Annotated in this window: 59 protein-coding genes (2 of these 59 only partly in view); 36 read left to right on the forward strand and 23 right to left on the reverse strand. The window is 59.3% G+C overall.

Features of this window, described 5'->3' with window-relative positions; all coding sequences use genetic code 11:
- The 4 genes from I9184_RS19110 to I9184_RS19125 form a co-directional block, all read right to left on the reverse strand.
- Positions 1-8: the start of a glycosyltransferase N-terminal domain-containing protein gene (locus I9184_RS19110; protein ID WP_209835441.1), read on the reverse strand. 1,231 nt of this gene lie to the left of the window's left edge; only the first 8 of its 1,239 coding nucleotides appear in the window; the start codon lies at positions 6-8; its stop codon lies beyond the left edge, outside the window.
- Complete coding sequence (locus I9184_RS19115; protein WP_171724904.1) at positions 5-805, reverse strand: 3'(2'),5'-bisphosphate nucleotidase CysQ; 801 nt, start codon at positions 803-805, stop codon at positions 5-7. The genes I9184_RS19110 and I9184_RS19115 overlap by 4 nt, the downstream gene beginning before the upstream one ends.
- Positions 792-2,138, reverse strand: a complete 1,347-nt coding sequence (locus tag I9184_RS19120; protein ID WP_209835442.1) for a TldD/PmbA family protein — start codon at positions 2,136-2,138, stop codon at positions 792-794. The genes I9184_RS19115 and I9184_RS19120 overlap by 14 nt, the downstream gene beginning before the upstream one ends.
- Before the next feature lie 172 nt (positions 2,139-2,310).
- Complete coding sequence (locus tag I9184_RS19125; RefSeq protein WP_209835443.1) at positions 2,311-3,825, reverse strand: DUF2125 domain-containing protein; 1,515 nt, start codon at positions 3,823-3,825, stop codon at positions 2,311-2,313.
- A gap of 140 nt (positions 3,826-3,965) precedes the next feature.
- Between I9184_RS19125 and I9184_RS19130 the strand changes: the two genes are divergently transcribed.
- From I9184_RS19130 to I9184_RS19140, 3 genes are read left to right on the forward strand one after another with little or no spacing between them, the layout of a single operon-like run.
- Positions 3,966-4,709 carry an SDR family oxidoreductase gene (locus I9184_RS19130; protein WP_171637778.1) on the forward strand — a complete coding sequence of 248 codons (744 nt, stop codon included), beginning with the start codon at positions 3,966-3,968 and terminating at the stop codon, positions 4,707-4,709.
- Positions 4,706-5,314: an enoyl-CoA hydratase/isomerase family protein gene (locus I9184_RS19135; protein ID WP_209835444.1), complete on the forward strand. Its 609-nt coding sequence runs from the start codon at positions 4,706-4,708 to the stop codon at positions 5,312-5,314. The genes I9184_RS19130 and I9184_RS19135 overlap by 4 nt, the downstream gene beginning before the upstream one ends.
- Positions 5,311-6,048, forward strand: a complete 738-nt coding sequence (locus I9184_RS19140; RefSeq protein ID WP_171637776.1) for a VOC family protein — start codon at positions 5,311-5,313, stop codon at positions 6,046-6,048. Before I9184_RS19135 ends, I9184_RS19140 begins: the two co-directional genes overlap by 4 nt.
- On the opposite strand, the gene I9184_RS19145 is transcribed toward I9184_RS19140, so the two are convergent.
- Entirely contained in the window at positions 6,049-6,345 is a 297-nt protein-coding gene (locus I9184_RS19145) for an HNH endonuclease (protein WP_171724909.1), read from the reverse strand.
- A 48-nt stretch (positions 6,346-6,393) separates the two neighbouring features.
- Between I9184_RS19145 and I9184_RS19150 the strand changes: the two genes are divergently transcribed.
- Positions 6,394-7,578, forward strand: coding sequence for a TIGR03862 family flavoprotein (locus I9184_RS19150; protein WP_209835445.1), 1,185 nt, complete (start codon positions 6,394-6,396; stop codon positions 7,576-7,578).
- Position 7,579: 1 nt separating this feature from the next.
- On the opposite strand, the gene holA is transcribed toward I9184_RS19150, so the two are convergent.
- The 4 genes from holA to I9184_RS19170 form a co-directional block, all read right to left on the reverse strand.
- Positions 7,580-8,608: a DNA polymerase III subunit delta gene (gene holA, locus I9184_RS19155; RefSeq protein ID WP_209835446.1), complete on the reverse strand. Its 1,029-nt coding sequence runs from the start codon at positions 8,606-8,608 to the stop codon at positions 7,580-7,582.
- Complete coding sequence (gene lptE, locus I9184_RS19160; RefSeq protein WP_209835447.1) at positions 8,605-9,096, reverse strand: LPS assembly lipoprotein LptE; 492 nt, start codon at positions 9,094-9,096, stop codon at positions 8,605-8,607. The genes holA and lptE overlap by 4 nt, the downstream gene beginning before the upstream one ends.
- Positions 9,083-11,620 (reverse strand): leucine--tRNA ligase, encoded by a 2,538-nt coding sequence (gene leuS / locus I9184_RS19165; protein WP_209835448.1) that lies wholly within the window; start codon positions 11,618-11,620, stop codon positions 9,083-9,085. The genes lptE and leuS overlap by 14 nt, the downstream gene beginning before the upstream one ends.
- Before the next feature lie 72 nt (positions 11,621-11,692).
- A complete protein-coding gene (locus I9184_RS19170) occupies positions 11,693-12,175 on the reverse strand; it encodes a DUF3576 domain-containing protein (protein WP_152459265.1) in 483 nt (160 codons plus the stop codon).
- Between the two features lie 285 nt (positions 12,176-12,460).
- Here I9184_RS19170 and I9184_RS19175 point away from each other — a divergent pair, with 285 nt between their 5' ends.
- Positions 12,461-13,510, forward strand: coding sequence for a porin (locus tag I9184_RS19175; protein WP_171637765.1), 1,050 nt, complete (start codon positions 12,461-12,463; stop codon positions 13,508-13,510).
- 101 nt (positions 13,511-13,611) lie between these two features.
- Positions 13,612-14,271 carry a YggS family pyridoxal phosphate-dependent enzyme gene (locus I9184_RS19180; protein ID WP_209835449.1) on the forward strand — a complete coding sequence of 220 codons (660 nt, stop codon included), beginning with the start codon at positions 13,612-13,614 and terminating at the stop codon, positions 14,269-14,271.
- Here I9184_RS19180 and I9184_RS19185 read toward each other — a convergent pair.
- Positions 14,255-14,755: a L,D-transpeptidase family protein gene (locus tag I9184_RS19185; protein WP_209835450.1), complete on the reverse strand. Its 501-nt coding sequence runs from the start codon at positions 14,753-14,755 to the stop codon at positions 14,255-14,257. The two genes, I9184_RS19180 and I9184_RS19185, sit on opposite strands and share 17 nt — an antisense overlap.
- On the reverse strand, positions 14,752-15,843 hold the full coding sequence (ribA, locus tag I9184_RS19190; protein WP_152459261.1) for a GTP cyclohydrolase II: 1,092 nt from the start codon (positions 15,841-15,843) through the stop codon (positions 14,752-14,754). Before ribA ends, I9184_RS19185 begins: the two co-directional genes overlap by 4 nt.
- Before the next feature lie 162 nt (positions 15,844-16,005).
- Here ribA and I9184_RS19195 point away from each other — a divergent pair, with 162 nt between their 5' ends.
- Positions 16,006-16,692, forward strand: a complete 687-nt coding sequence (locus I9184_RS19195; protein WP_117872957.1) for a response regulator transcription factor — start codon at positions 16,006-16,008, stop codon at positions 16,690-16,692.
- Between the two features lie 217 nt (positions 16,693-16,909).
- Here I9184_RS19195 and I9184_RS19200 read toward each other — a convergent pair whose 3' ends face one another.
- On the reverse strand, positions 16,910-17,728 hold the full coding sequence (locus tag I9184_RS19200) for a DUF2189 domain-containing protein (protein WP_171637758.1): 819 nt from the start codon (positions 17,726-17,728) through the stop codon (positions 16,910-16,912).
- A 243-nt stretch (positions 17,729-17,971) separates the two neighbouring features.
- Between I9184_RS19200 and I9184_RS19205 the strand changes: the two genes are divergently transcribed.
- The 4 genes from I9184_RS19205 to I9184_RS19220 all read left to right on the forward strand — a co-directional run bounded on the left by I9184_RS19205 (position 17,972) and on the right by I9184_RS19220 (position 20,601).
- A complete protein-coding gene (locus I9184_RS19205) occupies positions 17,972-18,760 on the forward strand; it encodes an exodeoxyribonuclease III (RefSeq protein ID WP_209835451.1) in 789 nt (262 codons plus the stop codon).
- Between the two features lie 75 nt (positions 18,761-18,835).
- On the forward strand, positions 18,836-19,750 hold the full coding sequence (gene trxA / locus I9184_RS19210; protein WP_171637754.1) for a thioredoxin: 915 nt from the start codon (positions 18,836-18,838) through the stop codon (positions 19,748-19,750).
- Positions 19,751-19,777: 27 nt separating this feature from the next.
- Entirely contained in the window at positions 19,778-20,419 is a 642-nt protein-coding gene (locus I9184_RS19215; protein ID WP_209835452.1) for an LON peptidase substrate-binding domain-containing protein, read from the forward strand.
- Entirely contained in the window at positions 20,416-20,601 is a 186-nt protein-coding gene (locus tag I9184_RS19220) for a Trm112 family protein (protein WP_171119907.1), read from the forward strand. Before I9184_RS19215 ends, I9184_RS19220 begins: the two co-directional genes overlap by 4 nt.
- Here I9184_RS19220 and I9184_RS19225 read toward each other — a convergent pair.
- Positions 20,598-21,860: an FAD-dependent monooxygenase gene (locus tag I9184_RS19225; protein WP_245218218.1), complete on the reverse strand. Its 1,263-nt coding sequence runs from the start codon at positions 21,858-21,860 to the stop codon at positions 20,598-20,600. The two genes, I9184_RS19220 and I9184_RS19225, sit on opposite strands and share 4 nt — an antisense overlap.
- A gap of 52 nt (positions 21,861-21,912) precedes the next feature.
- Here I9184_RS19225 and I9184_RS19230 point away from each other — a divergent pair, with 52 nt between their 5' ends.
- From I9184_RS19230 to I9184_RS19245, 4 genes are all read left to right on the forward strand, one after another.
- The gene (locus tag I9184_RS19230; protein WP_209835453.1) at positions 21,913-23,241 is read left to right on the forward strand and encodes an amidase family protein; all 1,329 of its coding nucleotides are present in this window, start codon (positions 21,913-21,915) and stop codon (positions 23,239-23,241) included.
- A 108-nt stretch (positions 23,242-23,349) separates the two neighbouring features.
- Positions 23,350-24,531: an aminotransferase class I/II-fold pyridoxal phosphate-dependent enzyme gene (locus I9184_RS19235; RefSeq protein WP_209835454.1), complete on the forward strand. Its 1,182-nt coding sequence runs from the start codon at positions 23,350-23,352 to the stop codon at positions 24,529-24,531.
- A gap of 14 nt (positions 24,532-24,545) precedes the next feature.
- The gene (locus I9184_RS19240; protein WP_209835455.1) at positions 24,546-27,467 is read left to right on the forward strand and encodes a DNA translocase FtsK; all 2,922 of its coding nucleotides are present in this window, start codon (positions 24,546-24,548) and stop codon (positions 27,465-27,467) included.
- Positions 27,468-27,506: 39 nt separating this feature from the next.
- Positions 27,507-28,103 (forward strand): outer membrane lipoprotein carrier protein LolA, encoded by a 597-nt coding sequence (locus tag I9184_RS19245; protein ID WP_170345603.1) that lies wholly within the window; start codon positions 27,507-27,509, stop codon positions 28,101-28,103.
- A gap of 14 nt (positions 28,104-28,117) precedes the next feature.
- On the opposite strand, the gene I9184_RS19250 is transcribed toward I9184_RS19245, so the two are convergent.
- Both I9184_RS19250 and I9184_RS19255 read right to left on the reverse strand, forming a co-directional pair.
- Positions 28,118-28,699: a lytic transglycosylase gene (locus tag I9184_RS19250; RefSeq protein WP_152459251.1), complete on the reverse strand. Its 582-nt coding sequence runs from the start codon at positions 28,697-28,699 to the stop codon at positions 28,118-28,120.
- 60 nt (positions 28,700-28,759) lie between these two features.
- The gene (locus I9184_RS19255) at positions 28,760-29,641 is read right to left on the reverse strand and encodes an AEC family transporter (protein WP_209835456.1); all 882 of its coding nucleotides are present in this window, start codon (positions 29,639-29,641) and stop codon (positions 28,760-28,762) included.
- Between the two features lie 80 nt (positions 29,642-29,721).
- Between I9184_RS19255 and hspQ the strand changes: the two genes are divergently transcribed.
- Positions 29,722-30,048, forward strand: a complete 327-nt coding sequence (hspQ, locus tag I9184_RS19260) for a heat shock protein HspQ (protein WP_050604943.1) — start codon at positions 29,722-29,724, stop codon at positions 30,046-30,048.
- 35 nt (positions 30,049-30,083) lie between these two features.
- Here hspQ and ggt read toward each other — a convergent pair whose 3' ends face one another.
- The 3 genes from ggt to I9184_RS19275 all read right to left on the reverse strand — a co-directional run bounded on the left by ggt (position 30,084) and on the right by I9184_RS19275 (position 32,687).
- A complete protein-coding gene (ggt, locus tag I9184_RS19265) occupies positions 30,084-31,661 on the reverse strand; it encodes a gamma-glutamyltransferase (RefSeq protein WP_209835457.1) in 1,578 nt (525 codons plus the stop codon).
- Positions 31,662-31,877: 216 nt separating this feature from the next.
- The gene (locus I9184_RS19270) at positions 31,878-32,327 is read right to left on the reverse strand and encodes an ATP-binding protein (RefSeq protein ID WP_171637737.1); all 450 of its coding nucleotides are present in this window, start codon (positions 32,325-32,327) and stop codon (positions 31,878-31,880) included.
- A gap of 21 nt (positions 32,328-32,348) precedes the next feature.
- Positions 32,349-32,687, reverse strand: coding sequence for an STAS domain-containing protein (locus I9184_RS19275; protein ID WP_171637735.1), 339 nt, complete (start codon positions 32,685-32,687; stop codon positions 32,349-32,351).
- Positions 32,688-32,789: 102 nt separating this feature from the next.
- Here I9184_RS19275 and I9184_RS19280 point away from each other — a divergent pair, with 102 nt between their 5' ends.
- From I9184_RS19280 to rarD, 13 genes are all read left to right on the forward strand, one after another.
- Positions 32,790-33,962, forward strand: a complete 1,173-nt coding sequence (locus tag I9184_RS19280) for an acetyl-CoA C-acyltransferase (RefSeq protein ID WP_171724924.1) — start codon at positions 32,790-32,792, stop codon at positions 33,960-33,962.
- 72 nt (positions 33,963-34,034) lie between these two features.
- Complete coding sequence (locus I9184_RS19285; protein WP_209835458.1) at positions 34,035-34,490, forward strand: GAF domain-containing protein; 456 nt, start codon at positions 34,035-34,037, stop codon at positions 34,488-34,490.
- A gap of 141 nt (positions 34,491-34,631) precedes the next feature.
- On the forward strand, positions 34,632-35,381 hold the full coding sequence (locus tag I9184_RS19290; RefSeq protein ID WP_209835459.1) for a hypothetical protein: 750 nt from the start codon (positions 34,632-34,634) through the stop codon (positions 35,379-35,381).
- A gap of 333 nt (positions 35,382-35,714) precedes the next feature.
- Positions 35,715-36,284 carry an XRE family transcriptional regulator gene (locus I9184_RS19295; RefSeq protein ID WP_171331727.1) on the forward strand — a complete coding sequence of 190 codons (570 nt, stop codon included), beginning with the start codon at positions 35,715-35,717 and terminating at the stop codon, positions 36,282-36,284.
- Positions 36,284-36,907: a LysE family transporter gene (locus I9184_RS19300; RefSeq protein WP_171724926.1), complete on the forward strand. Its 624-nt coding sequence runs from the start codon at positions 36,284-36,286 to the stop codon at positions 36,905-36,907. The genes I9184_RS19295 and I9184_RS19300 overlap by 1 nt, the downstream gene beginning before the upstream one ends.
- 4 nt (positions 36,908-36,911) lie before the next feature.
- On the forward strand, positions 36,912-37,292 hold the full coding sequence (locus I9184_RS19305; RefSeq protein ID WP_171724927.1) for a GFA family protein: 381 nt from the start codon (positions 36,912-36,914) through the stop codon (positions 37,290-37,292).
- Positions 37,293-37,307: 15 nt separating this feature from the next.
- On the forward strand, positions 37,308-39,755 hold the full coding sequence (locus I9184_RS19310; RefSeq protein WP_209835460.1) for an FAD-dependent oxidoreductase: 2,448 nt from the start codon (positions 37,308-37,310) through the stop codon (positions 39,753-39,755).
- 16 nt (positions 39,756-39,771) lie between these two features.
- A complete protein-coding gene (locus I9184_RS19315) occupies positions 39,772-40,014 on the forward strand; it encodes a hypothetical protein (RefSeq protein ID WP_171637719.1) in 243 nt (80 codons plus the stop codon).
- A 51-nt stretch (positions 40,015-40,065) separates the two neighbouring features.
- Positions 40,066-41,112, forward strand: coding sequence for an alcohol dehydrogenase family protein (locus I9184_RS19320; RefSeq protein ID WP_171724945.1), 1,047 nt, complete (start codon positions 40,066-40,068; stop codon positions 41,110-41,112).
- An 11-nt stretch (positions 41,113-41,123) separates the two neighbouring features.
- The gene (locus tag I9184_RS19325; protein ID WP_209835461.1) at positions 41,124-42,017 is read left to right on the forward strand and encodes a homocysteine S-methyltransferase family protein; all 894 of its coding nucleotides are present in this window, start codon (positions 41,124-41,126) and stop codon (positions 42,015-42,017) included.
- A gap of 5 nt (positions 42,018-42,022) precedes the next feature.
- Positions 42,023-43,000 carry a helix-turn-helix domain-containing protein gene (locus I9184_RS19330; protein ID WP_171724930.1) on the forward strand — a complete coding sequence of 326 codons (978 nt, stop codon included), beginning with the start codon at positions 42,023-42,025 and terminating at the stop codon, positions 42,998-43,000.
- An 89-nt stretch (positions 43,001-43,089) separates the two neighbouring features.
- Positions 43,090-45,543 (forward strand): FAD-dependent oxidoreductase, encoded by a 2,454-nt coding sequence (locus I9184_RS19335; RefSeq protein WP_209835462.1) that lies wholly within the window; start codon positions 43,090-43,092, stop codon positions 45,541-45,543.
- 262 nt (positions 45,544-45,805) lie between these two features.
- Entirely contained in the window at positions 45,806-46,711 is a 906-nt protein-coding gene (gene rarD, locus I9184_RS19340; RefSeq protein WP_171119891.1) for an EamA family transporter RarD, read from the forward strand.
- Here the strand turns inward: rarD and I9184_RS19345 are convergent.
- Together I9184_RS19345 and I9184_RS19350 are read right to left on the reverse strand one after the other, a co-directional pair.
- On the reverse strand, positions 46,702-47,412 hold the full coding sequence (locus I9184_RS19345) for an SGNH/GDSL hydrolase family protein (protein ID WP_209835463.1): 711 nt from the start codon (positions 47,410-47,412) through the stop codon (positions 46,702-46,704). The two genes, rarD and I9184_RS19345, sit on opposite strands and share 10 nt — an antisense overlap.
- Before the next feature lie 2 nt (positions 47,413-47,414).
- A complete protein-coding gene (locus I9184_RS19350) occupies positions 47,415-47,825 on the reverse strand; it encodes a nuclear transport factor 2 family protein (RefSeq protein ID WP_209835464.1) in 411 nt (136 codons plus the stop codon).
- A 96-nt stretch (positions 47,826-47,921) separates the two neighbouring features.
- On the opposite strand from I9184_RS19350, the gene I9184_RS19355 reads away from it, so the two are divergent.
- The gene (locus I9184_RS19355) at positions 47,922-48,569 is read left to right on the forward strand and encodes an RluA family pseudouridine synthase (RefSeq protein ID WP_171637705.1); all 648 of its coding nucleotides are present in this window, start codon (positions 47,922-47,924) and stop codon (positions 48,567-48,569) included.
- Between the two features lie 2 nt (positions 48,570-48,571).
- On the opposite strand, the gene I9184_RS19360 is transcribed toward I9184_RS19355, so the two are convergent.
- On the reverse strand, positions 48,572-48,763 hold the full coding sequence (locus I9184_RS19360; protein ID WP_170345624.1) for a hypothetical protein: 192 nt from the start codon (positions 48,761-48,763) through the stop codon (positions 48,572-48,574).
- A gap of 106 nt (positions 48,764-48,869) precedes the next feature.
- On the opposite strand from I9184_RS19360, the gene I9184_RS19365 reads away from it, so the two are divergent.
- From I9184_RS19365 to I9184_RS19380, 4 genes are all read left to right on the forward strand, one after another.
- Positions 48,870-49,562 (forward strand): YafY family protein, encoded by a 693-nt coding sequence (locus I9184_RS19365; protein WP_209835465.1) that lies wholly within the window; start codon positions 48,870-48,872, stop codon positions 49,560-49,562.
- A gap of 126 nt (positions 49,563-49,688) precedes the next feature.
- Positions 49,689-50,360, forward strand: coding sequence for an OmpA family protein (locus I9184_RS19370; protein WP_170345626.1), 672 nt, complete (start codon positions 49,689-49,691; stop codon positions 50,358-50,360).
- Between the two features lie 132 nt (positions 50,361-50,492).
- A complete protein-coding gene (locus I9184_RS19375) occupies positions 50,493-51,035 on the forward strand; it encodes an NAD(P)H-dependent oxidoreductase (RefSeq protein WP_171637702.1) in 543 nt (180 codons plus the stop codon).
- Positions 51,036-51,050: 15 nt separating this feature from the next.
- The gene (locus I9184_RS19380; protein ID WP_209835466.1) at positions 51,051-51,842 is read left to right on the forward strand and encodes an acyl dehydratase; all 792 of its coding nucleotides are present in this window, start codon (positions 51,051-51,053) and stop codon (positions 51,840-51,842) included.
- Here the strand turns inward: I9184_RS19380 and I9184_RS19385 are convergent.
- Positions 51,834-52,868 (reverse strand): FAD-dependent oxidoreductase, encoded by a 1,035-nt coding sequence (locus I9184_RS19385; protein ID WP_209835467.1) that lies wholly within the window; start codon positions 52,866-52,868, stop codon positions 51,834-51,836. The genes I9184_RS19380 and I9184_RS19385 overlap by 9 nt on opposite strands.
- A gap of 55 nt (positions 52,869-52,923) precedes the next feature.
- On the opposite strand from I9184_RS19385, the gene mnmD reads away from it, so the two are divergent.
- On the forward strand, positions 52,924-53,589 hold the full coding sequence (gene mnmD, locus I9184_RS19390) for a tRNA (5-methylaminomethyl-2-thiouridine)(34)-methyltransferase MnmD (RefSeq protein WP_209835468.1): 666 nt from the start codon (positions 52,924-52,926) through the stop codon (positions 53,587-53,589).
- On the forward strand, positions 53,586-54,455 hold the full coding sequence (locus tag I9184_RS19395; RefSeq protein WP_171637697.1) for a DMT family transporter: 870 nt from the start codon (positions 53,586-53,588) through the stop codon (positions 54,453-54,455). Before mnmD ends, I9184_RS19395 begins: the two co-directional genes overlap by 4 nt.
- On the opposite strand, the gene I9184_RS19400 is transcribed toward I9184_RS19395, so the two are convergent.
- Positions 54,429-55,099 carry the 3' end of a lytic transglycosylase domain-containing protein gene (locus I9184_RS19400; protein ID WP_171724940.1) on the reverse strand. It continues 1,303 nt past the right edge of the window, so only the last 671 of its 1,974 coding nucleotides appear in the window; its start codon lies off the right edge, out of view — the gene reads right to left on this strand; its stop codon occupies positions 54,429-54,431. The two genes, I9184_RS19395 and I9184_RS19400, sit on opposite strands and share 27 nt — an antisense overlap.

A 55,099-nucleotide genomic window follows, 5' to 3' on the forward strand; every position in this document is an offset into this window, starting at 1 on the left:
TTGCTCATGTTCCAATTCCCGGCCCGGCCGGATCCAGCAGTGCCGACAGTTGCTGATGAATCGAGGCGCTGGCGGCGATCACGCCGTTCAACCTGGGATGCATGTTGTTGAAGATCAGCCGTTGACCCGTACGGTCGGAACACACGCCGCCGGCCTCTCGGATGATCAGGTCGCCGGCGGCAATGTCCCATTCCCAACTGGGGCGCAGGGTCAGCATGCCGTCGAACCGCCCCTGCGCAACCAAAGCCATGCGATAGGCAAGTGACGGACGATACGCGCGTTCGAATTCTGGCGCCTGCGCATTGCGCCAATGCCGTGCGTCAAGGTTCGGCTTGGCGGCCAGAATTTCTGATTGCAAAAGCTCTGCGGTGTCCGAGGTCGTGATCGTCTTACCATTGAGAGACGCGCCCTGACCTTGGGCCGCCGTGTACAGCAAATCCCGCATCGGCAGGTAAATGACCGCCGCCGTCACCACGCCGTTATCGGCGACGGCTATGGAATGTGCCCAGGTGCGCGCGCCTTCTGCAAAGCTCCGGGTGCCGTCGATCGGGTCGATTATGAAAGTGCTGTTGCGGTCCAGCCGGTCGGTGGAATCCTCGGATTCTTCACTGAGCCAGCCATAGCCCGGTCGCGCCGAACACAACCGCTCCTCCAGCATCGTGTTCACGGCAAGGTCCGCCTCGGTCACTGGGCCGGCGCCATCGGGTTTGTCCCAGCGCTGTGCTTGCGTGCCGGAATAGCGCGTGGCGATCTTGCCGGCCTCCAGCGCCGCCTCGATCAGCAGGGGCAGATCAGTTGCCGGCAAGTGTCATTCCTTCGATCAGAAGCGACGGAACCACGCGCGACAGGTATGGGCGGGCATCGTTCGCCGGGATGATCCGGCGCAGGATGTCCCGCAGATTGCCCGCGATGGTGCATTCATTGACCGGATGCGTGATCTCACCATTCTCGACCCAGAAGCCCGATGCACCCCTTGAATAGTCACCGGTATTGGGGTTGATCGTTGAACCGATCATGGATGTGACCAGCAACCCGGTTCCCATATCGCGCAGCAGGTCGGCGCGGCTTTGGTCACCTTGTGTCAGGCTCAGGTTCCAGTTGCTGGGCGATGGCGGGCCCGAGACCCCACGCGCGGCATTTCCCGTGGACGCCATATCCAGTTTTCGCCCGCTTGACAGGTCCAGCGTCCAGCCGGTCAGAACGCCGTTTTCCACGATTACCCGGCGTCGTGTCGGCAGACCCTCGGCATCAAAGGGACGCGAGCCCGAAATGCGCGGGCGGTGCGGGTCTTCGATCAGGGACAGATGCGCAGGCAGAACGTCCTGCCCCAAACAATCCTTGATCCAAGATGCGCCCCGTGCGATCGCCGCGCCATTGCTGGCGGCCAGAAGGTGGCCGATGAGCGAAGACGAGATCCGTTCGTCGAAGAGAACCGGAAAACTTCCCGTCTCAGGTTTGCGCGCACCAACCTGTTGCGTGGCGCGTTCACCTGCTGTGCGCCCGATTTCTTCCGCGCTGCGCAGGTCGGATTGGAACGTCCGGCTGTCGCCGTCATAGTCCCGTTCCATCCCCGTGCCTTCGCCCGAGATCGCAACACAGGAAACCGACCGGCTGCTGCGCGCGTACCCGCCGGTGAACCCGTTTGTCGCGGCCAGATGCACATGGTGGGTTCCATAGCTTGCGGCCGCATCCGACACCTGGGTGACGCCGGCGACGGCCAGCGCTGCGGCCTCGGCCGTCAGGGCATCCTGCATTAGGGCTTCGGCAGACGGGGCCGGGGCGGGGTCTGACAATTCCAGTGACTCTATGTTCCAGTCTGTGACCAGCTGGTCCTTGTCAGCCAGCCCGGAAAACGGATCTTCGGGGGCCTCCCTGGCCATTGCGACAGCTCGTTCCGCCATGGCGCGCAGGGTTTCAGGGCGGCTGTCGGAACTGGACACAATGGCGGATCGTTTGCCCAGAAACACCCGCAATCCCAAATCAGTCCCTTCCGAGCGCTCGGCATGTTCCAGCGCGCCGCCCCGCACTTCGACGGAAACAGAGGATCCGTCGATAACGATGGCATCCGCCGCGTCCGCGCCTGCCTTGCGGGCCACGTCAAGCAAATGATGGCTGATTTCTTCTGGTGAGCAGGTCATGAGGCCTCCGGGTTGATTGCCAAGGACCTAGCCTTGGACCGCCCGTCTCGCAAGACCTGTGACCAGATTGTGCGTTGAGTATCGCGGTGAACCCGTGCCGTTTCAGAGGTTTGGGCAAGGGTTGGCAGGGCAGAGAAAGGGCCGCATGTTGCGCGGCCCTTTCCGTTGATTGTCACTTGATACGCTGACCATTCGCCAGGATCTGGCCGTCTTCGGTGAACTCGATCTTCGAGTTCAGTGTGTCCGGCTCTTCGCCCGGAACTGCCATCAGACCCATCATCATGCGGGCACCCAGCGCGTCTTCTTCCGAGATGATTCCCATGCCGATCAGAGTGTCGATCAACTGGTTGGCGCCAACCAGCTGAAGGTTCGCCACGCCGCTTGGGCTGGGCAGGCCATCAAACTCTTCGGTATTGGTGTTGTCGAAAGCAAAATCACCGGTACCAGTCAGTTTGGCGCCAACCAGCGAAACCAGCAGTTCGTTGATCTTCAGCGAGTGCAGTTCCCCCGGCGCTTCGTCGGATTCGACGTCGATTTCAGGATCGAAGATATTCATCAGCACTTTCGCGGTTCCCGTCGCATCCAGCGCAATCGTCGCCGGATCACGCGGCAGCGCGCCCGCAGGATCGAAAATGCCCCACAATACGTCCGACATGGTGAAATCGGTCAGGTTCAGCCCAAAGCCGAAGGGTTGAACCTCGTCCGATTGCTGGATGGGGAATTCGAAGTTCAGGCCCGCCTTGGCCATCGAAAGTTCGATCGGGAACGGCAGGCCCGCCGTGGTAACGGCCATTTTCGTGCTGTTCTGGTCAATGTCATAGACGATACGCTCTGCATCGATGCTGGCTGCAAAACGCCCGCCTTCGGACGTGCTGTTCATCGAGAACGCCTGACCTTCGCTGGTCCCGCTCAGATCCGTGCTGCCTGCGGCATAGGTGAAGGTGCCGTCAAACGAAAAACCAGCCTTGTAAAAGGCTTCTGGGTCCGAAAAGTCAAAATCCGGCGGGACGACGTTGTTGCCCTCAAATGCCAGTTGATCGAGTTGACCGTTGATCAACCCGTTTTCGCCGCTTTCAGGATCCTGAAAGTTCAGATCATAAGTTAACGTGGCTGCGTTGAACGTCTGACTGATGTTCCGATTGTCGCCGATCTGCATCCGCGAGCTGCCGGACAGATCGCTTGCCTGGACATCGATGCCAAACACATCATTGGGCAGCGCCTCACCATCGACCTCAATCGAATCCAGTTTCACACCCAGATTGTCAGCCTTGTAGTCATAGGTCATGTCGTCCGGTGCGCCCGACACGACCATGTTCAGTTGGCTGTGGGAATAGGTGACAGTGGCTGCGAAGTTTTCGTCTTCGGCCTGACCGGTGATTTCCATGGGAAAGCTTTCCGGCAGGTCAATGGTAACGGTCCCGTCACCATTTTCGGTCAATGTCATTTCCGGCATGACCATCTGAAACTGTCCGTCCTCTTCGGGAAGGGCCACTGAAAGTGTCATGTTGGAAATCGTGGTGACGTCGCCCGAAGTGCTTTCGTCTCCTGTGACGGTGTAACCCATCGAGGTGAAATAGCTCTGCCAATCGGACCAGACGTCATCGGCCGACAGATCGGCAAACGCCCCTTGGGTGGCAACGGCATAAGCCAAGGCAGCGCCGCAGCTGCGGCGAAGGAAAACGGACATAAGGTAACCCTTCTTGATCAATTTGTGGCGCATGGTCGGTTTTGTGGCGGGTATCGTCAAGGGGGCAAGGGCTGGACCCTTTCCCCGTTTACGCGTTACGGCTGTAGCCGACAGAGATTGCAATGCGTGAGGAAGGGCAAATGCAGGGAAAAACTGTTCTAATAACCGGGGCCAGCCGAGGAATTGGGGCCGAGGCAGGGCGCGTTTTTGCCGCAGCCGGCGCCAATGTCGCATTGGTGGCTCGCAGTCAGGATCAGATTGACGCTCTGGCGGCCGCATTGGGCGATAAGGCCATCGCATTGGCCTGTGACGTCAGCGATTTCGCTCAGGTGGAACAAGCCGTGGCCACATGCGTGGACCGGTTCGGTGGGTTGGATGTTCTGATCGGCAACGCGGGTGTGATCGATCCGATCTTTCATCTCTCGAATGCTGACACCGAGGCGTGGAGCAAGGCCATCGACATCAACCTGAAAGGTATTTTCTACGGGATGCGCGCGGCGTTGCCGGTGATGCGGGCTGCGGGAGGAGGGAGCATTCTGACGATCTCGTCCGGTGCAGCGTCGAACCCGGTCGAAGCCTGGAGCCATTATTGCGCCTCGAAGGCCGGGGCCAAGATGCTCACGGAATGTCTGCATCTAGAAGAAGCCCATAATGGTATTCGCGCAATGGGCCTGTCACCGGGGACGGTGGCCACCGATATGCAGCGGTCGATCAAGGCCAGCGGCATTAATCCCGTCAGTCAGCTGGACTGGGATGTGCATATCCCTGCGGACTGGCCCGCACGGGCGCTGTTGTGGATGTGCTCGGATGATGCCGATGAGTTTCTTGGCACTGAAATTTCGCTGCGGCTTGAAGACATTCGCAAACGGGCCGGGCTGATATGATCGATTTGACCAAAGAAGGTGGCCTGTGGACCGTCACGATCAACAATCCCGGCAAGGCGAACGCCCTGACGGGGGCCATGCTGGCGGAACTGGCCGAGATCGCCGAATCCGCGACAGAGGCCAAGGCGTTGATCCTGACGGGCGCGGGCAAAGTGTTCAGCGCCGGGGCAGATCTGGACGAAGCGCGCGCCGGTCTGGCCAAATCGGATGTCTGGGAAAGGCTGTCCGGCGCCATTGCTGCGTTGCCCTGTCTGACCGTTGCCGCACTGAACGGCACTTTGGCAGGCGGGGCCAACGGTATGGCACTGGCCTGCGATCTGCGCATTGCCGTGCCGTCGGCCAAGTTCTTCTATCCGGTGATGAAGCTGGGGTTTCTGCCACAACCGTCCGACCCCGCGCGGCTGGCGGCTCTGGTCGGACCGGCAAGGGCCAAGTTGATCTTTATGGCGGGTCAGAAAATCACCGCGCAAGAGGCGTATGAATTTGGCCTGGTGGACCGGATTGTCGATCCCGATCACCTGATGCAAACCGCACGCGATCTGGTTGCCGACAGCGTGAACGCCGACCCCGAGATCGCGGCGGGAATCGCAAGGTTGTGTTTATGAGGTTGTCTGCACTGCGCCTGCGGGTCGCTGACCCGGATCGGCTGGCCGCGTTTTATCGCGACATTCTGGGCATGTCCGTTGGCCGAACAGAAACCGGCCACCGTGTCGGCTATGACGGTGCAGACGCAGATATTTTGTTGCTGCCGGGTGGAGGAGGGTACACCCATGACAAGGGGCAGCGCTACTGGAAGATAGGGATCACCGTGCCGGATGTCGATCTTGCTGCGGCTCATCTGCGCAGGTTTGACGTTCCAGTGAGCACGCCGAATCAGTTTCTGGACATCGGCTACATGTGCCATCTTGCGGATCCCGAAGGGTTCGTCATCGAGCTGCTGCAACATGATTTCGAAGGCAACCGACCGCCGCATGCAGCCGACCCTGACGCGCCTTTTGCGCAGGCTCGGATCGGTCAGATTACCCTTCGAACCGGCGATATTGCCGCCGAAGACGCGTTCTGGCGCGCCCAGGGCATGTCGTTGTTGTCGATGCAGGAGGTCGCCCCTTACGGCTTTGACCTGCATTTTTATGCCTTTACCGACGAAACCCCGCCCAATCCTGACCTTTGGGCTGTTGAAAACCGCGAATGGCTGTGGAAACGCGCCTATACGACGTTGGAATTCCAACATGTTGCGGGCGCACAATTCGTGCATGTACCGGACTTTCAGGGTATCGTGATCGAAGGCCTGTCCGAACCTCTTACAGATATTGTCGGGGACCAGATCCTGCCAGGTTGATCAGCGCCCGCGCCGCTTGCCCGGAACTTTCGAACGAAATCCGGGTGGGCGTTTGCGAACCCAAGTCAGAAATTTCTCGAGCCTTGGATGCGCACGCAGGGCCTCGACCGTGTTGAAACTGCGTGCCAGTTCGGCTTCGGTCAGGGTGGCGTGCACCTCTTTGTGGCAGATCTGATGCAGCAGAACGGTAGGTCCGCCCTTGCCTCCTTTGAGTTTTGGGATCAGATGATGCAGGCTGCCACCCCCCTCGGGGATCGGGCGGTCGCAAAGCGGGCAGATTGGATCGCTGTTCGTCATGATGATGTGAAACTTGCGCCTGCGACGGGCGAAGGCAAGAGGGTGCGAATGGCGCAGGCAGTGGTGATTGGAGCAGGCCCCGCCGGGTTGATGGCGGCCGAACAGCTCGCCGCAGCCGGGCATTCCGTGTTGGTGGCCGAGGCCAAACCTTCGGTCGCGCGCAAGTTCCTGATGGCCGGGAAATCGGGGCTGAACCTGACCAAGGACGAGCCGCGTGATGACCTGATCCGCGCCTATGGTGAAGCGGCAGATTGGTTGCGTCCGATCATGTCTGACTTTGATGCCGAAGCTGTTCAGCACTGGGCGCGCGGGTTGGGGCAGACGCTGTTTGTCGGCTCGACGGGGCGCGTGTTTCCCCAAGCAATGAAGGCCTCGCCCTTATTGCGGGCCTGGTTGGCACGATTGGGCAAGGCCGGGGTCGAAATCAGGACCCGCTGGCGTTGGACAGGCTGGGACGGTGATGCGCCGGTGTTTGACACTCCGGACGGGCGGCGCAGTGTTTCGACGGATGTCACCGTGCTGGCACTGGGCGGTGCAAGCTGGGCCCGCCTAGGCTCGGACGGTCACTGGGCGCAGATATTGGCCGGAAAAGACGTGGCTTTGGCACCCTTTGAACCCGCAAACTCAGCCATTTCCGTTGATTGGAGCCCACATATGCAGCCCCATTTCGGGGCCGCATTGAAATCGATCCGATGGATGGCAGGTGATTTGGAGAGCCGAGGAGAGGCTGCGATTTCCAGAACCGGTCTGGAAGGCGGAGGGCTGTATAAGCTGACACCGGCCTTGCGCGCGGGGACACCATTGTTTGCTGATCTGACGCCTGATCTGGACCAACAGGCTCTGCTGGCGCGGTTGTCCGCGAAACGGTCGAAAACAACGCTGTCCCAGTGGATGAGGAAATCGCTGAACCTGTCTGCTCAGAAAATCGCCCTGTTTCATGAAATGGCAAAACGCGGTGGCCACCCTCAATCCGTGCAAGTGAGCATGTTGAAAAAGCTGCCTGTCCGGCATGTCGGCCTTCGCCCGATGGACGAAGCCATTTCGACCGCAGGTGGTGTCAAACAGGCAGCGCTGGATGACGGGCTGATGCTGACGGCCCTGCCGGGTGTGTTCTGCGCTGGGGAAATGCTGGACTGGGAGGCCCCGACCGGGGGCTATCTGCTCACGGCTTGCCTGGCGACCGGGCGCTGGGCCGGTCGGTCTGCCGCCGACTGGCTGGAAAAGGCTGAGTGACCTAGCGGGATCGCGCCAACATCGCCAATCGGATCATCGCGCGTTCCACCAGCGCCATGGCAGGGGCTGTCTGCCCGGCCGACCGCAGCGCCAAATCTGTATCGGTCAGAACCGTCAGTGCGGTTTGCAGCTTGGTCGCGCCCCAACCTTGTGCCTGCCGCAGGATACGGTCACGCCGTTTGCCGTAAACCGGTGGACGCAGCTTACCGATGCCCTGCGTAGCACCGCCGGGATCGGACGCGCAGGCATAGAGTGTCCGAAAATGCCGCATCGCTCCGATGCACAGAGTCACGCCGTTGGTGCCCTGCGCCTGCAACCTCCGGATCAGCGGCCCGATCTCACCGGCGCGGCCTTCGGCAACGACGTTGAGAACATCATCCAGCGCCGCCTCGGTCGAGCGCGGGGCGCAGGCCTCAATATCTTCGATCGTCAAATCAGCGCTGTCACCGCGCTTGTAAAGAGACAGTTTTTCAATCGTTTGGGCGAAATCACCGGGGCTGAGGCTGACGGCCAATTCGCTGATTGCAGACATGACATCTCGGGGCACGTTTTTCATACCCGACTCGGCAAGAACCCGTTCCACTTCGGCGCGTGAGGGCGGGTCGTCATAAATGCCGACTGCGTAGGCGGCAGGGTGGCCTTCGAACGCCTTGCGGATTTTCGAGCTGGGTTTCAATTGCCCCGAGGTCACGATGATCTGGGCGTCTCCGGGGGCCCAATCTTCGAGTGCGGCCAGAATTGCCGGCGCCGCGGTTTCGGTTGCGTCTTCCACGAAAACGGCACGTGGGCCGGGAAAGAAGCCGACCGCCTTGACCGCGTCCAGCAGCAGGGCGGGATCACCACGCAGATCGCCACCGGGCATGCGTGTCAGGCGCATTTCTTCTTCGGCTTGGGCGCCAAGCAGAGCGGCCAGCACCTGTTGCCGCTTGAGCGCAACCCGCATCGCATCCGCGCCATAGATAAGCAGCCCTGTCTTGTCCGCGTCCGGCTTGGCAAAATACCCCTCAGCCTCGCGCGGGCCCAACTTCATGCAGCCAGGCCCGGTGTGGCGTAAAGACGGTTCATGATCTGACCCGACAGAATCATCATCAGCCGTCTCTTGGCATCGCGCTCATCCGCCAAGGTGGAAACGGTCGATCCTGCGGCAGAATATGACACAAAATCCGCCACCGAGCCCGAGGCGATGATCTGACCGGTTGCGTTGGACCGCAGCGTGTATTGCGCGCTTCCGTTGATGGTGTAGCGTTGCGTTTCGTTTGTGGTGGTGATTGCTGCGCCACGCGTTACGGTCGAAACCTGAACGTCCAGCTTGAAATCGTTCACCGACCCGGCGCTTCGCCCCAGTTGCTGTTCCAGATCTTGCACCAGCAAATAGCTTTCCACGGTGTTGGGCGCCGACACCTCGACGCGGCCATACAAGGCCGAACCCGATCCGCCAGGTGCATAGACGGGCTCAAAGCCGCAGGCGGCCAGCGCCAGCGGCATCAACAAAAACGTTCTGCGATCAAACGACAACATTCACAATCCGGCCTGGAACGACGATCACTTTCTTCGGCGCATTCCCTTCCAGCGCCTTTTGAACAGCTTCGGTGCTGAGCGCAATTTTTTCAACCTCGGCTTTGTCCAGATCCTTGGCCACGCTGATTTCCGCGCGACGCTTGCCGTTGATCTGGATCGGCAAGGTGACGGTGTCATCAACCAGCATCGCCTCGTCGGCGACGGGCCATGGCGCAACGGCCACAAGGCCTTCGCCGCCCTGATGGGCCCAAATATCTTCCGCCAGATGCGGTGTCATCGGCGACATCATCTGTGCCAGCGTTTTGATGGCCTGCTTTTGGGCCGCAGCACCTGCCTTGGATTTCGCCAGCGTGTTGGTGAAGGCATAAAGCTTGGCGATGGCCGCGTTGAAGCCAAAGCTTTCAACACCCAATGTCACGTCGCGGATGGTTTTGTGCATCTCGCGCAGCAGTTCCTCATCGCCTTCACCCGTGGCATTCGGGTCCATGGCGCCGATCTTGTCGCAGAGGTTCCAGACACGGTTGAGATGCTTGTACGCGGCCTCGGCCCCCGCAGCCGTCCATTCCACGTCCCGTTCGGGTGGCGAATCGGACAGCACGAACCAGCGCGCGGTATCTGCGCCGAAGGCCGAGATGATGCTGACCGGGTCGACAACGTTCTTCTTGGACTTTGACATCTTGGCCGATGGGATGATCTCGACCTGTGTGCCGTCAGCCAGTTTTCCGTCCGTCACCTCTTCGGGCAGGTGATAGACCGGACGACCGTTGGCATCGCGGGTCTGGTAGATCTCGTGCGTCACCATGCCTTGGGTGAACAGCGCGTCGAAGGGTTCGATGGCTTTGTCCGGCAAATGCCCGGTGATGTTCATCGCGCGGGCGAAGAACCGCGAATACAGCAGGTGCAGAATCGCGTGTTCGATCCCGCCGATATACTGGTCTACATTCATCCAGTATTCCGCCTCGGCCAGATCGGTGGGTGTTTCCGCGCGCGGAGCGGTGAATCGGGCGAAATACCATGACGAATCCACGAACGTGTCCATCGTGTCGGTCTCACGCTTGGCCGGAGCGCCGCAGTTTGGGCAGGCGCAATCGCGCCAGGTCGGGTGGCGATCCAGCGGATTGCCCGGTTTGTCGAACGTGACATCGTCGGGCAGACGGACCGGCAGGTTCTCTTTTTTCTCGGGCACCACGCCGCAGGATTCGCAATGCACCACGGGAATCGGGCAACCCCAGTACCGCTGACGACTCAGGCCCCAATCGCGCAGGCGGTATTTCGTGACCCCTTCGCCCCAACCGGCTTTTTCGGCGAAATCGATGGTGGTGTTGATCGCCTCTTCTCCGGTTGCTTCGGTCAGGCCTGCGAAATGGTTCACCCAGCGGACTTTCTCGGTCTTTGGCGGGACAAAGGCGATCTTGTCGACCGGTGTGTCGTCGTCCAGCGCAAAGAACGTATCGATCACCGGCAGATCGTATTTGCGGCAGAAATCAAGGTCGCGCTGGTCATGGGCCGGGCAGGCGAAGATCGCGCCGGTGCCGTAATCCATCAGGATGAAATTGGCGATCCAGACCGGCAGTTCCCAGTTCGGGTCCAACGGATGCTTGACGCGGATGCCGGTGTCCAAACCCAGCTTTTCGCCGGTTTCGATGGCCTCTTCCGTGGTGCCGCCCTTGCGGCATTCGGCAACGAATTCAGCGACTTCCGGGTTTTCGGCCTCAAGCTGTTTGGCGATCGGGTGATCGGGCGAGATCCCAACGAAGGACGCGCCCAGCAGCGTGTCGGGGCGCGTCGTGTAGACAGTGATCGGTTCCCCACCATCGGTGCGCTCGAACCCGAATTGCAGGCCGCGCGACTTGCCGATCCAGTTTTCCTGCATCAGCCGAACCTTGGCGGGCCAGTTTTCCAGCGTGTCCAGAGCGTTCAGCAGTTCTTCGGAATAATCCGAGATCTTGAAGAACCACTGCGTCAGCTCGCGCCGTTCCACCAGAGCACCCGAGCGCCAGCCGCGCCCGTTTTCCACCTGTTCATTGGCCAGAACGGTCATGTCGACCGGATCCCAGTTCACCACGGCATTCTTGCGATAGACCAGCCCGGCCTCGAGCATGTCGAGGAACAGCGCCTGCTGCTGGCCATAGTATTCCGGATCACATGTGGCGAATTCACGGGACCAGTCGATCGACAGGCCCAGTGGCTTCATCTGGGCGCGCATGTCGGCGATATTGCCGTAAGTCCACTCTTTGGGGTGGCCGCCGATCGCCATGGCAGCGTTTTCCGCCGGCATCCCGAACGCGTCCCAGCCCATGGGGTGCAGAACATTGTGCCCGGTGGCCAGCTTGTGCCGCGCGATGACGTCGCCCATCGTATAGTTTCGCACATGCCCCATATGGATTCGGCCGGACGGGTAGGGGAACATCTCAAGCACATAGTATTTCGGCTTGTCCGCCTTGTGGTTGGCGGTGAAGATTCCTGCCTTGTCCCAGGCTTCTTGCCATTTTGCTTCGATTTCGGTGGCCGAATAGCGCGACATTGTGCGGTCCTTCGTGAATGAAAACGCCGGGTAGGAACCCGGCGTGGTATTAGTGTGATTTTCGGCGGAGTGCTAGAACTTGTTGTCCGCGATGCGCAGCTGACGCGCGCGGGACAGAATCGCATCCTCCACCGCACGGGTTGTTGCCGCGCTTACCGGGGCGCCCCCGCTGGATTGCAGGGCGACGGACAAAGACCGGGCCGCAAGCGCCGGATCACTGATGTGTACGGTCGCCCTGTATGACCGTCCTCCGCCCGGAGGAGTGCCGTAACCTGTTACGATCACTCCGGTAAACGGATCGACCTCCTGCACAGGCAAGAAGTTCAAAATGTCCAGCGAAGCTGCCCACAAGTACCGGTTTACATTGGTGGTCTGCTCGGCCGTGCTGCGATCGAAAATGTCCCACAGCGTTGTTCGTTCAGGATCGTTCAGCTCGCGTTCATCGGAATTACCGCTGGCGGGATTGGGGGAATATGTCGAAGTGCTTCGATTCTGCCCGCATGCCGCAATAGTGGTGGTCAGCATGATTAATCCCAAAATCGTAGGCAGGCGCATTGTCAGCAGGTCCTGTTTCACTTGTTGTGCAGTATTCAGGGCATACTCCTAGCCAAGGACCCTCGCTGCAACAAGCCTATTCTTCTGAAATGTAAGCGTGTCAGCCTGATCCGGGCAAAAACGAACTGTGGCATCCTTGCACCAATCTGACCCCAATGACGTGACCGGGTTTATGCCAAGCTTGCGCAATGGGGGCAAAAAGAGCGAAACGGTGTCCGTGCTGAGACATATGCCGAGGCATGTGTCGAGTAGATAACTCTTTTGAATGAAACCGAGGGAAACAAGATGAAAAAAGTTCTCTTCGCATCGACGGCGCTGATCGCGACCGCAGGCGTTGCGGCAGCTGAGATTAACTTCAGCGGTTACGGCCGTTTTGGTATCGGCTACGTTGAAGACCGTACCGCAACCACAACCGTTAACGGACCTGGTGCAGACGGCCTGATGGGTACAGCCGATGACGTCTCCGCAACTTCGACCGCGCAGTCTGACGACGCTATCCTGGTCTCGCGCTTCCGTCTGAACATCGACGGCATCGCAGAAACCGACGGCGGCGTTCGTTTTGAAGGTCGTGTTCGTCTGCAAGCCGACGAAAACAGCAGCACCGGTGAAGCAAACTCGGCCGGCCTGAACGGCGCACGCTTCTCGGTCATCTACGGCGGTCTGCGTGTTGACGCGGGTAACGTCGCAGGTTCGTTTGACAACCTGGCAAACTACTACGGCAACGAAGTAGGTCTGGAACTGTTCGCAGGTCAGTACTCGGGCGTTGACTACAGCTTCCTGGGTTACTCGTCGACCGGTTCGGGTTCGAACGCTGTGTTCTTCCAGTATTCGGTTGGTGACTTCTCGTTTGGTGCATCTTATGACCAAGCGCAGGTTACAACTGTTGCAGCTGGTGGTACCACTTCGACCACCGCTGACGCAGACCGCTGGGACATCAGCGCAACCTACACCTTCAACAACATCACTGCCGCTCTGGCCTATGGTCAGACCGACGCAGGTGCAGGCAGCGATCCGAGCCTGACCGTTCTGACCCTGGGTGGCGAATGGGGTGACTTCTCGGGTACTCTGTTTGTCGCGGACGACGCAACCAATGTTGCAGCGACCGACGGTACTGCATGGGGTCTGTCGGCCGCCTACAACCTGGGCGCTGCAACCACCCTGCTGTTCACCTATGGTGACGGTAACGCCTCTGCTGACCTTCAGCAGGTTGCTATCGGTGCGATCTACGACCTGGGTGGCGGTGCATCGCTGCGCGGTGGTATCGGCCGCAACGACTGTGACAGCTGCGCAAGCGACACAATCGTTGCTGACTTCGGTGCTCAGTTCAACTTCTAAGCTGATCTGAACCGCAAGGTTTGAGGGCGGGTCTTCGGACTCGCCCTTTTCTTTTGCGTCGACTTGGTGTTTTTCTGCGCCAAAGACAGATTGAGGGCCCCATGTCGTTGCAAGAAATCACCGCACGCATTGCAAATGCCGAAGCCAGATCGGACCGCCCTGCCGGTTCCGTCAAACTGATCGCTGTATCCAAAGTACAACCGAATGAGCGAGTTCAGGCGGTGCTGGAGCAGGGCCACAGGTGTTTTGGTGAGAATCGCGTGCAGGAGGCGGCCAGCAAATGGCCCGCTTTCAAAGAGCAGTTCGATGCCGTCGATCTGCATCTCATCGGCCCGTTGCAGACCAACAAGGCCAGGCAGGCGATGGAACTGTGCAATGCGATCCATTCGGTCGATCGCCCCAAACTGGCCAAAACCCTGGCGCGGCTGGCGCAAGAAGTGGGATACTGCCCCGACCTTTTCATTCAGGTCAATACGGGGGAAGAAGCCCAGAAGGCAGGCGTTCTTCCTGCGGATGCGGACGGGTTTATCGCGGAATGCCGATCGCTGGATCTACCGGTACGCGGGCTGATGTGCATCCCGCCGGTCGATGAAGAACCCACTTTGCATTTCGCCCTCTTGGCCAAGATCGCAGCCCGCAATGGGCTTGAGGGGTTGTCGATGGGGATGAGCGGTGATTTCGAGCAGGCCATCGCCTTGGGCGCGACCCATGTTCGTATCGGGTCGGCCATTTTCGGCGAGCGGGTCAAGCCTCAGGAATAATCAGGCGCGTTCCAAGGGAAATTCGCCCTGCAATCCAGTGCAGATGGTCCCGACGGAAGGCAATGCAGCCCTCGGTGGGGTAGCCGGGCCTGCGCCACTGATGCAGAAAAATCGCCGATCCCTTGCCGGGAACGGCATTCGGCCAGTTCCAGTTGGTCAACAGGACCAGATCATAAAGCGGATCAGCCCGGCGCAGTTTCTCATGACTGAACGCATAAGGGGCAAGCACCAAGTGATTATAGTGGCTGTCTTCGACGTCATCAGACCACAAGTCCTGCGGCCCAATCGGGATCGCCCAGAAGTTGGGGGCGACCAGCCGGTCGGGCCGGTAGAGCATGCCGACGATTCGATGGCATCCGGTAGGTGTCGCCCCATCGCCCTCGTGTTTCGTGTTGCTCAATCCGCCTTTTCCAATCGAGCAGGGGAACGTCCTGCCACGAAAGCGAACACCACGCGGGGTGAGCACAAGATCGTCTGGGGTCACAACAGGTGCCCGGATTTCGCGGCTTTCGTGGCCAGGTATCCCCTGTTGTGCGCGGTTTCACCCACTTTCAAAGGAACGCGCTCGGTCACGGCGATCCCTGTGCGTTCCATCATCGAGATCTTGGCAGGGTTGTTGGTCAGCAGGCGCACCGAGTTGAAACCCAGAGATTTCAGGATATCCGACCCGAGTCGGAAGTCGCGCTCATCATCCTCGAAACCCAGCCTGTGGTTTGCTTCTACCGTGTCAAAACCCTGATCTTGAAGAAAATAGGCACGCATCTTGTTGGCCAGCCCGATACCACGCCCTTCCTGGTTCAGATACAGAAGAACGCCAGCCCCTTCGGCCCCCATTTGCGCCAGTGCGCCCCGCAATTGCGGACCGCAGTCGCATTTCAGGCTGCCCATCAGATCGCCCGTGAAACAGGCGGAATGCAATCGGGCCAGCACTGGTTTGTCCCGATCCGGGCGGCCTATTTCGACTGCGTAATGTTCTTCTCCGCCATCTTCGGGGCGGAAAACATGCAGACGGCCGGCCTCGGATACTTCCATCGGAAGACGCGCGGCAACCACCTCGTGCAGGGCGCTGCGGTCCGCCAGATGCGGGGCGGCGCGCGTGTGGTCAATGCAGGTCAGGCCGTGCGATACCGCAAAGGCCCGGCCATCTTCGACCGGCACGACGACCGCGGCAGGAAGAATGCGCGCGGACTTGGCCAACGCAATCGCGATGCGGTGCAAATTGGCGTTACCGTGGCGCTCGGTCATCAACGGCCCTTTCATCGGCGCGTTCAGATCGTCAGAGGGATCAGCAACCGCCTGCACCCAAGTGATGTCTGCATCGGCGGGAATTGAAACGCGTGCAAGATCGCCGTCATAGGCCCGCGCCTTGAGTGTTTCGGCCCGCCGCCCGGTAATGGCCACCACCGGGTCTCCGAGCTTTTTCAGATCGGCCAGGCGCTGCGGGTTGAGCGTTTCCGCAGAGATCGCCACAACGCTAAAGCCGCTGTCATCGGTCAGAACCACTGGAACGCCCATGCGCAGATCGGCCCGGGCCCGGGCAAGAAGTTCGGTGATATCGGGAATGAGGCTCATCTATGTTACCCTATAACGCTCAGCCCTTCTCCTAGCTGTTTCCAAAGGAAATGTGAAACATTTCTGCCAACTCTGACACGATGGCGTGAAACCGTTGCAGCAAATCTTGTTGATTGCATATTCCGCGCGCAAGTGATGGAAAAGCGTTTGGAGGATCGGGAAATGGCTCAACTCAAAAAAATCCTGTTGGTGGACGATGACGAGGATCTGCGTGAGGCGCTTAGCGAGCAACTTGTCATGACCGAAGACTTTGACGTTTTCGAAGCGTCAGACGGCCAGTCCGCTATGGAGCGCGCACGCGAAGCGATCTATGATCTGGTCATTCTTGATGTGGGTCTGCCGGATACCGACGGGCGGGAATTGTGCCGCCTGATGCGTAAACAGGGCGTGAAAAGCCCGATTCTGATGCTGACCGGTCATGACAGCGATGCCGATACGATCTTGGGCCTGGACGCCGGCGCGAACGATTATGTCTCCAAACCCTTCAAATTTCCGGTATTGCTGGCCCGTATCCGCGCTCAGCTGCGGCAGCACGAACAATCCGAGGACGCGGTATTTGTTCTTGGCCCCTATACGTTCAAGCCGGCGATGAAGATGCTGATCACGGAAGAAGACCGCAAGATCCGTCTGACCGAGAAGGAAACCAACATCCTCAAGTTCCTGTACCGATCAACCGATGGTGTCGTGGCGCGGGATGTGCTGTTGCACGAAGTCTGGGGATACAATGCCGGGGTCACGACCCACACGCTGGAAACCCACATCTATCGTCTGCGTCAGAAGATCGAGCCCGATCCGTCCAATGCGCGCCTTTTGGTCACAGAATCGGGTGGATATAGGCTCGTGTCTTAACTGGTTGTGGATTGATGTGGATCAAAGTGATACTCTGTACTCATAATTAGGTTACTCCCAACCCGTGCATGTCCGGGTTATGACATGTACCTCCCTGTTGGACTGCCGGGCCGAATGGCCCGGCTTTTTTTCGCTGCTGAGGGGCGGCTTCCACACGAAGGCAGACAGCAGCACTGACCGATATTCGCCCAATGACGGAGGTGAGCTCTGCCGCGGTTCACCCTTCCGCCGGGGCAACGGCGCGCTGGTAAAGGTGCCACGTGGTGTGGCCAAGGATCGGAAGGGTAAAGATCAGGCCCAGAAACGCTGGAACCAGCGACAGCAGTATGGTGACCGAGATGATCGCCGCCCAGCCGAGCATGACCGCCGGGCTTTCGGATACGACGCGCAAAGAGGTCAACATGGCAGAGATGAAGTTGGTTTCCCGGTCCAGCAGCAAGGGCATGGCGACGACGGTCACCGAAAACAGTACGGCTGACAGGAACGCGCCGACACAGGTGCCAATGGCAAGGAAGATCCAGCCCTGCGGCGTGAAGAACACGGTGTTCAAAAACCCGTCGAAATCCGAGAAGGATGCGTTCTGAAGGGTGATCGCCAGCCAAAGCCGAACCTGGTAGATCCACACCCAGAAAATGAAAAGTGTGACAAAGGCCATCCAGCCCAATTCGCGTTTGCGTTGATTGGCCATGACGCTGAGGATTTCAGCCCAGCCAAAGCTTTCGCCTTTTTGCAAGCGGCGCGACATTTCATAAAGCCCGGCGGCGGCGAAAGGTGCGACCAGCGGAAAGCCGACAATGGCGGGAATGATCATCCAGATCTGGCCAAGCCAGATCAGGACCCAAACCAGCAGAATTCCGAATACTGCATAGAACAGACCGAAAAAGCCGCTCAGGACAGGGCGGGCCAAAAAGTCGGAAAACCCGGCTTTCAGCGACGCCCTGATGTCATCCGTCGTGATCTTGTTGACCTGCGGCATGTCCCGCTGCTGCGGCGTCAGGTTTTCTGGTGGCGTGGAACCTGCGGTCTCGGATGCCATGACACACTCCTCCCAAAGCATGGTGCCGGGCCGGTCTGTTCGCGAACAGACCCAGCGGTGAAACAGACATTCCTCATTCGCAGACAAGTCTGCATCAGGCGAGATATCAGGGCAAGGGAAAGCACGAATGTGACGCCCGCCTAACTGCCGGTCTGTGGTCCTGGCAACGGGGCTGCCTTTTCTCGTGGCAACTGGCGTTGTGCCACGTTAACCTGCGCCAATCGCGACAAAGGAATCCCCGACATGCCTTTCACCCTTGCCACATGGAACATCAATTCTGTTCGCCTGCGCGAGCCTATCGTGCTGAAATTGCTGCAAGAAGAAGCCCCTGATGTATTGTGCCTGCAAGAGTGCAAATCACCGGTTGAGAAGATCCCGACCGAAGGGTTTTCCGAACTGGGCTACACCCACATGATCGCGCGGGGGCAGAAGGGTTACAACGGCGTCGCCATCCTGTCGCGCCTGCCGATGGAAGAGGTGGGCGACAAGGATTTCGCGGGTCTCGGACATGCCCGCCATATTGCCGGGCGGTTGGAAAATGGTGTCACGATCCACAATTTCTATGTCCCGGCGGGCGGCGACGTGCCGGACCGGAACGTGAATGAGAAATTCGGCCAGAAGCTCGACTATCTCACTGATATGCGCGATTGGTTCCGTGCGGAAAAGCCGGCTAAATCCATCCTTGTCGGCGACCTGAACATCGCTCCGCGTGAGGATGATGTGTGGTCACACAAACAACTGCTGAAGATCGTCTCGCACACGCCCATCGAAGTCGAGCATCTGGCCGAGACACAGGAAGCAGGTGGCTGGGTTGATATCACCCGTCAGGACATCCCGGAAGGGCAGCTTTACAGCTGGTGGTCCTATCGCGCCCGGGATTGGGATGCGGCGGACAAGGGGCGCCGGCTGGACCATATCTGGGCCACGGCCGATATCTCGAACGCGGGCCATTCCAGCCGTATTCTGCGGGACGCCCGTGGATGGGAAAAACCAAGCGATCACGCTCCGGTCTTTGCCAGTTTCGACATCTGATCCGCAACTCAGCCCTTGGTTTCCGCGACAAGCGGCTGCATATAGGGCGCAAGTTCGAACGAAAGAGTGATTGCCATGGACCTTCTGAACGGCGGAAACGCCCCAGCAACCGATCTGATCAAAGACGGGACCGAGGCCACTTTCATGGCCGATGTGGTGGAAACCTCGCAGGAAACACCTGTGATCGTCGATTTCTGGGCACCTTGGTGTGGCCCGTGCAAAACCCTTGGACCGATGCTGGAAGAGGCTGTGACAGCCGCGAAAGGCGCGGTGAAGATGGTCAAGATCAATGTGGATGAGGCGCAGACAATTGCTGCGCAAATGCGCATCCAGTCGATCCCGACCGTCTATGCCTTTTTCAAGGGCCAGCCTGTGGACGGGTTTCAAGGCGCGTTGCCGGGATCCGAGATCAAGGCCTTCGTGGACCGCGTGATCGAAGCCGCAGGGGGGGAAAGCCCCGGGGGGCAACTGGATGATGCTGTGCAGGCTGCCGAGGAAATGCTTGCCGAAGGCGCGGCTGCGGACGCGGCTCAGACCTTTGCCGCAATTCTGGGCGAAGATCCGAACCACGCCGCTGCATATGGTGGTCTGGTGCGGGCGCATATCGCCACCGGTGATCTGGAGCAGGCAGAAGCGATCCTGAACGGCGCTCCGGCCGAGATCTCCACATCGGCCGAGCTGGAGGCCGCACATGCGCAGCTGGAGCTTGCAAAGCAGGCAGCAGATGCCGGCCCCGTCGCCGAGCTGACGGCAGCGGTTGAGGCGGATCCGGACAACCATCAAGCCCGCTTTGATCTGGCGCAGGCGCTGCACGCGAACGGCAATGTGGAAGAAGCCGTGGCACAATTGCTGGAACTGTTCCACCGGGATCGTGAATGGAATGAAGGTGCAGCCAAGACACAGCTTTTCACCATCTTCGATGCGCTCAAGCCCAATGACCCGATTGTTCTGAACGGACGTCGCAAACTCAGTTCGATGATATTTGCCTAATCTCTCATCAGAGCTAGAGTCGGGTACATGATGCATCCCGCCGACCTGCCGGAAACGGTATCTGTTTTTCCATTGCCCGGGGCGCTGCTGCTCCCGCGTTCGCGCTTGCCGCTTCACATATTCGAGCCGCGCTATCTTCAGATGCTGGACGACGCGCTGAAAACCAAGGAACGGTTGATCGCAATGGTTCAGCCGAATCCTTCGGTCAATGACGAAGACAAGCTGCACCGTATCGGATGCGCAGGGCGGGTGACGCAGTTTTCGGAAACCGAAGATGGCCGGTACCTGATCACGTTGACCGGTATATCCCGGTTCAGGGTCATGTCAGAGCTGGACTCGTTCACGCCCTACCGGAGGTGCGCGGTCTCGTGGGACGGGTTCGACCGTGATCTGGGAAAGGCCGAGAAAGACAACGGGTTTGACCGCAACGCGTTCCTGACATTGTTGGAGCGTTTCTTTTCATCCCGTCAATTGTCCACCGACTGGGATTCGCTTAAGGACGCAGAGGATGAACTTTTGGTGAATTCCCTGTCGATGCTTCTGGATTTCGACCCCGAGGACAAACAGGCCCTGCTGGAAGCCCCCTGCCTGCGCACCCGGCGCGAAACGTTGGTGACGCTGATTGAATTCGCCATGCGCGGCGGATCAAACGAGGAAAAACTGCAATGACCGACCCTGAACACGCCTTTGATCGCCACATGCTCGAGGCGATGATCTGCCCGCAGACACATACGACCCTGCACTATGACGCCGAAAAGCGAGAGCTTGTTTCAAAAGCGGCGGGTTTGGCTTTTCCCATCCGCAACGGCATTCCGGTCATGCTGGTCGACGAGGCCCGACAGCTGGATTAAATCGGGCGCCCTTGCAACAGCTTGGGCAGATCCCCGGTCAGCCCGGCCGCTTCGCGAACGAAACCGCGACGGAGGCCGGGCAAAGCGCCGACAACCCCCATGCCAATGTCACGTCCAAGCCGCAGCAGCGGGTTGTCGTTGGAAAAAAGCTTGTTGAAGACATCCGTCGCCATCGCCAGCGAGGCCGTGTCGAAACGGCGCCATTCCTGATAGCGCTCCAGAACCATCAACGAGCCGATATCCTCGCCGCGCCGTCCCGCCAAAGTCAGGACCTCAGCCAGAGCGCCGACATCGCGGAGGCCAGCGTTCAGGCCCTGACCGGCAATGGGGTGCATTCCGTGCGCGGCATCTCCGACCAGCGCCATGCGATCGCTGATGAAGGAATTGGCTATGGTCAGGTTCAGCGGATAAGTGAAACGATCTCCCGCCAGACTGATTTTGCCAAGAAAATCGCCAAATCGCGGGCGCAGAACTTGCACGTAGTCATCCTCGGGCAGGGCGTTGATGTGCTGTGCGCTGTCGGTGCGTTCGCTCCAGACGATGGAACTGCGATTGCCAGTTAACGGCAGAATTGCCAGCGGACCGGGTGGCATGAAAAACTGATGCGCGATGCCATTATGTGGCAGCTCATGTTCGATGGCGCAGACCAATGCCGTCTGGCCGTAATCCCAACCGGTGCGTTTGATGCCGGCCCGTGACGCGGTTCCGCTGCGGCGACCGTCACAGCCAACCAGCAGGCTGCCGCCCAGGGTTTTGCTGTCATCCAACGTCACGGTCACGCTGGCCGTGTCGGTCTGTTGCGAAACGACGGATTTGCCGCTTACCTGGGTGATGCGCGGCTCTTCGGCCATCGCGTCCAGAAAAGCACGGCGCAGGTGGCGATCCTCGACCATATACCCCATCGGGCCTTCTTCGATCTCGGCATGGTCGAAATGCATGAAAAACGGCGATGGCCCTGTCCCGGCATGGCCATCTGTGACCTTGATTTCCAGCATCGGCTGGGCGTGCTGCGCGACGCGGTCCCAAATACCGATGGCGTCCAACAACCGCTGTGAGGCCAGAGCCAGCGCATAGGCGCGCCCGTCGAATGCCGCGTTCTTGCGTACCTTTTCGACCAGCGCATCGATCACCGTGACCGAATGACCGGTTTGTGCCAGTGCCAGCGCCAAAGCAGGGCCGTTCAACCCGCCGCCCACGATCAGAATGTCAGAAGCCTGTGTCATGCCCTGCAATATGCGCGCCCTTTCGGGATTGTCCATGTGCAGTCCTGTCGCTACCGTCACCCACAGCCGAAAAACCAGGAGGGATGAGATGCAGGATTGGTTGACAATGACCGCGTGTGATTTGGGCCGTGGCATTGGCATGGGGCAGATCGATCCGGTCGAACTGACGGAAACCTACCTGTCCGCTATTGACGCTCATCCGCATCGGGACCGCATCTATGCCCGCGTCACCCACGACCGCGCCCGGGCCGAAGCGGAAGCCGCTCGGCAACGCGCGCAACTGGGCCTGCGCCGGTCGCTGCTGGATGGCGTCCCGATCAGTTGGAAAGACCTGTTCGACACCACCGGCACCGAGACCGAGGCGGGTTCGGCTTTGTTGAAGGATCGCGTGCCGGATGCGGATGCGCTGGTGCTGCGCAATGCGACTCAGATGGGCACCGTTTGCCTGGGTAAAACACATATGAGCGAGCTGGCCTTTTCCGGCCTCGGGTTGAATCCGATCACCGAAACCCCGCCCTGCATTCATGACGAGGCAGCAGTGCCCGGAGGGTCGTCTTCGGGGGCGGCGGCCTCGGTCGCGTGGGGGTTGGCGGCGTGTGGCATCGGCTCGGACACGGGTGGTTCGGTGCGTATCCCGGCGGCTTGGAATGATCTGGTGGGGCTGAAAACCACTGCGGGACGGCTCAGCCTGGAAGGTGTGGTGCCGCTGTGCCTGCGTTTCGACACGGTTGGACCTGTGGCGCGTTCGGTCGAGGACGCGGCGCATGTGCTGGCTCTGCTCGAGGGGGGAACACCTGCCGATCTGCGTGGTGCTTCGCTGAAAGGGCGCCGTTTTGCCGATTTGCAGAACATTGCCAAGGACGACCTGCGCGACACACCGCGCAAAGCATATGACGAAGCCGTGGCCAAACTTGCCGACGCGGGGGCCGAGATCGTGCCGTTGGAAGTGCCCGAGTTGAACGAGGCCATGACGTTGACCAGCATCGTATACACGACCGAGGCCTATGGGCTGTGGCGCGATGTCATCGAAGCCAATCCCGAGGCAATGTATCCCGAGATTCTCGAACGCTTCCGCATTGGCATGGGTTATTCGGGCCCCGACTATGTGGCGGCCTGGGCCAAACTCAAGGCATGCCGCAGCGCCTGGGACGCGGCAACCGCCGGGTTTGATGCGGTTCTGGCACCGACAGCGCCGATTTTGCCGCCCAATCTGGAGCGCTTGCTCAGCGATCATGACTATTACGTAACCGAGAATCTTCTGGCCCTGCGGAACACGCGGATTGGCAACCTGATGGGGCTGGCGGCGCTGAGCCTGCCCACCGGAACTCCCGGCTGCGGGTTGATGATGCTGGGCTATCCCGGCTCGGAAGAGGCGTTGTTGCGGCTGGGTTCGGCAGCGGAAACGGTGCTGGCCTGAATGCCACAATCCCCTGATTCGGAACCTCTTTGTCTGGACGAAGAGGGACCCGGGCTGTAATCTGCCAAAAAAACGGGGCGCCAATGACCCCGATATTGAGGCAGTATTATGGATTTCCCCGAGCGGTTTTCGAACCTACCGGCTTATGCATTCCCGCGTCTGCGCGCCCTGTTGGATCACCACCAGCCGGGCGGTGATGTCGTTCACATGACCATTGGTGCGCCGACACATGATTTTCCGGCTTGGGTGACGGATGTCATCTTGGAAAACGCCGCCGGGTTCCAAGGGTATCCCCCGAACGAAGGGTCGGATGACCTGCGCACGGCGATCACGGATTGGATCAAACGGCGATATGGGGTTCAGATGGACCCTGATGCCAACGTGATGGCGCTGAACGGAACGCGCGAGGGGCTATACAACGCGGCCATGGCTTTGTGCCCGGAACAGAAGAACGGTCAGCAGCCGATCATCCTGTGCCCGAACCCGTTTTATCAGGTCTACATGGTCGCCTCGCTGTCGGTGGGCGCGCAGCCTTATTTTGTGCCCGCCACCGCCGCGACGGGCCATCTGCCGGACTATGCCGGCCTGCCTGCGGACGTGCTGAACCGCACCGCCGTGGCCTATATCTGTTCACCCGCCAATCCGCAGGGGGCCGTTGCCTCGCGCGAGTATTGGGCCGACCTGATCCGTCTGGCCGAGCAGTACGATTTCCGTATTTTTGCGGATGAGTGTTATTCCGAGATTTACCGTGAAGAAGCCCCGACAGGTATTCTGACTGTCGCGCAGGAACTGGGCGCTGATCCTGAACGGATCACGCTGTTCAACTCACTTTCTAAACGTTCGAATCTGGCCGGTTTGCGGTCGGGGTTTATCGCCGGTGGTCCAAAGACGATCAAACAGGTCAAGCAGCTGCGCACCTATGCCGGGTCGCCTCTGCCTCTGCCCTTGCAAGCCGCCGCAGCAAAGGTTTGGGCGGATGAGGACCACGTTCGCGAAAACCGCGCGCTGTATCAGGAAAAATACGCCATTGCGGATGAGGTATTCGCAGGCGTGCAGGGCTATATGGCGCCAGAGGCCGGTTTCTTTCTGTGGCTGCCGGTCGAGAATGGTGAAGACACCGCATTGAAAGTCTGGAAGGAAACCGGTGTCCGGGTCCTGCCGGGCGCATATCTTTCACAAGGCGATCCGGGAAAGAACCCGGGCGAAGGATTTATCCGGGCTGCATTGGTGGCCCCAAAAACAGAGTTGCAGCGTGGTCTGATCACACTCCGCGACTGCATCTATTCGTGAGGTACGAGGGCAAAATGGCATCATATAACGCGCGCAACCGCGATCCATTGCTGGACAGCACAACGCAGGCAGCCCTGGAGCGACGCAGCAAGGAGTTGATTGGCATCGCCCTGATCCTGCTGGGTTTGGCAGCGGCCGCGATGATCTGGTCCTACACGCCCGATGATCCCAACTGGATGGTGTCCACCGACGCGCCGGTGCAGAACTGGATGGGGCGGATTGGGGCCTCGATCGCCGCACCCTTGTTCATGATCGTCGGCTGGGGAAGCTGGGGCATCGCAATGGTTCTGATTGGTTGGGGTTTTCGGTTTGCGGGCCATTTCGGGGAAGATCGCGCCATTGCGCGTCTGATTTTTGCCCCGATCTGGATCGCCGTCGTCTCGGTGTATGCCGCGACCCTCGTTCCTGATGCAGGCTGGCGCGCGACCCACAGCTATGGTCTGGGCGGTTTGTTCGGCGATACGGTCATGGGCGCATTGCTGACGCTGTTGCCGATTTCGTCGCATTTTCTGGTGAAGCTGATGTCGCTGGCCATGGCGGTCGGGATGATTGCGCTGGGTATTTTTGTGCTGGGTTTCACCAAAATCGATGTCAAGCGGGGTTTCCGCGCCTTCTTGCTGGGTCTGGTGATGGCATATGACATGCTGATGACCCTGATGGGCCGTGGTGCAGCCTCGGCTGCGCAGGCAGCACGAGATCGCCGCGCGCAATGGGAAGAGCGCAAACTTGCGCGAACCGCAGAGGCCGAAGCCGTGTTCGAGGATGATCTGGCTTATGCCGATCCAATCTTTGAAGAACCCGAACTGGAAAGTCCCGAACCTCCGGTCAAGTCCGGTCTGTTGGCGCGCATGCCGTCACTTATCCGGCGCCCCGATCCCATGCCCGAGCCAGAGCTGGTCGATCCGGAACCAATCGCGGGTTTCGACGAAATGCCGGGCGAGGATCGCATCCGTTCGAAAATCTCGGCTGCTGTGCGCAATCGCAAAGTGGCCACAGGTGAGTTGACGCCCGAACCCGACCCGAACCTTCCGCTGACCAAAGGCCGTGGCCGCCGCCCGGGGCCGCTGATCCTGAACACAAGCCAGCCCGATGGCTTGCCGGCGGAACCGCCGGTGACAGCAGCAGGACTGCCGCCCGAGCCACCCGTAACAGCGGGTGATAAGCCAGAGTGGCAAGAATCCACGCCGGTTGAAAACGCGCCCGCGCCTATGCAGACCCCCTATGCGCCCGAGCCGGATGTGGAGGATGAGGTATTCGAGGATGTCGAAGAAGCTGTTTTGCAACCGCGCCCGGCGATGAAAATCCCGGTAGCCGAACCGCGCAAGCCCGTGGTCGCGCAACCGGTACGCCGTACACCGCAACCGTCTCGCCGCGCACAGGCCGAGGCACAGCCTGCACTATCCTTTGAAGAGCGGCACTCGGACTTCGAACTGCCACCTCTGGGCCTTTTGTCGAATCCGGCCAGCATTCAGCGCCACCATCTGAGCGATGAAGCCTTGGAAGAAAACGCGCGGATGCTGGAAAACGTGCTGGATGATTACGGCGTGAAGGGTGAGATCGTCAGCGTTCGCCCGGGCCCGGTCGTCACCATGTACGAACTGGAGCCCGCTCCGGGGCTGAAGGCAAGCCGCGTGATCGGCCTGGCCGATGACATCGCACGTTCGATGTCGGCCCTGTCGGCGCGGGTTTCGACCCTACCGGGCCGTTCGGTTATCGGTATCGAACTACCGAACGAAAATCGCGAAATGGTGGTTCTGCGCGAAATCCTGGCCAGCCGTGATTTCGGCGATGGCAACCAGGCACTGCCGTTGGCCTTGGGCAAGGATATCGGCGGCGAGTCCGTCGTGGCGAACCTGGCGAAGATGCCGCACTTGCTGATTGCGGGAACCACGGGTTCGGGTAAATCAGTGGCGATCAACACGATGATCCTGTCACTGCTGTACAAGCTGACACCGGACGAATGCCGCCTGATCATGATCGACCCGAAAATGTTGGAACTGTCGGTCTACGACGGTATCCCGCATCTGCTGTCGCCTGTTGTGACCGACCCGAAAAAGGCGGTGGTCGCCCTGAAATGGGTCGTGGGCGAGATGGAAGATCGCTATCGCAAGATGTCCAAAATGGGCGTCCGCAACATCGCAGGCTATAACGGCCGGGTGAAGGATGCGTTGGCCAAAGGCGAGATGTTCAGCCGCACGGTGCAAACCGGGTTTGACGATGAAACCGGTGAACCAACGTTCGAGACTGAAGAATTCGCGCCCGAAGCGATGCCCTATATCGTTGTCATCGTCGATGAGATGGCCGACCTGATGATGGTGGCGGGAAAGGAAATCGAAGCCTGCATCCAGCGTCTGGCACAGATGGCGCGGGCCTCGGGCATTCACCTGATCATGGCCACACAGCGCCCCTCGGTCGACGTGATCACCGGTACGATCAAGGCGAACTTCCCAACGCGGATTTCCTTCCAGGTGACGTCGAAAGTCGACAGCCGCACCATTCTGGGTGAAATGGGGGCCGAACAGCTGCTGGGGCAGGGCGACATGCTTTACATGGCTGGCGGTGCCAAGATTACCCGCTGCCACGGGCCCTTTGTCTCGGATGAAGAGGTCGAGGAAGTCGTCAACCACCTGAAACAGTTTGGTCCACCGGACTACATTGGCGGTGTTGTCGACGGTCCGGCCGAAGAAAAGGCTGACAATATCGATGCCGTTTTGGGCCTGAACACTGGCGGCAATACGAACGGAGAGGACGCGTTGTACGATCAGGCGGTGGCAATCGTGATCAAGGATCGCAAATGCTCGACCTCGTATATTCAGCGAAAACTTGCCATTGGCTACAACAAAGCTGCACGGCTTGTTGAGCAAATGGAAGACGAAGGTGTTGTTTCGTCAGCAAATCATGTCGGGAAACGCGAAATCCTCGTCCCCGAGCAATAGGATATTTAATAACAAGGGCAGAAGACCTATCTGTACGGCATGAAACAGATTGCTTTTGCCCTTGCTTTGACACTGGCCGCACCCGCCGCATGGGCGGCGGAGAAGCTGCCGCTCTCGCAGATTTCCAATTACCTGAACGGGTTGAAGACGGTTCAGACAACATTCACCCAGGTGAATGACGATGGCTCGCTGAGCACCGGCAAGCTGTGGATGCAGCGCCCCGGCAAGATGCGGTTTGAATATGACCCGCCCAACAGTGCCGTGGTGCTGGCAAGATCCGGTAGTGTTCAGATCTTTGATCCGAAATCGAACCAGCCGCCCGAGCAATACCCGCTTAAGCGCACACCACTGTCCATCGTGCTGGCGCGAAACGTGAACCTGAGCCAGGCAAATATGGTTGTAGGTCACAGCTTTGACGGCACGGCCACCGTCGTCACCGCGCAGGATCCCAAGAACCCCGAAGCGGGTCGGATCGAACTGATGTTCACGGACAATCCGGTCGAGCTGCGCAAGTGGGTGATTCACGACAATGCGGGCAGCCAGACGACGGTATTGCTGGGCGCCCTGAATGAAGGCGGTCGCCTTGATCAGAAGCTGTTCTCGGACAAAAAGAGAAGCGGGTCAGGCAATCGCTGACCCGCTTGTACGTATCAATACCGGCAGTTCGCCAACTGTGCCTGATATAGTTGTGCGCGTGCGTCCACGTCATTGGCAACGTTCAACAACCAGGATTTGCTGTTGTAGCTGCCACGGGCGTAGCCTGTATGGCCTTCGTGATAGGCTAGGTACTGATTGCGCGTATCTGCCGGGTGGATACCGTTACGCTCGTAGCTTTTGTTCATGTACCAGCCGATAAAATCCGAGGCGTCGCGGATGCGATCGCGCTTGGCCCGACGTTTTCCTGTTTCGCGCTGATATTGTTCCCACGTGCCGTCCAGTGCCTGACCATAGCCGTAAGCGCTGCTTTGACGGCCCATTGGGATGACGCCCAATACATATCTATGCGGAGTGCGCGCATCATGCCTGTACCGGCTTTCCTGATAGATGGTCGCCATCTGAACGTGAACCGGAACGCCCCATTTGCGCTCGGTGTTCTTGAAGGCTTTGATATAGTCGGGTTTTTCACGCGCAATACTGCACGCATCGTTTAATCTGCTGGGCGGCTGTTTAGAGCCGCCCCCACAGGATGCCAGAAGCAGCACCCCCAGGAGTACGAAAAGAATTCTGCTCATGTGCCTCGTGCCTTTTTTGTGTATTCTAGCGCAGATTGAGCGCTTAGGAAATCACAATCGCTATAAAATGATAGCCAGAATAGCCGGTAACGCCGCAACGGAAAGCACGGTGGACACCATGACCATGCCGGCGACGGCGTCGGAATCGGCCCCAAACCGTTCGGCCAACAGGTAAGAGGTTACGGCAACCGGCGTACAGATTTGAAGAACCAGAACGCCAAATGCGATCGTATCCAAATCAAACCATCGTCCGATTCCCCATCCCAGCGTAAAGCACACCGCCAGTTTCAGCGCTGACAGCCACAGCGCCCGCCCCAGGCTGTGCGAAGTCAGGCGGGCGATTGCCACACCCAACGTGACCAACATCAGCGGGACGGCCATTTGCCCCAAAAGCTCCAGCGTGTTGGTCAGAAATGTCGGCGTCTGCCACCCCTGCCACAAAAACACTGCGCCAAGGATCGTCGCCCAAGCCATTGGTTGGCGCGCAACCTGTCCCCACGCCCCTTTCCCGGCGACCAGATAAATCCCGTAAGTGAAAGAAAACAATGCGGTAACTGACAGAAAGACAACAGCATATCCCAGACCAATCTGACCAAAGGCAAAGATGCACAGCGGCAGGCCCAGATTTCCGGTATTGCCGAAGACCAAAGGCGACAGATATGTTCGCGGGTCCAGTCTCAGCCCTCGAACGATCAGCCAGAACACAACCACCAGCAGCAGATTTGCGAGCAGTGTCGCCATTGTGAAGCGCGACAGATCATTGCCCGGGATCTCGGTTTGCATCAGGGCAACAAAGATCAGACTGGGCATTGCCAGCATCGTTGCAAAGCGGGTGACGAATTGCAGGCGGTATTCGAAACCCAGCTTAACCCATGTAAAACCAACAGCCGCCAATAGAAAAACCGGCGCCACGATTTCGAACACTGTCAGTATAAGGTTCACAGACTGTTTCCCTGATTTTCACATCAATGATTGGCTTTTCCGCCCGGAAACGGGTAAAAAAAGCGTTGGGGGCTGATACAATGCTAAAGACACGTGCAAAATACGGCTTGGGCCAGGTGGTTCGTCACAAGAAACACCCTTTTCGAGGGGTGATTTTTGACGTGGATCCCGAGTTTTCGAATACCGAAGAATGGTATCAGGCCATTCCGGAAGACAGCCGCCCAAGGAAAGAGCAACCGTTCTACCATCTGCTGGCCGAGAACGACCAATCCTTCTATGTTGCTTATGTTTCAGAACAAAATCTGGTTGCAGACTATTCAGGCGAACCGGTCGAGCACCCGGATATTCCCAATATGTTCGGACCGTTCGAAGATGGTGCATACCCCCTGCATTTCCACCTGAACTAAGTGCGCCGAACCGGCGGGCGTAAGTCTGCCGCAGATCAGTATCCAAGGGCGCAGCCATCCTTGCGTGGGTCGCTGGCACCCTCCAAAACACCGTCTTTTCGGATTCGGATCGCTTGCGCTCCGCCAAGTGGTGTTTCCGGCATCTCAATATTATGGCCGATATCGGACAATTGTTTCGCGATCTCGTCGCTGTAGCCACGCTCCAGTTTCAGAACCGATCCGTCAAAGAAGGCGCGTGGCGCATCGATGCTTTCCTGCAACCCAAGCCCGAAATCGACAAGATTTGACACGAAGCGCGCGTGTCCGGTTGGCTGATAGGCGCCGCCCATGACACCAAATGGCATCGTGACCCGACCGTTCTGCGCCAACATTCCCGGAATGATCGTGTGCATCGGGCGTTTGCCGCCGCCCAGTTCGTTGGGGTGGCCGGGCTGCAATGTGAATCCTGCCCCGCGGTTTTGCAGCAATATGCCGTATTTTCCCGACGCGATACCGGATCCAAAGCTGTGAAAGATCGAATAGATCAACGAAACAGCCATTTGGTCGCGGTCGACGACGGTGATGTAAACCGTGTCCTTGTGAACCGCTTCGGTCAGAGGCGCCGCAGCAGGCATCGCCTTTTGGGGATCGATCAAAGCAGCCAGTCTGGCAGCGATATCCGGATCCAGAAAGCGCTCTACTCTTGCCATGTGGTCGGGATCCGCGATGAACCGGTTTCGAGCGTCATAGGCCAGTTTGGTGGCCTCGGCTTCGATATGAATACGCTCCGCTCCGAATGGATCCATCGAGGCCATGTCAAAATGCTTGAGGATATTCAGTAGCAAAATCGCGGTTGCGCCCTGGCCGTTCGGCGGATGTTCCACCAGATCCACACCTTTGTAGGCCCCATGTATCGGCTGCGTTTCAGTACATCTTGTGTGATGAAAGTCCTCAGCGGAATGGACACCACCCCTTTCCGAAAGCGCGGTGATCATATCATCGGCGATTTCACCTGAATAGAACGCGTCGCGCCCGTGGGCCGCGATCTGGCGCAATACCTTCGCCTGTCCCGGCGCACGGAAAACCTGCCCGATCGACGGGGCTTGCCCGTCAATCAGATAGTGGTCGCGGGCGGCGCCCTGAAGTGTTGCGGCACCTGATTTCCAATCGAAAGCGACCCGAGGAGCCACCGGAACACCCGCTTCAGCATAATGAATCGCCGGTTTCAAAATCGCGCCCAACCCCAGGCGACCCTCGGTCTGGGCCAGGTGGCAAAAGGCATCGACGGCTCCGGGAATGGTCACGGCATCCGGCACGCCCAAAGGTACGGATGACAAGCCCTGATCGCGCAACATCTGGGACTGCGCGGCAGCCGGTGCGCGGCCCGATCCGTTGAGCGCGCGTATCCTGCTTTCGCCGGCACGATTGAACAGAACGAAGCAATCGCCGCCCAATCCGGTCATCTGTGGTTCGCAAATCCCCAAAAGAACAGCCCCGGCAATCGCGGCATCCATCGCGTTGCCGCCCTGGCCCAAGGTATCGATGGCCACTTTGGCCGCCAGCGGATGCGACGTTGCGCACATGCCTTGCGTGGCAAAAACTTCGGATCGGCCCGGATTATGCAGATCACGCATGGCGAATTCTCTCTCGTTAGAACAAGAGAAAGCTATTCACTGATCAGCGATTGTCCAGCGATTTCAGGATGGGAAGTTCCTCGGCGCCATTCACTGGGTGGGGGCTGTGATATGTGGCGCCGAGGGAAGCTATCTGAGCTACGAGTCACTGTATGGTGGTTGTTTGCGGCGCGACAATGTTTCGAAAATGACCTTATTGTGACCAATTGTGGTCGATCACCCGTTGGGTTCAAAATCAAACCGCAGGGACAGACGATTGCATCCACCGCGCCGCTCGTACCGGATATCACTGGTGAGGCGATGGATCAGGAACCAGCCGAACCCACCTTCGGGGAGGTCCTGTAGATCCGTTCCCATCGGAGCAGGGGTGCCATCCGGAAGTCGGTATCCAGGCAGCGGGCGCCCCGTATCCGAGATCAAGATGTCCAGAAGATCCCTGTCTAGCCGGCAGGTGACCTGAACCTTGGCCGCGGCGATGCCATTGTAAGCGTGTTCCACGACGTTGTTGATGGCTTCAGCCAAAGCAATCTTCACATCGCCGGCTTTATGCGGGGGCAATCCCCGTTCCGCCAGACCGACGCTAAGCTTTGCAATGCCCTCGCTGGCCTCTGATTCCGTCGCAGGGAAGGTCAATTCCAGGCAGGTCTTGTTTTCAATCGGCTCCACGCCATCTATCCCCTGCTGCCGTCAGGCGTCTGTCTCTGACAACGCGTCATCCAGAGTTTCAAAAAGTCTGAAAACCGTATCCATGCGTGTCAGGCGAAAGACTTTTTCGACCACTGGCTGCAACCCGGCCAGATCAAGCCTCCGGTCTTTTCCCAGCTGTTTCATTGAAGCAACGATTGCACCCAGACCGCTGGAGTCAATGAACTCGACATCGGACAGATCCAGCACAACGCGATGAGCGCTGTCCTCGGTATTGGTGCGCATGTCTTCCTTGAACTGAATGGCCATTGCAGCATCGATCCGGTCGGCATGAACGGTGATGATCTGAGTTTCGCCGGTTGTCTTGCTGGTCAGCCCCATGATCCTGCCGCCTTCCAAACTGAAATTGAGTCGTAGAAATACGCTAGACGGCAATTCTTACCATTCGGTATTCAAGAGCCCGAAAGCAGGAGGAAAACCCGGATGAGAGACGTTGTTATAGCAGGGGCTGCCCGTACACCGATGGGCGGGTTTCAGGGCATGTTTGACGGTGTTGCTGCGGCTGACCTCGGGGGCGAAGCAATCCGCGCGGCTTTGCAGCAGGCAGGGGTGCAGACGGTCGACGAAGTGCTGATGGGCTGCGTTTTGCCGGCGGGGCAGGGCCAGGCACCTGCGCGGCAGGCCGGATTCGCGGCGGGATTGGGCGAAGAGGTACCCGCCACGACGCTGAACAAAATGTGCGGTTCGGGGATGAAGGCCGCTATGATGTCCTTCGACCAAATTGCATTGGGTCATGCAGATACGATGGTTGCGGGCGGCATGGAAAGCATGACCAACGCGCCCTATCTTCTTCCCAAGATGCGCGGCGGTGCCCGCATTGGCCACGGTCAGGTGGTTGATCACATGTTCCTCGACGGCCTTGAAGATGCCTATGACAAAGGCCGCCTGATGGGGACTTTCGCCGAAGACTGTGCCGAGGCGTATCAGTTCACCCGTGAAGCACAGGATGAATACGCGCTGCAATCTTTGTCCAACGCGCTGTCTGCGCAGGAAAATGGCGCATTCGATCAGGAAATCACACCCGTTACCGTCCGGACGCGCAAAGGTGAAATTCTGCTGGAGACAGATGAGCAGCCAAAATCCGCCCGCCCCGAGAAGATCCCGACGCTGAAGCCTGCGTTCCGCAAGGACGGTACGGTGACGGCCGCCAACTCGTCTTCGATTTCGGACGGCGCGGCGGCGCTGGTTCTTGCGTCGGCAGAAACCGCCGAAGCGCGGGGCATGACGGTTCGGGCCCGGATTTTGGGGCATGCGAGTCATGCTCAGGCCCCCGGCCTTTTCACGACGGCTCCGGTTCCGGCGGCGCAGAAGCTCTTGTCACGTATTGGCTGGAGCAAGGATGACGTCGACCTGTGGGAAGTGAACGAGGCCTTCGCGGTTGTGCCGATGGCTTTCATGCACGAAATGGGCTTGCCACGAGACAAGGTGAATGTGAATGGCGGCGCCTGCGCCCTAGGCCATCCCATCGGTGCCTCGGGTGCCCGCATCATCGTTACGTTGTTGAATGCGCTGGAAAAACGTAACCTCAAACGGGGCGTCGCGGCGATCTGCATTGGCGGGGGGGAAGGCACGGCCATTGCCATCGAACGCGTTTGACCCTTCATCTTTTTCCAAATACTCCGGGGGTTCGGGGGCCGTGCCCCCGACCATCCGAAGGGGTTGCAATCAATGACTGCCGATTATGAAACGCTTGCCAAAACCATCGCGGCCCTGACCGAAAGCGAAACGGACCAGGTTGCTCTTATGGCGACTGTCGCCTGCGAGGTTCACCATTCCGACGATCGTTTCGACTGGACCGGGTTTTATCGTGTCACCGAACCGGGCGTTCTGAAGATTGGCCCTTATCAGGGTGGGCATGGTTGTTTGGTCATCCCGTTCGAACGGGGCGTCTGCGGTGCCGCCGCAAGAACGGGCGAAACGCAACTGGTGCCGGATGTCGATGCGTTTCCGGGTCACATCGCCTGCGCCAGCTCAACCCGGTCCGAACTGGTTCTGCCCGTGCGGGATTCGTCGGGACAAGTCATCGCCGTTTTTGACATTGACAGCGACCAGCCGGATGCTTTCACGCAACAGGATGCGCAAAATCTGGAAGGCATTTTGACCGCAGTGTTTGCCGGGCACTGACCGCTGCGGTCGTTGCGGATGTGCATCAACCCAAGGGATTCCCGGGCGAATGAAGGGCCCGGCTGACTTCATCTTGCAGGCTTCGAAGCGATCTCCTATCAGAATCCATAGCGAAGTTTCGTTTTGGGGTGTTTCTCAGGGATGCAAGAGTCTGACATCAATCCGACGGTCGCGGATGAAGCGCCTCGAAAAGGGATCAGACGCGCCCATATGGCGACATTCCCGGATCGCATCGGCGTATTGCCCCATTCGGTGGCAAGCATCGCGCATCAGGTCGACAGAGTTTTCATCTGCCTGAACGAATATCAGGAAGTTCCCGATTTTCTGGGTGAGTTCGACAACGTCACCGCCGTGATCCCCGACCGGGATTACAAGGATGTCGGCAAGTTCTTTTTCCAACCGGATCCGGCAGATACCGTTTTTCTGGTCGACGATGATATCGAATATGCGGACAACTATGTCCGTCAGACCATACGCCGGGCGCGGGGCGTCGGACTGGAAAAGCGTGTCTTCGGCTATCATGCCACGACGTTCACAAACCCGACGCCCAAGTCGATACGGCAGCGCACGTTGTTGCGTATGAACCAACGGCTGACCTACTCGACCAGGGTGCACCAGCTGGGAACCGGAACCGTCATGGTGTCCGGGTCGCTGTTCCCGACACTGGAATACATGGAAGGCAGCGAGAAGTTCGTCGATGTGCGTTTTGCCCGTTACTGTTTCGAAAATGGTATCGAAATGTGGACGCTGCCCAGAAATCGCCGCCGCTTTCCCAGCTTGCTTGCCGGGCTTGAGCCGGAAAAGCGCGAAACGATCGCCGACAGTTTCACCCGTCGTTGGCCTCAACATGTGTTGGATGAAGTGAAGGTTTTTGCCGGTCTTCAATTCTAAGGCCGGGCGGGCTTTGCACGATCCAGGCTTTTCCAGATCTGTTTCTGTCGCGAAGGGTTTCCCATGTCGCCGCAGCACGACGGGGCAACGATATGTGCTGTCTTTTTGAAATGAAGCCCTTGTACGGCAAACACTGAAATCCGGCTGCTGCGCCCCTGCGGTTTTTCTGGTGTTTCAGGGGCCTGTGCGCCTTCTGCTCCTCAATTCTGTCTTTCGCACACGATGATGATCGAAACCCCATTTAAACCGGGCGTGAAAAAACGCTTGGAAATTTCACCGGCTTGCTTCATCGTGAAAAACGAAGGAAGAATTTCACAAGATTCGGAGCGGCCTGTGAACAGCCAAGCCCCCCAAAGCGCGACCCTTGGTGCTGACCTGAGGGCCTTGCGCAAGGCCCGAGGGTTGACCCTGACCGAGATCGCAACTCGGCTGGATCGCTCTGTCGGTTGGTTGAGCCAGGTCGAGCGCGATTTGTCCGAGCCTTCAATCTCGGACCTGCGCCAGATTGCCGAATGCCTCGGCGTGCCAATGTCGATGCTGTTTGCGCATTCAGCCGCCCCTGCGAACGAATTGGGCTACGTTGTGCGCGCCGGGTCGCGTCGCCCGATGGGGTCGGGCGAAGAAGGGCTGATCGAAGAGTTGCTGTCGCCGGATCTGACCGATGATTTCGAAATGGTGCATTCCACTTTCGAGCCAAATTCACGGATGCAGACACCGGCCAACCGCCCGACTCAGGAAGTGGGCTATATGATTTCAGGTCGATTGAATCTGACGATCGGGTCGCGTGAATTCCTGGTGGGGCCGGGCGACAGTTTTCGGATCAAACATGAACCTTATCAATGGGCCAACCCCTATGAAGAGCCTGCAGTGGCCATCTGGGTCATTGCTCCGCCGGTGTACTGATGTCATTCGAGGCGTGGTCCATTTTCGCGCTGTTCTGGGTGGTATTCGTCACCACACCGGGGCCTAACGCGGTCAACTGCATCTCGAACGGGATGAGCCTGCCGTTTCCAAAGGCCATGATGGGTGTATTGGCCATACTGACGCAGGCTAGCATGTTTTTGATCCTGTCCGCGCTGGGCGTCACAGCCCTGATTGCGGCTTCTCCGACCGGGTTTTTCGTGGCCAAGTTGGTCGGTGCGGGCTTTCTGATCTGGTTGGGCCTGCGGGGATGGATGAATGCCGGCAAGCCCGCTCCGGTCTCGGAACGCCCGGCCCGGCACGTTTATCTGCACGCGCTGGCAGTGGCCACGATCAACCCAAAAAGCGTCGCGGGCTATCTGGCCGCGTTTTCGCAATTCGTGCAGCCGGACGTGCCGATCTGGCAGCAGATGGTCGTGATTATGCCAACCGCACTATTAATCACAACGCTCAGCTATACCGGTTTTACCGTTTTGGGCGCTTTGATGGGCAAGGCGGCACTAGGCGCAGTATTCAACATCTGGGTGCGCCGGGTGATGGCGGCCTGTTTCATAATCTACGGCGTGTTGTTGGGAACCAGCACCGCGCCTGCGGCAAGGGGGTAGTCTTATGTACAGAGGGTCCTGCCTTTGCGGTTCAGTTGCTTTCACCATCGACGGAGACCTTTCTCCGCCTTCAGCCTGCCATTGCGGGCAGTGTCGAAAGCAATCCGGCCACGTCTGGGCCTCGACCACGACCCATCAGGACAACCTGAGTTTCTCGGCCCGCGACACGCTGAAGTGGTTCCGTGCATCAGACATCGCACGGCGCGGGTTTTGCAGCAAATGCGGTTCATTCCTCTTCTGGCAACATACCGAAGAGGACACGATTTCGATTGCCATGGGCGCGTTCGATGCGCCCACGGGCCAAAAGCTCTCGAGGCACATCTTTGTGGCTGACAAGGGCGACTATTACGACATCACGGACGATCTGCCCCAACGGGCACAGTAACAGGGACCAAAACTCATGAGTGATTTTCCGACAAAAGCACGCGTGGTCATTATCGGTGGCGGTGTGGTGGGGGCTTCCTCGCTGTATCATCTGGCCAAGAAAGGCTGGACCGACTGCGTTCTGCTGGAAAAGAACGAACTGACCGCAGGCTCGACCTGGCACGCGGCCGGTAACGTTCCGACCTTCTCGACCTCGTGGGCGATCATGAACATGCAGCGCTATTCGACCGAACTGTATTCGCGTCTGGGCGAAGAGGTCGACTATCCGATGAACTACCATGTTTCGGGGTCGATCCGTCTGGCGCACAGCAAGGAACGGATGCAGGAGTTCCAGCGGGCCATGTCAATGGGCCGCTATCAGGGAATTCCGATGGAGATGTGGACGCCGGAGCAAGCCAAGGAACGCTACCCTTTCCTGGAAACTCATGATCTTGAGGGTGTTCTGTATGACCCGACCGACGGTGACATCGACCCGGCACAACTGACGCAGGCGCTGGCCAAGGGCGCGCGTGACATGGGCCAGAAGATCATCCGCTTCTGTCCGGCAACTGGCGTCACCCAGCATGGCGACGGCACCTGGACCGTCCATACCGAAAAGGGCGATATAGGCTGCGACTATGTCGTCAACGCCGCGGGCTACTATGCCCAGCGTGTGGGTGAATGGTTCAAGCCCTATGGTGGCCGCACCGTACCCGCGATGGTCATGAGCCACCAGTACCTGCTGACCGAGGAAATCCCCGAAATCGAGGCCTGGTCGAAGGAAAGCGGCGGCAAGCTGCCGCTGCTGCGCGACGTGGATATCTCCTACTACCTGCGGCAGGAGAAGAACGGCTTCAACCTCGGCCCCTACGAGCCCAACTGCAAGGGGCACTGGATGACCGAGGACGACCAGATGCCCGAAGATTTCTCGTTCCAGCTGTGGAACGACGATCTGGACCGGATCGAGGACATTGTCGCCGATGCGATGGAGCGGGTGCCGCTGATGGCGACCTCGGGCGTGGGGCGCGTGATCAACGGGCCGATCCCCTATGCGCCCGATGGCCTGCCGCTGATCGGCCCGATGCCCGGCGTCAAGAACGCGTTTGAGGCGCATACCTTCACCTTCGGCATCGCCCAAGGCGGAGGCGCGGGCAAGGTACTGGCCGAATGGATCGTGGATGGCGCCACCGAATGGGATATGTGGGCCGTCGATCCGCGCCGCTATACCGACTACACCGATCAGGACTACTGCAACCAAAAGGGTATGGAGGTCTATGGCAACGAATACGCCATGCACTTCCCCTATCACGAATGGCCCGCCGCACGCGACAAGAAGCTGTCGCCGGTACATGCCAAGGTCAAGGAACTGGGCGGTGTCATGGGGGCCTACAATGGCTGGGAACGCGCCAACTGGTTTGCGCAGCCGGGGGACGATACCTCCGAGGAAAGCACCCACACCTGGGGCCGCTCGGGCCCGTGGGAGCAACGGATCAAGGAAGAATGCGAAGCTGTGCGCGACCATTGCGGCGTGCTCGACCTGCCGGGCTTCTCGCGCTTCGTCGTCAAAGGCGAAGGCGCGGCCGAGACGCTGCGCGGGCTGGTCACCGGCGGCCTGCCCAAAGTGGGGCGGATCAACCTGGTCTACATCGCTGACGACCGCGGCCGCATCCTGACCGAGATGTCCTGCATGCGCCTGGGCGAGGATGAGTTCGTGATGATCACCGCCGCCACCGCGCAATGGCACGACCGCGACATCCTGATGAACACGATGCCCGCGGGCGTCACCGTCGAGGACGTGACCACCACCCGCGACACCCTGATCGTGACAGGACCCAAATCGCGCGAGATCCTGTCGGGTCTGACCGATGCCGACCTTTCGTTGGGCTGGCTGACCCATCAGGCCGCCACCGTGGCCGGGCAACCCGCCCACCTGATCCGCGTGTCCTTTGCTGGCGAACTGGGCTGGGAGGTGCACGCGCTGAACGAGCACATGCCCGCGATCTATGACGCGATCCTTGCCGCCGGGGCCAAGCCGTTCGGCATGTATGCACTGAACAGCCTGCGCATCGAAAAGGGCTATCGCGCATGGAAGGGTGATCTGAGCACCGACTACTCGCTGCTGGAAGCGGGTTTGGAGCGGTTTGTCAAACTGGACAAGCCACAGGACTTCCCCGGAAAGGCTGCAATCCTGAACGAAAAGCAGCAGGGTGTGAAAAAGTCGTTCGTCACCCTGACTGTCGACGCAGGTGATTGCGATGCGCCTTACATGTCGTGCATCTGGCAGGGCGATCAGATCGTGGGCGAGACCACTTCCGGCGCATGGGGTTACCGCGTCGGCAAATCCATCGCGCTGGGCATGATCAAGTCAGAACTTGCAAACCCCGGTACCGAGCTCGAGGTTGAAATCTACGGCCAGAAGTGCCGCGCCGTGGTACAGGAGGATCAGCCGCTGTGGGATCCCGCAAACGAGCGGCTGCGCGCCTGACAAACAGGAGGCCCCCATGCGCCCGCGATATTCCAAGATGGGACCTGGTGAAGGTCCCAACTATGACTGGGAAAACGACCATACCTTCGTGAAAGTTTCCGGTCAGGACACGGGCGGAGCCTACACACTGATGGAAGACAACGTGAAGGCCAGCTTCGCACTTGGCCTTCATCGCCACGACAGCCATGCCGGGACATTCTGTTGTCCGGAAGGCGGGGTTGGTTTCCTTGTTGATGTGGATCGCGTTGATGTGGGCTGAGGATCACGAGCCACAGTCCGAAACATTCGGATGATGAGGTCTGAGATGACGATTCCCAATACCATGTCGGGCGTTTACCTGACCGATCACGGTGGACCCGAGGTTCTGGAATGGCGTGATGATATTCCGGCTCCTGAACCCGGGGCAGGGCAAGTTCTTGTTCGGGTCGCTGCCGCAGGTGTGAACAACACGGATATCAACACACGGGTCGGTTGGTATTCCTCGGGCGTCACCGGTGCGACGGATGCCGTTGATCAGAAGGTCGAAGCGGGCGGTTGGGGCGGTGCATTGCACTTTCCCCGCATTCAGGGCGGAGATCTTTGTGGCATCGTGGAACAGGTTGGGCCGGGTGTTGCCTTCAAACCCGGGCAGCGCGTGACCTGTCCGATAAACCTGCCGCGTCCGCGCCCGGGAAACCCGCAGGGCTTCATTGCGCTTGGATCCGAAATCGATGGGGCCTTTGCCCAGTATTGTCTGGTTGAAGCCGATGATCTCTATGACGTCAGCGCCTCGCCCCTTTCGGACGTGGAAATCGCCGCCATTCCTTGCGCCTTCGGGACGGCGGAAAACCTGCTGACCCGCGCAGGCGTGACTGCCGGGCACAATGTGCTGATCACCGGCGCCTCGGGTGGCGTCGGGCTGGCGGCGGTGCAACTGGCCGCCCTGCGCGGGGCGTCGGTTTGGGCTGTAACAGCGGGCACGAAAGCCGAGATCGTGAAATCCCAGGGGGCCGAGAATACGTTTGACCGGAACGACCCGCTGCCGCAGGATAAGTTCGATGTGGTGATCGATGTTGTGGGTGGCCCGGCCTGGCCGTCGCTGATCCTTTCCCTGAAATCCGGCGGGCACTATGCCGTTTCGGGGGCAATAGCAGGCCCGATTGTCGAAGCTGATCTGCGGGACATATATCTGCGCGACATCACCATACATGGGTGCACGCACCAGGCGCCCGAAGTCTTTGCCCGTCTTGTCGAACTGGTGAATACCGGACGGATCAAGCCACTGGTTTCCCGGACCTATCCGTTGAAGGATATTGGTATTGCACAGGCTGATTTTCAGTCAAAGACTCTTCCGGGAAAACTGGTATTGGTGCCCTGAGGAGTAATGACATGGCGGATATCACTCTTTTGGACGGCTCTATCGGGCAGGAACTGGTAAAACGCAGTGGCGACCGGGCGACACCGCTGTGGTCGACGCGCGTGATGATCGATCACCCCGATTTGGTTGCGGAAGTGCACCGCGACTATTTCAGCCGGGGTGCGACGGTCGCGACAACCAATACTTATGCCGTCCATCGCTCTCGCCTGGTGCGGGTGGGGATGGAGGATCAGATGCCCAGCCTGATCGACACTGCCTTGACGCAGTCCGAACGTGCCCGCTCGGCAACCGGGGGGCGGATTGCGGGTGCACTGGGGCCATTGCTCGCTTCTTATCGCCCCGACCTTAACCCGGACCCTGCGGATGCGGCTGAAAAGTTCGCTGAACTTGTGGCCATGATGGCCGCGCGGGTCGATCTGTTTTTGATCGAAACCGTGTCCTCGGTGCAAGAGGCCGAGGGCGCATTGCGTGGCACGGTCGGATGCGGAAAACCGGTTTGGCTGTCCCTGTCGGTCAATGATGACGATGGCAGCCTTCTCAGGTCCGGCGAACCGTTGGCGGACATTGCACCGTTGATGGAGGAGTTTTCGCCCGATGCCGTGTTAATCAACTGTTCGCGCCCCGAGGCGATCCCGGCGGCGCTCGAGGTTCTGTCCGGCATGAACCGGCCTTACGGGGCCTACGCCAATGGCTTCACGCATATTACGGATGATTTCCTTCAGGATGCGCCGACCGTGGATTCCCTGCAAGAACGGCATGACCTTGGCCCCAGGGCTTATGCGGATCAGGTGATGCGGTGGATCAATCAGGGGGCAACGATTGTTGGCGGGTGCTGCGAAATCGGGCCGGATCATATCGAAGAACTGGCGAACCGGTTGCGGGCCGCCGGTCATAACATCGTTTGAAAAAAATGGCGGCAAAATCTACTTCGGACGCTCCAAAGCAGGCCATCCGGCATTTCGACATCCTTGTCGCGCCGGGTTTCGTGCTGTTGGAGCTGGCGTCGTTGGTAGAGGTATTGAGGCTGGCCAACCGCGTATGCCCAAGCCCTCCGTTCTCCTTCACCTATCGCTCGCTCAAAGGTGGCCCGATTGCCAGCAGCAGTGACGCCGTGGTTCAAACAGAAGCGGTGCCGTCACAGCCAAGGGCGGATTACCTGTTCGTAATCGGCAATTCAGACCCGGACCATCCGGATTTGTCGTTGGGGCGGGTGGTGTCGGACTATACCTTCCGGGACGCCAAGGTGTTCCTGCTGGCCGAAGCCGCCAGCCGCTATATCGACGAGCAGGGAACAGCCGACTTGGCAACCCATTGGGAAAACGCATCGTTCCTGCGGGAACGCGGTGCCCGGTTCGAAGCCAAGCTGTCGATCGCAACCGAACAGGGCGCGGTTGTGACATGTGCCGGGATGGAGGCCACGACGGATATCGCCTTGGCGGTGATCGGGCGCCATATCTCGGGGCCTGCGAAGATGACCGTGGCCGACATCATGCTGCATGAGAACATCCGCGATTTCGCTTCGATGCAGCCATTTTCGGGCGCCAAGTTGACGGCGACCGGCGATTCGAAGCTGGATCAGTGCATAAAGCTCATGCAGGCCAATATCGAAGACCCCCTGCCTATCAATCAGATCGTCGAATCGCTGCACCTGTCGAACCGGTCCCTCGAGCGCAAGTTCAAAACCTTTTTTGGAACCACTCCCAACGGATTCTACCGGGAAATGCGACTGGCCAAGGCAAATAACCTGTTGCTGAACACCACGATGAGCGTACGCGAAATTGGATTGGCCTGTGGTTTTCCGAACGGGTTTTCGTCCGTGTACAAAAGCTTCTTCGGGGTCACGCCCTTTGTCGTACGCCGGCAAAAGCGAGCCGCATCACATCGGTGAAAACTGCGGATTCTGTGACGCTTTTGATGCATTTGTCGTCGATCTTTCATGGCAATCTGTGCCAAACCTGACACAGCGGAGATTTCAGGATGGTTGATCTTCCCAGCAAGGCCCGAGTGGTCATCATCGGCGGTGGCGTCATCGGATGCTCGGTTGCATATCATTTGACCAAGAAGGGCTGGACCGATGTTGTTCTGCTAGAACGCAAGCAACTGACCAGTGGCACCACCTGGCACGCGGCGGGCCTGATCGGGCAACTGCGCGCGTCTTCCAACATGACCAAACTGGCGCGTTATTCCGCAGAGCTCTATCTGGGCCTTGAGGAAGAGACCGGTGTCGCCACCGGCCTACGTCAGGTCGGGTCCGTTTCGGTCGCCCTGACCAGTGAGCGGTTGGAGGAGCTTCACCGAAATGCGGCAATGGCCCGCGCCTTTGGCGTGCCGGTCGAAGAGCTTTCTCCGACCGAAGTCAAAGAGCGATATGAGCATATCAACCTCGACGGCGTGGCAGGTGGCGTTTGGTTGCCAACCGATGGCCAGGCAGATCCTGCTAATATTGCCTTGGCTTTGGCCAAGGGTGCGCGTCAACGCGGTGGGGTGATCAAGGAACGGGTGAAGGTGACCGGGATTTCCCGGCACGGAAGGCGCGCGACCGGTGTCGACTGGGTCAGTGATGACGGGCAATCCCAAGGGCATATCGCCTGTGATATGGTTGTCAATTGCGCGGGAATGTGGGGGCGCGAGGTTGGCAAGATGGCCGGCGTGAATGTGCCGCTGCACGCCTGCGAACATTTCTACATCGTCTCTGAACCCATTGAAGGGTTGAGCCAGATGCCGGTTCTGCGGGTGCCAGATGAATGCGCCTACTACAAGGAAGATGCGGGCAAAATGATGTTGGGCGCATTCGAGCCCAATGCCAAACCCTGGGCCATGAACGGTATTCCCGACAGCTTCGAGTTCGACCAACTGCCCGAGGATTTCGACCACTTCGAACCGATCCTCGAAGCGGCGTGCAACCGGATGCCAATGCTGTCCGAGGCGGGTATTCACACCTTCTTCAACGGCCCCGAATCCTTTACTCCCGACGACGCCTATCACTTGGGTCTGGCACCCGAGATGGACAATGTCTGGGTCGCGGCCGGGTTCAACTCGATCGGTATCCAGTCCGCCGGTGGCGCGGGCATGTCGCTGGCCGAGTGGATGGATGCCGGTGAAAAACCCTTTGACCTGGGCGATGTGGATATCGGTCGGATGCAGCCGTTTCAGGGCAATAAGAAATACCTTTATGAACGCTCAAAAGAAACGTTGGGATTGCTCTACGCTGATCACTATCCCTATCGCCAGAAAGCCACGGCGCGGGGCGTGCGCCGGACGCCATTCCATCACCACCTGAATGAACACGGTGCCGTGTTCGGCGAACTGGCCGGGTGGGAGCGCGCCAACTGGTTCGCCAACGAAGGGCAGGAACGCGAATACAGCTACAGCTGGAAGCGTCAGAACTGGTTCGAGAACTCGGCCACCGAACACCGCGCGGTGCGCGAGAACGTGGGCATGTATGACATGTCCTCCTTCGGCAAGATCCGGGTCGAGGGCCCCGATGTCGAGAAGTTCATGAACTATATCGGTGGCGGCGATTATGCGGTGCCCAATGGCAAGATCGTCTACACGCAGTTTCTGAACCGTTCCGGCGGGATCGAGGCGGATGTCACCGTGACCCGCCTGTCCGAGACCGCCTATCTGGTGGTCACTCCGGCGGCGACGCGCCTGGCGGACCAGACGTGGATGATGCGTCATTCGGGAAACTTCAACGTGGTCATCACCGATGTCACGGCGGGTGAAGGCGTTCTGGCGGTGATGGGTCCGAATGCGCGGGCCTTGCTGGCGAAAGTCTCGCCCAACGATTTCTCGAACGCGGCAAACCCCTTCGGCACCGCGCAGGAGATCGAGATCGGTATGGGCCTCGCCCGCGCCCACCGCGTCACTTATGTGGGCGAGCTGGGTTGGGAGATCTACGTCTCGTCCGATATGGCGGGCCACGTCTTTGAAACGCTGCACGAGGCGGGGCAGGACATGGGGTTGAAGCTTTGCGGCATGCACATGATGGACAGCTGCCGGATCGAAAAGGGTTTCCGCCATTTCGGCCATGACATCACCTGCGAAGATCACGTGGTGGATGCCGGGCTGGGCTTTGCCGTCAAGGTGGACAAGGGCTGCGACTTCATCGGTCGCGAGGCGGTGATCGCTCGCAAGGAAAGCGGGCCGAAATCGCGCCTGGTGCAATTCCGCCTGACCGATCCCGAGCCGCTGCTGTTCCACAATGAACCGATCATCCGCGATGGCGAGTATGTGGGCTATCTCAGCTCGGGCAACTATGGCCACACGCTGGGAGGCGCGATTGGCATGGGCTATGTGCCTTGCGAGGGGGAAAAGGCTGCCGACGTGCTGGCCTCGAGCTACGAGATCGATGTGTGTGGCGTGAAGGTCAAAGCCGAAGCGTCGCTCAAGCCGATGTATGATCCGAAATCCGAACGGGTGAAGGTGTGACCACGGGTTTTGGTGGGGGCGCTGCCCCCGCCGCCTTCGGCGACTCCCCCGGGATATTTTCGGCCAGATGAAGAGCGGGTCCCTTGTTCATCTGGCCACAAATATCCCGGAGCGCGAGGCAGAGCCTCGCATTTCAGACCTCACCTGAAAAGCGTGGTCTGACAACTCATCAAACATTGTTATGTGACACTTCACTGTTTTCAGAGTTTTCAACCCGTTCATTTCTGCCTTAAACCGAACCGGTATCAACCGGAGACCCGATGTGGCAGACACGCTTCTACCTTCACAGAACACGGACACACCAAAAGGGCTTGCGCTGGCAGTCACGGCCTATGTCCTGTGGGGGTTCTTGCCTCTGTACATGAAAGCGCTGGATCATATGGGCGCGGTCGAGGTTGTGGCGCACCGTGTTATCTGGTCAGTGCCTGTGGCCGGGTTGTTGTTGGTTGTCCTGGGCCGAACCCGGGATCTGAAGGCCGCGCTTGGCAATCCGAAGATGTTGGGTATGGCCGCTTTGACCGCTGCGCTTATTTCCGTGAACTGGGCGATTTACGTATGGGCCATTTCCACGGGCAACGCACTGGATGCGGCGTTGGGGTATTACATCAACCCCCTATTCAGTATCGCGCTGGGGGCAATCCTGTTGAGAGAACCCCTGACACGGACACAACTGTTCGCGGTCGGATTGGCCGCGCTGGGTGTGGTGGTACTTGTGGTGGAAGCCGGTCGTTTGCCTTGGGCGGCTCTTGGGTTGATGATCAGTTGGGGATTCTACGCGTTCTTCAAGCGCTCGCTGCCGATTGGGCCGAACCAGGGTTTCCTGCTTGAGGTCCTGATCCTTTTGATCCCGGCGCTGGTCTATGTCACGTTTCTGGGTGTGCGGGGCACTGGTCATTTCGGTGTCGCGATGTCGGACACCTTGTTGTTGTCCTGTGCAGGGGTCGTGACGGCGGTGCCATTGCTGGTTTATGCAAATGGCGCCAAACTGGTGCGTCTGTCCACGATGGGCATCCTGCAATACATCGCGCCGACCATGATCTTCATTACAGCGATAACCCTGTTCGGCGAGAAGATAGACACGGGCCGGATGATCGCGTTCCCACTGATCTGGGCGGCTCTGGTCGTTTACTCGATCCCTATGATCCGGCAGGCGCGCGGTCAGGCCTGAAGCAACATACGCGCGGCTGCATCCGCCCAGAGCGCATACGCCCGTGGGCTGGGATGGTAGCCATCCGGTGCAGCCAATGCCGGGTCGTCCGGCAGGTCGAGTGGCAGATGTTGAACATGCGGAAATGCAGCCGCAACCTCTTGCAACCCCTGATCCAGGCGCGCGGCCTGGCATCCAAGCACCCAGGCCAGCGGCTGTGGTAGGGCCGGAAACCTGTTCATCTGCGGGACAGCGGTTACGACGATGCGACGAGCCCCCAGGTTTTCTGAAAGCAAGCGGATAAGGCGGGTCTGACGGCGCGCAAATTGCTGGCGTGTTACGGCACGGGTGACATCATTGACTCCGAGTGCCGTAACGACAGCATCGAACTCGCCGTCCATTTGCGACAGGCGGTCGATCGTGTCCTGGGTGGTGTGCCCGGTTGTCGCTTTCAGCCGCCATTCGACCGCATAGTGGCCGGCCAGACGGTTGACCAGATGACCGGATAACGCCTGATCTTGCGTGCCTGCGCCCACTCCGGCAGCCGAGCTGTCACCGGTGATCAAAAGCCGCAGACGTGGCCCGTGCCCTGTGCGGCCTTCTCGCGGGCCAGTCGGTTCCGGCAGCGACTGCGCGTTCCTTCGCACCGATAGCCCCTGCGTGGCAAGCACCGGAAGCAACGGAACCCGCAAAATCTGATCGGCAGCTAGGGAACGAGCCATTGTCAGCTCAGCGCGTTTTTGAATTCCAGAAAACGAGCGTCTGTCATGACCCGCGCCATCATGGCATCGCGCAAGGCACCTACCGTTTTGTGGGGGCGCATGACGACCTCGAAAACCTGGATCAACCCGTCGTCATTCAACGTAACAAGATCCACGCCGATACCATCCAAATCACCGACTTTGCATTGAAACTCCAATGCCCAGTCTTTCCCGTCGCCCATGACGCGCCGATAACGAAAATCTGAAAACACCTGCCCGACATGCCCCAGAACGGCAGAGACCGGAGCGCGCCCTGTCCAGGTGCTGTAGTATGTGGGCGGCAGGAACTGCACATCTTCGGCCAGGAGCTGATGGATCAAGGCCTCATCGCCTTTTGCGACAACCTCTTGCATGCGTTCAATTGTCGGGTGCATGGCATCTCCTCCGCTTTTGAAGAGAAGGTCACCGAACATCGGCGGGCATGCAAGGACGACGTTGCGGGAGGTCACGAGCTGGGATAGGCACCCTGCATGAGCGACACCTATGATCCCCCTCAAACCCCGCTGGATGTGTTGCATGAAGATGCACAGCTGATCGTGGTGAACAAACCTTCGGGCCTGCTTTCGGTTCCGGGGCGGGGCGCGCATCTTTCAGATTGTCTGTTGACCCGGGTGCAGGATGCATTTCCACAAGCACTGCTGGTGCACCGGCTGGACCGTGACACGTCCGGTGTCATGGTCTTTGCCCAAACGCCGCACGCACAGCGCAACCTGAGCATGCAATTCGAGCAGCGTCAGACCCGCAAAACCTATATCGCCCGAGTCTGGGGGCAGCTGGAACCCAAGACCGGCACCGTGGACTTGCCTCTGATCGTGGACTGGCCCAACCGACCCAGACAGATGGTTTGCCACGCGACGGGCAAACCTGCCGTGACGGACTGGCGTGTCGTGAAGACCGAAGGCGATACGACGCGTGTGCGTCTGTTTCCCAAAACGGGCCGGTCTCATCAACTTCGCGTCCATATGCAGGCGCTGGGCCACTCGATCCTGGGCGATCCATTCTATGCGACGGGCGATGCGCTGGACTTCCCCAGATTGATGCTGCATTCGGAAGAACTGCGTCTGAAACACCCGGAAGGTGGGGTTTCGATGAAGTTTCGGGCCCGGCCCGAGTTCTGATCTCAGGCCGTGCTGGTCCAGAGCATCTTTAGATTTCCCAGCGAAAATCGTCTGGATCGTTTCTTTGATACGGGCTGCTTGCACTGCCGGGCCATGGCGATTTCGCGCTCGATCTCGAAGGCGCGCAGGGTATGGTCCTGAGACCATTGCCCCAGCCTGAGTGTCATCATGACATGGGTGTCGAGGTATGGCATTTTTCGTGCTCCTTCTTTCGATGCCAATTCAATCTGGCCCATCACTCCTGACACCCTCTTGTCAGTGGGGTGTGCTAGGGTGTCACCATGGTGACAGGAGGATGCAATGCGCCGTTCGACCCGATTGTTTGAAATCATCCAGACCCTGCGGGCTGCGGGCGCTCCGGTCACGGCAGAGGCCCTGGCCGCAAGGTTGGAGGTGTCCGTGCGCACGGTTTATCGGGATATTGCCGAGTTGCAGGCGCAACGGACGCCCATCGAAGGTGAGGCCGGTATCGGGTACGTGATGCGGCGCGGCTATGATCTGCCGCCGCTCAATTTCGATGCAGAAGAAGTTGAGGCCTTGTGGGTTGGCCTGTCTCTTCTTGCGCGTACCGGCGACAGTCACCTTCAAAGGGCCGCCAGCCGGATATGCCAGAAGATCGACGCATTGCATTGCCCAGCGGATTGGTTGCAGGTTGCCCCATGGGGTGCCCCGGCGGATGATCCAAACAAGGGTTGCGTTTCGATCGCGCATTACCGCGAAGCCATCAGGGCAGAGCGGAAAATCCGTATCACCTATGAAGATAGCGAAGGCGAACGCACGGTTCGGGTCGTGCGCCCTGTGGCGCTGATCTATCACATCGAATGCACGATGTTGGCAGGCTGGTGCGAATTGCGCAACGGGTTTCGCCATTTCCGCACCGACCGTATCTGGTCCAGTGAATGCACCGAAGATAGCTTTTCAGGACAAAGCAGGTCATTGCGCGAGCTCTGGCAGGAACAGCAGAATGCAGAAACGTTCGTTGAAGCGGTTTGAATACGTGTTTGGCGGGTATTCGCCGACTTCACCGCATTGTAGCTTGAGCCGCCAAGCCTGCACAGTGATATACTGAGGAAAACGAAGCACGCCCGAATAACGGGTGCTGGAGCAGAAGGTGATATCATGACGATTTCCAAGTTTTTCGTGGCCACAGGTTTGTGTTCAGCCCTTGTGTTGGCGGCCTGTACCGACCCGGGCACGCTGACAGTACAAAACGACCCGAACCAGAACGCCAAACAGGGCGCCGTTCTGGGTGGGCTGGTCGGCGCTGGAATCGGGGCGATTGCCAATAATTCGAACCCCGGTCTGGGCGCGTTGGCCGGTGCTGCAATCGGTGCTGCCGGGGGCGGCGTGATCGGCAATCAACTGGACAAGCAGGCTGCGGAGCTGCGCCAACAACTGGCAAATGACGGAATTACAATCGTCAACGCAGGCGATCGCCTGATTGTGACGGTCCCGAATGACATCACCTTTGACACCGACAGTTCGACTGTGCGCCCGGCGTTGCGGTCTGATCTGGTGAAAGTGGGCCAGAATCTGGTCAACTACCCGAATTCGAACGTGCAGATCATCGGGCACACTGACAGCGACGGCGACGCAACCTACAATCAGGGCCTGTCAGAGCGCCGCGCGAATGCCGTGGCCGATATCCTTCAGGCCAACGGTGTCAGCTACAACCGTATTCGCACGATCGGGCAGGGCGAAAACAACCCTGTCGCGTCCAACCTAACGCCGGAAGGAAAATCGCAAAACCGGCGTGTCGAGATTGTCGTGGTGCCCAGCGGGAACGCGTAACCACTGCGCGGCGTGAACAGCGGGGCCGCCCAATGGGCGGCTCGGTTTGCGCAATGACTGTGCGTCAAATGGGGTTTGGATCGGGGTGATCTCGGTCTAACTTGCGCCAAACACAGAAACGGAGCTTTCCCGATGTCCCAACCGACCCTTCTTGGCCTGTCCGGGTCCCTGCGCCAGAACGCGACCAACCGTAAGCTTCTGCGCGAGGCGGCACGGTTGTTCGATCCGGCAAGCTTTGTCGAAGCGGATTTGAACCTGCCCCTCTACGACGGTGATCTGGAAGACAAAGAAGGGATTCCCCAGGCGGTTCATACGCTGGCCAATCAGATCGCACAGGCCGATGCGGTGATCATTTCGACACCAGAGTACAACAAGGGTCCATCAGGCGTTCTGAAAAACGCGCTGGACTGGGTCAGCCGAACGCAAGGCAATCCATGGGCCGACAAACCGGTTGCGGTAATGTCGGCGGCCGCTGGTCGTGCAGGCGGGGAACGGGCGCAGATGATCCTGCGGGCCTGTATGGTTCCATTTCAGCCGCGCATCCTGCAAGGGCCCGAAATCCATCTGGCGAACAGTTCGAACGAATTCGACGATCAGGGAAAGCTGCGTTCGGACCGGTACGAAAAGTCTTTGCATGACTTGATGCAGAAACTCCGGGCCGAGGCCGGTTTCTGATCGCGGGTCAGGCAAATGACGCAAGAGCGACAGACCGATCTCTTGGATCCGGCCCGCGCGGCCGCATTTCAGGTCGCGCTGGGTGGTGTGCCAACGATCGCCAGTGGTTCGGAATTGCCGCCCTTCTTCCATCAGCTTTATTTCTGGGCCCCTCAACCGGCCGCCGCATTGGGTCGGGATGGGCATCCCAAGGTTGGGGGCTTGATCCCGGATATGGGGTTGCCGCGCAGAATGTGGGCCGGCGGGCGGTTGACCTTTCATGCGCCATTGATCGCAGGGATCACCGCCGAAAAGAAATCGGTTCTTGAAAGTCAAAACGCCAAGGTGGGGCGGTCCGGCCCGTTGGGCTTTGTCACGTTGCGGCACGAGATCTGGCAGAACGGTCAGTTGCGCATGACAGAGTGGCAGGATCTTGTATATCGCGAAGATCCTGCGCCGGATGCTGAAATGCCCCAACCGCCCACAGCGCGCACCGATGAGACCGATTGCCGCGAAGTCGGGTTCGATTCAACGTTGTTGTTTCGATACTCGGCCCTGACCTTCAATGGCCACCGTATTCACTATGATCTGGACTATGCGCGCGATGTGGAAGGATATGGCGGGCTGGTCGTGCACGGGCCGCTTCTGGCGCAGCTTCTGATGCTTTTCGCGGTTGACCTGATCGGTCCGCTCGCCTCGTTTTCGTTCCGCGCGACTTCACCATTGATGCATTTCGAAACTGCCCAGTTGTGTCGGAGGGGTGCAAACATGTGGGTGCGCGGCCCTGACGGGCGGCAATGCATGCAAGCCGTCGCGCAGTCACAATGAGGCTTCGGGCCGGAACTCATCAGGGATCGTATCCCGATCTTCCAGCATAAGATCGGCCATGACCTCGGCGATTTTGGGGGCCATGCCGAAACCGATTTTGAACCCGCCATTGGCGATGTACTGCCCTTGATGCAGGGGATGGGCGCCCAACATCGGCGCTCGGCTTTTGCTGCGCGGGCGCACACCGGCCCAGCGTTCGATCACCTCGGCCCCGTGCAACAGGGGCAGGACGCGCGTGGCGCGGTCTATCACGTCGTCCAGAGCTTCGTCCGTGCTGGTCGGGTCCTCATAATCCCGTTCCGAGGTCGATCCGATCGCAAGTGTTCCGTCTGCATGCGGCACAATGTGAATCGCGTCGGCGAATAGTTGCGGCACGTCCCCTGCGTCGAAGCGCAACAGGGCGGCCTGCCCTTTGACTCCATTTCCGACGGTCTTGCCGTAGGCGTCGTTCAGTTCCTGCAATCCTGCAAGGCCCGTGGCGTGGATGATCTGCCCCTTGTCCTCGGCTTCACTGACAATGTGAACGCCCATGACCTCCAGTGCTGCGACCAGCGCGGCACAGGCCCGCCGGGGGTGCATTCGTGCCGTCAGCGTATCGCGAATGACAAAGCCTGTGGGGCTGGGTGGGCACCATGAACCCGCTTGGGTCGCGGTGATGACACGCCATTCCGCCCGACCTTGCCAAAGCTCATCTGCTGTGCCTTCGCGCTGGCGGGCCAGTTCCAGACCACGCGCGTCCGGGATCGGCTGAAGGCGGCCCAGCCGGCCATAGCCGGGTGAAACCCCGCCGGTGTCTTCGATCTGTCGCCAGAACGGTTCAGCCATGATCAGACTGTCGAACTGAAATGCTTTCTTGGCGTTCCAGTTTTCCGGCACATGCGGGGCCAATGCGCCGACCAGACCTCCGCTGGACCCGGCGCCGGGACCGGACGGATCGACAACCTGCACTTTCGCGCCGCGGCGCGCACAAATCCAGGCGATGGACAGGCCGAAAATTCCTGCGCCGCGAACCGTCACATCGACCATTGCCAATTCCCTTTTCCTTGTTCAGTGTCGCGCCGCTTAGCTACAGGATTCCCCAATGGCAGACCAGCGCGCCGAATTGACGTGGACCGAAGATCAGATACCGGTCTCGGATCGCTTCGACGACCCATATTACTCGTTACAGAACGGGCTGGAAGAGACGCGCCATGTATTTCTGGCGGGAAATGATTTGCCTGCGCGATTTGCGCCGGGGTTTCACATTGCCGAGTTGGGTTTTGGCACCGGCCTTAACCTGCTGACCGCCTGGTCGGAATGGGAGGCATCCGGCCAGAAAGGGCCATTGCGCTTTACCAGTTTCGAAGCCTTTCCTATGGCACCGGACGACATGCAGCGCGCGCTTGCGGCCTTTCCCGAATTGCATCCGTGGAGCAGCCGGTTTCTGGCGCATTGGACAGGGCGCACGTGTATGTTGGATTCGCTTCGGTTTGAGGTGGTGATCGGCGATGCACGCAAGACATTGCCGAACTGGGACGGTGTGGCAGATGCCTGGTTTCTCGACGGGTTTTCACCAGCCAAGAACCCTGAATTGTGGGGCGCGGACCTGATGCAGGACGTGGCAAGCCACACTGTCAAAGGCGGTACAGCTGCCACGTATACGGCCGCGGGTTTTGTGCGCCGGGGGCTTGAAAGTGCCGGTTTCAACGTAACCCGCACACCCGGCTATGGTCGCAAGCGGCACATGACACGGGCACACAAAGCATGACCCAGACGAACAATGTCGGTGCGGGCATCGCTTTGATGGTGGGCGCGACAATTGTCTTTGCCTTGCAGGACGGTATCTCGCGCCATCTGGCCGGAACCTACAACACCTACATGGTGGTCATGATCCGCTATTGGTTCTTTGCGGCTTTTGTCATCGCTCTGGCCGCCCGGGCCCCCGGTGGGCTGAAGGCGGCCACAAAGACAAGTCAGTTGGGTTTGCAGATCGTGCGGGGCTTGTTGCTGGCGGCCGAGATCTGCATTGCGGTGTTCGGCTTTACGGTCCTTGGCCTGATCGACAGTATGGCCGTCTTCATCTGCTATCCTTTGCTTGTCGCCGCGCTGAGCGGGCCGGTGCTGGGCGAAAAGGTCGGATGGCGGCGATGGGCCGCGATCGGTGTCGGCTGCATCGGCGTTCTGATCATCCTGCAACCGGGCGCCGGGGTCTTTAACCCATGGGCTGTCATACCTTTGATTTCCGCTTTGCTGTTTGCGATCTATGGACTTTTGACGCGATATGTCGCCCGTCAGGACAGCGCGGCGACCAGCTTTTTCTGGACCGGTGTCGCCGGTGCCGTGGCGATGACCGTGTTTGGCATGTGGTTCTGGGAGCCGATGGCGCGCGGCGACTGGCTCTGGATGGCGCTGCTTTGTGTCAGTGGGGTGTTCGGGCACTGGCTGTTGATCAAGTGCTATGAGATGGCCGAAGCCAGTGCGGTTCAACCCTTTGCATATTTTCACCTGGTCTGGAGCGCGATCCTGGGTATTTCGATCTTTGGCGAAACGTTGCGCCCCGAAGTCGTGGCGGGCGCAACCATCGTCGTGGCCGCAGGTTTGTTCACCTTATGGCGCGAACGCCGCCAGAGATGATCCGATCAGCTCCTGCGAGAAAGGAACCGGAAGGGCGGGTTGCCCCAGGCGGGCACGGTAGACCGGCAGGCTTTCGGTCACGCGCATCACGTAGTTTCGCGTTTCGTTGAACGGGATCGTCTCGATCCAGTCGACGATATCGACCTCGCCTGTGCGCGGATCACCATAGCGTTCCATCCACGAGATCGGGCGCCGTGGCCCCGCATTGTACCCCGCCGCCATCATCACAACGTTGCCGTTGAAATCGGCCGCCAGACCAGAAAGATAGTTGGCCCCAAGCTTTGCGTTGTATTGCCAGTCCGTGGTCAATCGTCCCGTCTGATGGCCGCTGAGAATGCCCAGCTCGCCCGCGACCAGCTTGGCCGTGGCGGGCATTACCTGCATCAGGCCGCGTGCACCCGCACCGCTGACGACGACCGGGTCGAACTCGCTTTCACGGCGCGCGATGGCCAATGTCATTTCCTTGGCCATCGGCAATCGCATATCTGCAACGGGATGGACCGGGTAATAGGCTGCGGGCAGAACGGTTCCCGTAGTTGCCGCCCGTTTGGCGATCATCACGGCCAGATGCGGCTGTTTCAGTTCGATCACCAGATCGCCCAATTGATTGGCCTGTACTGGATCAAGGCTTTCGACCAGATGGG

It is taken from the genome of Ruegeria sp. HKCCE3926, assembly GCF_017872515.1.
GTDB lineage: Bacteria > Pseudomonadota > Alphaproteobacteria > Rhodobacterales > Rhodobacteraceae > Ruegeria.

What these genes read in the sequence shown, in the direction of transcription:
- I9184_RS19120 (WP_209835442.1), bottom strand. Translation starts at nt 2,138, where the DNA reads ATGACCTGCTCACCAGAAGAAATCAGCCATCATTTGCTTGACGTGGCC.
- I9184_RS19125 (WP_209835443.1), bottom strand. Translation starts at nt 3,825, where the DNA reads ATGTCCGTTTTCCTTCGCCGCAGCTGCGGCGCTGCCTTGGCTTATGCC.
- I9184_RS19130 (WP_171637778.1), top strand. Translation starts at nt 3,966, where the DNA reads ATGCAGGGAAAAACTGTTCTAATAACCGGGGCCAGCCGAGGAATTGGG.
- I9184_RS19135 (WP_209835444.1), top strand. Translation starts at nt 4,706, where the DNA reads ATGATCGATTTGACCAAAGAAGGTGGCCTGTGGACCGTCACGATCAAC.
- I9184_RS19140 (WP_171637776.1), top strand. Translation starts at nt 5,311, where the DNA reads ATGAGGTTGTCTGCACTGCGCCTGCGGGTCGCTGACCCGGATCGGCTG.
- I9184_RS19145 (WP_171724909.1), bottom strand. Translation starts at nt 6,345, where the DNA reads ATGACGAACAGCGATCCAATCTGCCCGCTTTGCGACCGCCCGATCCCC.
- I9184_RS19150 (WP_209835445.1), top strand. Translation starts at nt 6,394, where the DNA reads ATGGCGCAGGCAGTGGTGATTGGAGCAGGCCCCGCCGGGTTGATGGCG.
- holA (WP_209835446.1), bottom strand. Translation starts at nt 8,608, where the DNA reads ATGAAGTTGGGCCCGCGCGAGGCTGAGGGGTATTTTGCCAAGCCGGAC.
- lptE (WP_209835447.1), bottom strand. Translation starts at nt 9,096, where the DNA reads ATGTTGTCGTTTGATCGCAGAACGTTTTTGTTGATGCCGCTGGCGCTG.
- leuS (WP_209835448.1), bottom strand. Translation starts at nt 11,620, where the DNA reads ATGTCGCGCTATTCGGCCACCGAAATCGAAGCAAAATGGCAAGAAGCC.
- I9184_RS19170 (WP_152459265.1), bottom strand. Translation starts at nt 12,175, where the DNA reads ATGCGCCTGCCTACGATTTTGGGATTAATCATGCTGACCACCACTATT.
- I9184_RS19175 (WP_171637765.1), top strand. Translation starts at nt 12,461, where the DNA reads ATGAAAAAAGTTCTCTTCGCATCGACGGCGCTGATCGCGACCGCAGGC.
- I9184_RS19180 (WP_209835449.1), top strand. Translation starts at nt 13,612, where the DNA reads ATGTCGTTGCAAGAAATCACCGCACGCATTGCAAATGCCGAAGCCAGA.
- ribA (WP_152459261.1), bottom strand. Translation starts at nt 15,843, where the DNA reads ATGAGCCTCATTCCCGATATCACCGAACTTCTTGCCCGGGCCCGGGCC.
- I9184_RS19195 (WP_117872957.1), top strand. Translation starts at nt 16,006, where the DNA reads ATGGCTCAACTCAAAAAAATCCTGTTGGTGGACGATGACGAGGATCTG.
- I9184_RS19200 (WP_171637758.1), bottom strand. Translation starts at nt 17,728, where the DNA reads ATGGCATCCGAGACCGCAGGTTCCACGCCACCAGAAAACCTGACGCCG.
- I9184_RS19205 (WP_209835451.1), top strand. Translation starts at nt 17,972, where the DNA reads ATGCCTTTCACCCTTGCCACATGGAACATCAATTCTGTTCGCCTGCGC.
- trxA (WP_171637754.1), top strand. Translation starts at nt 18,836, where the DNA reads ATGGACCTTCTGAACGGCGGAAACGCCCCAGCAACCGATCTGATCAAA.
- I9184_RS19215 (WP_209835452.1), top strand. Translation starts at nt 19,778, where the DNA reads ATGATGCATCCCGCCGACCTGCCGGAAACGGTATCTGTTTTTCCATTG.
- I9184_RS19220 (WP_171119907.1), top strand. Translation starts at nt 20,416, where the DNA reads ATGACCGACCCTGAACACGCCTTTGATCGCCACATGCTCGAGGCGATG.
- I9184_RS19225 (WP_245218218.1), bottom strand. Translation starts at nt 21,860, where the DNA reads ATGGACAATCCCGAAAGGGCGCGCATATTGCAGGGCATGACACAGGCT.
- I9184_RS19230 (WP_209835453.1), top strand. Translation starts at nt 21,913, where the DNA reads ATGCAGGATTGGTTGACAATGACCGCGTGTGATTTGGGCCGTGGCATT.
- I9184_RS19235 (WP_209835454.1), top strand. Translation starts at nt 23,350, where the DNA reads ATGGATTTCCCCGAGCGGTTTTCGAACCTACCGGCTTATGCATTCCCG.
- I9184_RS19240 (WP_209835455.1), top strand. Translation starts at nt 24,546, where the DNA reads ATGGCATCATATAACGCGCGCAACCGCGATCCATTGCTGGACAGCACA.
- I9184_RS19245 (WP_170345603.1), top strand. Translation starts at nt 27,507, where the DNA reads ATGAAACAGATTGCTTTTGCCCTTGCTTTGACACTGGCCGCACCCGCC.
- I9184_RS19250 (WP_152459251.1), bottom strand. Translation starts at nt 28,699, where the DNA reads ATGAGCAGAATTCTTTTCGTACTCCTGGGGGTGCTGCTTCTGGCATCC.
- hspQ (WP_050604943.1), top strand. Translation starts at nt 29,722, where the DNA reads ATGCTAAAGACACGTGCAAAATACGGCTTGGGCCAGGTGGTTCGTCAC.
- ggt (WP_209835457.1), bottom strand. Translation starts at nt 31,661, where the DNA reads ATGCGTGATCTGCATAATCCGGGCCGATCCGAAGTTTTTGCCACGCAA.
- I9184_RS19275 (WP_171637735.1), bottom strand. Translation starts at nt 32,687, where the DNA reads ATGGGGCTGACCAGCAAGACAACCGGCGAAACTCAGATCATCACCGTT.
- I9184_RS19280 (WP_171724924.1), top strand. Translation starts at nt 32,790, where the DNA reads ATGAGAGACGTTGTTATAGCAGGGGCTGCCCGTACACCGATGGGCGGG.
- I9184_RS19285 (WP_209835458.1), top strand. Translation starts at nt 34,035, where the DNA reads ATGACTGCCGATTATGAAACGCTTGCCAAAACCATCGCGGCCCTGACC.
- I9184_RS19290 (WP_209835459.1), top strand. Translation starts at nt 34,632, where the DNA reads ATGCAAGAGTCTGACATCAATCCGACGGTCGCGGATGAAGCGCCTCGA.
- I9184_RS19300 (WP_171724926.1), top strand. Translation starts at nt 36,284, where the DNA reads ATGTCATTCGAGGCGTGGTCCATTTTCGCGCTGTTCTGGGTGGTATTC.
- I9184_RS19305 (WP_171724927.1), top strand. Translation starts at nt 36,912, where the DNA reads ATGTACAGAGGGTCCTGCCTTTGCGGTTCAGTTGCTTTCACCATCGAC.
- I9184_RS19310 (WP_209835460.1), top strand. Translation starts at nt 37,308, where the DNA reads ATGAGTGATTTTCCGACAAAAGCACGCGTGGTCATTATCGGTGGCGGT.
- I9184_RS19315 (WP_171637719.1), top strand. Translation starts at nt 39,772, where the DNA reads ATGCGCCCGCGATATTCCAAGATGGGACCTGGTGAAGGTCCCAACTAT.
- I9184_RS19325 (WP_209835461.1), top strand. Translation starts at nt 41,124, where the DNA reads ATGGCGGATATCACTCTTTTGGACGGCTCTATCGGGCAGGAACTGGTA.
- I9184_RS19330 (WP_171724930.1), top strand. Translation starts at nt 42,023, where the DNA reads ATGGCGGCAAAATCTACTTCGGACGCTCCAAAGCAGGCCATCCGGCAT.
- I9184_RS19335 (WP_209835462.1), top strand. Translation starts at nt 43,090, where the DNA reads ATGGTTGATCTTCCCAGCAAGGCCCGAGTGGTCATCATCGGCGGTGGC.
- I9184_RS19345 (WP_209835463.1), bottom strand. Translation starts at nt 47,412, where the DNA reads ATGGCTCGTTCCCTAGCTGCCGATCAGATTTTGCGGGTTCCGTTGCTT.
- I9184_RS19350 (WP_209835464.1), bottom strand. Translation starts at nt 47,825, where the DNA reads ATGCACCCGACAATTGAACGCATGCAAGAGGTTGTCGCAAAAGGCGAT.
- I9184_RS19355 (WP_171637705.1), top strand. Translation starts at nt 47,922, where the DNA reads ATGAGCGACACCTATGATCCCCCTCAAACCCCGCTGGATGTGTTGCAT.
- I9184_RS19360 (WP_170345624.1), bottom strand. Translation starts at nt 48,763, where the DNA reads ATGCCATACCTCGACACCCATGTCATGATGACACTCAGGCTGGGGCAA.
- I9184_RS19365 (WP_209835465.1), top strand. Translation starts at nt 48,870, where the DNA reads ATGCGCCGTTCGACCCGATTGTTTGAAATCATCCAGACCCTGCGGGCT.
- I9184_RS19370 (WP_170345626.1), top strand. Translation starts at nt 49,689, where the DNA reads ATGACGATTTCCAAGTTTTTCGTGGCCACAGGTTTGTGTTCAGCCCTT.
- I9184_RS19375 (WP_171637702.1), top strand. Translation starts at nt 50,493, where the DNA reads ATGTCCCAACCGACCCTTCTTGGCCTGTCCGGGTCCCTGCGCCAGAAC.
- I9184_RS19380 (WP_209835466.1), top strand. Translation starts at nt 51,051, where the DNA reads ATGACGCAAGAGCGACAGACCGATCTCTTGGATCCGGCCCGCGCGGCC.
- I9184_RS19385 (WP_209835467.1), bottom strand. Translation starts at nt 52,868, where the DNA reads ATGGTCGATGTGACGGTTCGCGGCGCAGGAATTTTCGGCCTGTCCATC.
- mnmD (WP_209835468.1), top strand. Translation starts at nt 52,924, where the DNA reads ATGGCAGACCAGCGCGCCGAATTGACGTGGACCGAAGATCAGATACCG.
- I9184_RS19395 (WP_171637697.1), top strand. Translation starts at nt 53,586, where the DNA reads ATGACCCAGACGAACAATGTCGGTGCGGGCATCGCTTTGATGGTGGGC.